The following is a 57,671-nucleotide window of genomic DNA, read 5'->3' on the forward strand; positions in this document are numbered from 1 at the left end:
GCGTTCAGCGCTGAACGCAGGCATGAAGGCCGTTTTTCAAATCCCGAAAAACGGCTGCATCATCCGCGCCATCAGCCCGTGAAAGCGCAGCCTTGAGTCGGTCGCCAGCACGCAGATGCATTCCCGATCGGGGTAGGCGATGGGCTGGTGCTGGATATGGCTGTCCAGATCGGCCACATCGTTGAGCCCGAACGCTCCCTGTATATCGTGATACGCACCCTTGAGCACCATGGTCATCTCGCCGCTTTCATGGCTATGCACCGGCATGCTGACGCCGGGGGCGATTTTCAGCAGCATGAGGTTGCCATGCTGGATACCTTCGGCGCGGACGCGTTGTACACCGGGGATCAGGGTCTTCCACTTCAGAGTGCTCAGCTGTCGACCAAAATGCGCCTGCATGCAGACAGGCAGCAGGTCCGGGTCCTGATTGGCCGCTGGCATCGCATAGATTGCCGGTTCAGTGCTCGCTGCCGCTTCATCAAGACGCGCCAGCATCGCCGACCTGCCCTTGAGCGGCACCACGCTGCTGGTGTGCTGCTGCATCAATACTCCGCCAATCTCTTCAGCCTGCCTGAGTCGTGCCCGGCACTCGGCGCAGCGTTCCAGGTGCGCGGCGGTGACCACTGAGATGACCTGCGACAGCGCTCCTGCTGCGTAACTGACCAGAGTCGCGTCATCCGGATGATGTCGTGGGCTCATCATGATTCCTCTATCCGCGAGCGCAATTTTTGAAAGGCCAGGCGCAGGCAGGACTTCACCGTGCCCAGTGGCATACCAAGACGTTCGGAAATTTCCCGGTGGCTGAGCGCTTCGAAATAAGACATTCGCAGCACTCGGGCCTGATCGGTGGGGAGGTTCTGGATGGCGATGTTCAATTGCTGCTCCTGGCGCTGGCTGTAATCGAGCGTCCGATCCACCGGTGCTTCCAGGCGTTCGAGTTGTTCCAGCGAATTCTGCACCTGCACCCAGCCGCGGTCCTTGCGCACGCTGTCGATGTAAAGATTGCGCGCAATGCGAAACAGCCATGTTCCCAGGCTTGCCTTGGCCGGGTCGAACGAGTCGGCCTTGTGCCACAGTTTGAGCAACACTTCCTGCACCAGCTCTTCAGCCTGCCCCTCGGGCACATTCAGACCGGTCAGATAACGCAACAACCGCGGTGCGAAGTGATCGTAGATGCGCATGAAGCTTTCGCGGTCCCTCTGGCGGGCCACGGCAGTGACTTCATCGATCCAAAGTCGGGTTATCGTCGATTCGCTGTGAGGAGGGGACAAGTGACAGAAGATCCTGAGACTGGCAGTAGTGCGCATGATCCACCTTCTGATCACCATTGTCTGGTTTTGGTTCGCGATGCACAGGTGTTACGTAGCGGGATGGGGAGCGGATCACAGGATGTGACGAGCGGTGCGTCAGCCGGGTGTCACAGTTTTTTGCACTTGCGGGGTGTATTCAGTGGATGAGCTCGTCATCCAAAAGAAGCACTGATGCACTGAACCTCAAGCAGATTTCTGGTGGCAATGATCAGCCCGATAGAGCGCGACTGGCGCTCTCGCCATCGAACCAACTGTTCCATGATTCACCTGCAGGCGAGATGATGCGGGTGTTGCCCGCCACTACAATATCGATGCGTTCCACGTCGCCTTATAGCGCTACTGCCCTCGGCAGCAGGATGACCTGACTACGATTATTTTCGGATACTGTTCATTGCTGCATGGGGTGTTCCTCAAGGCCGGTAAGCCGGACAAGGTGAGTATGACGTTTCAAGGACATGTAACCGTTCCATCGTTCCTGGATTTTGCAAAACAGCTACCCAAGTGGCTATCAGATTAGGTTGGTTTCAATGCCCGATAAGACAGACTGACCTCCAACCCCATCGACTCACCCTGCCGCAACAACCTCAATCCTGGCCGCCCTGGCAAATGATGCGCGTTGACCGGGTGGCTGACCGGCTCGAAGCAAAAGAAATCCAGCCCCGGTGGGCAGAACACCAGAAAGTATTCGCTTTCGGTGGCCTGGCAGTGCAGCTCATAGCCCAGGTCAGGCTGGCTGATGATACTGTGGCCATCCCAGCCGGTGAAACCGTTGTCCAGGCGTGTGTCGGGCAGCGTGTTGCCGTGCCGGAAGTCCCACTCGGCGGGCAGGTCCTGCAAGGCGCGGGGCAAACCGGCTTCGTCGCACAGCCAGACCTGCGCAGCCTTGGCCTGCAAACGAGTGTGGGCCGTGCGCGGCAAGTACGGGTGCAGGCCCAGCCCGTGCCAGACGGCGCGGCTGTCCTGATGGGTGGTGCTCAGTTCGATGCTCAGCGTGCCGCCGCGCAGGGTGTAGCGCAGTTGGGCGCGGTAGGCGAACGGTATCAGGCTGTCGAGTTGCAGGCAGACCTGCTGCGGGGTTTGTTCGATGACCGTCCAGGCTTGTTGCCAGGCACTGCCGTGGATCGGCAGCGGGTCATTGGCGCTGTTTGGCTTCAAGGCCAGCCAGCCGTCCGGCGTGTCGAAACCGCCGTCGCCGATCCGGTTCGACCACGGTGCCAGCGGGTAGCAGGCCAGCCGACGGGGCGTCCCGGCCGCCAAAGCCTGTTCGTCGCTGGGGCGCAGCAGGGGTTGCCCGCTGGCCAGGATGGTCCAGTTGACGATACTGCCGCCGATGTCGGGGGCCAGTGTCAGGCGGGTCAGGCCATCTTCAAGGGTCAGTACGTTCGCGGGCATGCTTCAGGGCCTTGCTGGGTGAGGGACTGGAAGGTTGAGGTGCTTGCGATGGGCTGCGCCGCCAGGTCAGCAAGACAATACCGCTGACGACGATCAGCCCGCCGATGACCTGACCGCTGCTGAGCAATTGATCGAGAATCAGCCAGCCGAACAGCAGGCTCGCCACCGGCTCGATATTCATCACCGGCGCGTTGCGGGCGATGTCCAGACGCGCCATGCAGATGAACAGCAGCGAGAAGCCCAGGCCGTACAGCACCACCAGGCTGGCCAGCGCGGTCCAGCCGACAGAGCTTGTCGGCAGACCCACGCCGCCGGGCAGCACGCCGCTGCTGCCTGCTATGGCGGCGACTACAAACACCACTGCCATGGTCAACATGCTGCGTACGCTGCCGCGCATGCCCGCCAGCTTGTTATCGGTAATCCACAGCGCAAAGGCAAACACCACCGCAGCGGTGGACGCGTAGGCGATGCCCTCGAGCCATTGCGGCTCGCTGCTGCCCGGATTCGACAAGCGTTGTGGCACGTCCAGCGCCATCGCCAGGCCAAACAGGATCAACCCCATCAGGCCTGCTGCGCGCCGCGTCGGCCTGGCACCCCCCAGTGCCCAGGTCAACAGTGCCAGCAGAATCGGCGATACATTGACCACCAGCAGTGCCAGCGCCACCGGAATACGTGCCACCGCCGAGTAGATACAAAAACTCTGCGTGGCGATCAACAGCCCCAGAAGCAGTTGCCAGCGCCAGGTGCTGGCGGGAAGACCGAGCCCTTCCCGCTGCCAGAGCACCAGGCTGACCAGTACCAGCAGGGTCACGCCGGAGCGACAGAGGATGGCCAGCAGCAGGCCGGTATCATGATCGAAGGCAATACGGGCGGCGATATGGTTGCCGGCGAACGAACAGGCCAGCAGCGCCAGGATCAGTACAGCAATATGGCGCGGGAAGAGGGCAGGGGCAGACATGCGGACCAGCCTCCTTGGCTGGAGAGGGAAATGGCATGCCGACGCTCGCGAGGAGCCCCGGCAGCCGTGTGACCAGAGGCTTTAGAGCACGACGCTCGGCAACCACAACGAGATGGCAGGGATGTAGGTGACCAGCATCAGCACCAGGAACAGCGCAACATAGAACGGCAGCAAGGCTTTTACGGTGGCTTCGATGGTGACTTTGCCCACTGCGGCACCGACGAACAGCACAGCACCGACAGGCGGCGTGATCAGTCCGATCCCCAGGTTGACCAGCATGATCATGCCGAAATGCACCGGGTCCACGCCGACGCCGACGATGACCGGTAGCAATATCGGGGTCAGGATCAGAATCAGCGGCGCCATGTCCATCACCGTGCCCAGCAGCAGCAACATCACGTTGATGCACATCAGGATCACGTAGCGGTTATCCGACAGGGTCAGAAACGCGGTGGTGATCTTCATCGGGATTTCCATCAGCGTCAGGATGTAGCCGAAGCTGGCAGCAAAGCCGATCAGGATCATCACGATGGAAATGGTGCGTGCTGCCCGGTGCATCAGTTTGGGCAGATCGCGCCATTTGTAATCGCGGTAGATAAACATGGTGACGAAGAACGACCAGAGCACGGCAATGGCGGCCGACTCGGTGGCAGTGAAGATCCCCGACAGAATACCGCCGAGAATAATGACCATGGCCATCATGCCCCAGAGTGCTTCACCGGCGATTTTCAGTGCCTGACGCAGCGGAATCACTTCACCTTTGGGGTAGTTGCGCTTGCGCGCAAAAATCATGCACAGGCCCATCATCACCGCACTGAGCAAGAGCCCCGGCATGATCCCGGCCATGAACAGCGACGCAATGGAGACCGTGCCGCCCGCAGCCAGCGAATAGAGAACCGAGTTATGGCTGGGGGGCGTCAACAGGGCCTGGACCGAACCGCTGACGGTCACTGCCGTCGAGAAGTCCCGCGGGTAGCCGTTGCGTTCCATCTCCGGGATCAGCACCGAACCCACCGAGGCCGTGTCCGCTACCGAGGAGCCCGAGATCGCGCCGAAGAAGGTCGAGGCCACGATATTGACCAGCGACAGGCCACCGCGCACGAAGCCCACCAGCACTGCGGCAAAGGCGACCAGGCGTCGCGACATACCGCCTTCGGCCATGATTGCTCCGGCCAGCACGAAGAACGGAATTGCCAGCAGCGAGAATTTGTTTACGCCCCCCGCAATCTGAATCATCAACGCATCGGCCGGGATATCGATCCACCAGGCCCCGACCAGCGCCGACAGCCCCAGCGCGTAGGCAACAGGCATGCCGAGGAGAATCAACGCAATGAAGCTGCCCAACAGTATAAAAGCGTCCATTTATGCGGCACCTTCGCTTTCTTCAATGACGTCGAAACGCATGACTGCGCGATGACTCTGGTCACCCAGCAACAGCCTTTCCAGCACAAAAATCAGGGTCACGATGCCGCCAATGGGAATCGGCAGATACGAGATGCCAACGCGCAGAAACGGCAGTTCGCCGACAAACTGATTCCAGGTGGTGGCGCACAGCTTGAAGCCCTTGAAAATCATGAACAGGGCGACGATCGCCATCAGAATCTGCACCACCACGCTGGCGACTCTGCGCACCTGCTGCGGCATGCGGTCAACGGCCATCGACACCGCCATGTGCGCACCGGCCCGGTAGCTGGCGGCGGCACCGAAGAAGGTAAACACCACCATCAGCAGAATGGCAGTGGGTTCAGGCCAGCTGGAACCGCTGCCGAGTATGTAGCGGGCAAAGATGCCCCAGGGGATGATCAGGGTCATGATCAGCACCGACAGGCCGGCAATGCCGATGCAGACCCGATAAATCGTGTCATTGATGCGCAATAGCGTATTTTTCATGGGCTCACCACTGCGGCGGGAGCGAGCGTTCACTCGTTCCCGCAGCTTGATCGGACAGGCTTATTGGGCCGCTTGGGTATTGTTCGCCGCGAGTGCCGGATTGGTCTGGACCGCTTCGATGCGGCTGATCAGATCCTTGTAAGGCGCACCGAACTTGTCACGCACCGGCTGGGTGGCGTCGTAGAAGGCTTTCTTCTGCTCCGGCGTCAGGGTGATGAACTCCACGCCTGCTGCCTTGAGTTTGGTCTCGGCATCGGCTGACGACTTGTCCCACAGCGTGCGCTCTTCCATCTGCGCTTCACGGGCCAGCTTTTTCACCAGCGTCTGTTGCTCGGGCTTGAGCTTTTCCCAGGTGGCCTTCGACATCACGATGGGCTCGGGCAGGATCAGGTGCTCGGTCATGGTGAAGAATTTGGCGTTCTGATAGTGGTTGTGCTGGTAGTAGGTCGGCGGGTTGTTTTCGGCGCCATCGATCACGCCGGTCTGCAGGGCGCTGAAGATTTCCCCGGTGGCCATGGCGATCCCATTGCCGCCCATGTCGTTGATGGTTTCGATGAACACCGGGTTGCCCTGAACGCGGATTTTCATGCCTTTGAGGTCGGAAATCTGGCGTACCGGCTTCTTGGTGTACAGGTTGCGGGTCCCGCCATCCATCCAGGCCAGGGCGACCATGTTGAATGGCGAGTTGGTGATCTTGTCGAGAATTTCCTGGCCGATTTCGCCGTCGATGATCGTGCGCATATGCGCCTGGTCGCGGAACACGAACGGCAGGTTGAAGACATTGACGTCCGGCACGACCGGGCCGACGATGCCGAGGCTGACGCGGGTCATCTGTACGGCACCGCTCTGGACCTGCTCGACGACTTCCTTTTCGGAACCGAGCACGCCGCCGGCGTACATCTTGAAGGTGATCTCGCCCTTGGATTGCTCCTCGAGCTTTTTGCCCATGTTCTGTTCTGCCACGACTGGCGCGTAGCCTGCGGGGTGAACCTCGGCGAACTTGATGTTGAGGTCTTCTTTGGGCGTGCAGGCCACACAAAAGACCAGCGGAAGTGCGGCGATGAGGAGCTTGCGTTTGAAATCCATGGATATCTCCGATTTTGTTATTTTTGGTCGAGCTACGGGATTTTCGGTGATCGCTGTCAGCCCTGAAAAACGGGTTCCTCCAGGCCTTTGACGCCAGGTCGCAACGCGAACACACCACCGGCGAGTGGCTGGTCGCTGAGATCGCCACCAGGGCGAATGGAGGTGACGAACAGGGTGTCCAGATCGGGGCCGCCAAAGGCACACATGGCTGGTTTTTTCACCGGCATGAACAGCGAGCGGTCGAGTTTGCCATTGGGCGTAAAACGGTGGATCAGGCCGGCATCGTTGCCGCAGATCCAGTAGCAGCCATCGGTATCGATCGCGGCACCGTCGGGGCGACCCAGGTGATGGTTCATGTCGACGAACAGGCGACGGTTGTGTGGCGTGCCACTGTCGGTGTCGTAATCGAACGCCCAGATCTTCTGCACGTTGGGGTGGGAGTCGGACAGGTACATCGTCTTGCCATCCGGGCTGAACGCCAGGCCGTTGGGCACGATGAAATCCTTCAACCGTGCGTCAAGCGTCTTCTGTCCGGCGCTGTAGCGATACATCGCGCCAACCACTGCGCCCGCTGCCATGTCCATCAACATGGTGCCCGCCCAGAAACGGCCCTGTCGGTCGCAACGGCCATCATTGAAGCGCATGCCGGTCTGTGCATGCTCGACGCTTGCCAGAAGCGTACTGATCAGGCTGCCGTCTTCGCAGGGCTGTAGATGAAAAATGCCGCTTTCCATCCCTGCAATCCAGCCACCTCGGCTGTCGGCGGCGATACAGGCCAGCATCTGCGGGGCTTTCCAACTGCGGGTGCTGTCCTCGCCAAAACGCCAGCTATGCAGCTCGCCTTTGGGAATATCCACCCAGTACAGCGCCTGGTCACGTACGCTCCAGACGGGGCTTTCGCCGGTGGCATTCTGTGCATCGGCAATCAGTTCGGCATCCATGACGGCTCGTATCTCCAGAGTTCTGCAACAGGAAGGCGCTGCTTATTTATCGCCGAAGGGTCCGGAGGCTACAAAGGCACCGCCCTGATAGACCATTGCCGGGTCATCGGCTGCCAGCGGCGGCTGAGCGTCGACCTTGGCGCGGAAAACTTCCGAGCTGTCCTTGGGGGCGTAGTCCAGTTTGCTGGCCAGGCGGTTGTCCCACCACACCGTCTTGTTGTCCGAAACGCCGTAGACCACCGTGTGGCCGACGTCTGGCGTGTACAGGGAGCGCTCGATCAACTGGGTCAGGTCGCCAAAGCTCAGCCAGGTGCTCATCATCCGGCGGTTCTGTGGTTCAGGGAACGACGAGCCGATGCGAATGCTGACGGTTTCGATGCCGTAACGATCGAAGTAGAAACTGGCCATGTCTTCGCCATAGGACTTGGACAGACCGTAATAACTGTCCGGACGGCGAGGGGAGTTCGCGTCGATGGTTTCGCTCTGCTTGTAGAAACCGATCACGTGGTTGGAGCTGGCGAAGATCACGCGTTTCACGCCATGGCGGCGGGCAGCTTCGTAGATGTGGAAAACACCGCAGATATTAGCGCCGAGAACCTCCTCGAACGGTCTCTCGACCGATACGCCGCCGAAATGCACAATCGCGTCAACGCCTTCGACCAGACGGTGTACGGCGTCCTTGTCTGCCAGATCGCAGACCTGAACCTCTTCACCATCGACTGCGGGTGCCATGTCAGCAATGTCGGACAGTCGCAGAATGTTTGCGTAAGGGCGCAGTGTTTCACGCAATACCTTGCCCAGGCCACCTGCCGCACCGGTCAGCAGCAGGCGATTAAAGGGAGTTTGAGTGGTATGAGCCGATGCCATGAGAAAAGTCCCGATTGTTATTGTTGTCATCTGTTGTCGTATGACTTGCCGGATTATCGGCACCGCATACGTTGATTGTCAACGCGGCCAAAGTATAAAAACGACCCGCTGGCTCACTTGGCCCGATACATTTGTAACAAGGCAAAACCTGTCTGTGCAGCCGAGCTTTCAGGCAGGCTTTGCCATGCATTTCAGAGCAGTGAAATCGGGTAGCTGATAAACACGCGATTCTCGTCGAACTCATTGGTACTGAAATCACGACGCAGGCTGGAGTTGCGCCATTTGACGTTCAGATTCTTGAGCGCACCGCTTTGTACGGTATAGGCCAGTTCGGACTCTCGCCCCCATTCCTTGCCATCGGTAATGTTGCCGGTGTGTACATTGTCGCCGCTGATATAGCGGTTCATCAGGGTCAGGCCGGGTACGCCGAGCACCGCGAAGTTATAGTCATGGCGCAACTGCCAGGACTTCTCTTTGGCGTTGTCGTAGCTGGAGTTGTAGCTGTCGTTGGCCAGCGTGCCGCCGCTGGTGCCATTGACCCGCATCCATGCTGTATCGCCAGTGAGCTTTTGCAGGCCGACATAGAATGTACTGCCGCCGTAGCGTGCCGAGAGCAACGCGTAGGCGGTCTTGTTGTCGAGGTCGCCAGCCAGTTTGTTGCCGTCCTCCTTGCCGATGAAGTAACCCAGGTTGGCACCCAGGGTCCAGTCACCGACTGGCTGACTGTGCAGCAGGTTGAAGAACTGCTGTTGATAGATGTCCTGTAGCTCCGAGTACCAGACCCCCACCTGGGTGCGCTTGTCATTGAAGACGTATTCGCCACCGCCGAAATTGAAGCGATCGGACGTGAACGCGCCTCGTCCGTTCATCGACATGTCTTCCATACTGGCGTCATTGCGCGGGCTGTTGCCGCGGAACTGCCCGCCATACAGTGTCAGGCCGTCAATTTCTTTGGACGTTACCTGGCCACCGCGGAACGTCTGCGGCAACGAACGACCATCGTCGGAACGCAGGATCGGCAGCACCGGCATCCATTCGCCGACCTTCAGTTCGGTTTTGGAAACCCGCGCCTTGCCTGCCACACCCAGACGTCCGAAGTCATCGGCCGGGCGACCGTCACTGTGGATCGGCAACAACTGGGTGCCGCCGGTGCCCTTGCCGCCATCGAGCTTGATCGAATACAGGCCCAGCACATCGACCCCGAAACCGACCACGCCCTGAGTGAAGCCCGACTTGGCGTCGAGAATGAAGTTTTGCGTCCATTCCTCGGCTTTGTTCTGCGGTGCGGCACTGTTGGGGAACGCGGGGTTGGTGAAGTTGCGGTTGAAGTACGCGTTACGCAGGGTCAGTGTGGCTTTGGTGTCGTCGACGAAACCCTCGGCCATGCCGAGCATCGGGAAAATCAGCGTCATGCCGCCAACGCTCAGCAGAATGCGTGAGCGGGAAGTGTGAGATGTCATTATTGTTTTGCTCCCTTGTTTATTGAAACCGTCCCCTTTTCTGGCCGCACGAACAGCAGCCGACTCCTGTGAGGATTGCGTGATGCCCGTTGCCAGGCATGGCCTCGGCCAACAGACGGCCGAGTACCGTTCGCCGGGTATCAGCGAATGGTGTGAATCCGGAAAGGTGTCAGGTGCTGCTCAGTAGCCAGCGTGAACGAGGCTTCAGTAATGTCGACAATGGAGGCTTTGATAATAGAAAGCGCAGATGTACAGGCGTGAATCTTCATGGTGAACAGGCCCCTGTTTTGTTTTTATTTTTGGCGTTATAGGTTGTCGTACAACCATGCGGATTATTTGCAGGCTGCCGCGCACTTGTCAACGAGCCAGGGCCGAGGTTTAACGATTCACCAGTGTTTCATGCGGCTTGAAAACGCAAATTGAATGCGAGTGAACGCTCGGGGGGAGTGAGCAGTCCACCCGGTAACCCCATTCATTTTTCGGAGAATGCTCAATGAACCGTTTTACCCAGAAAGTCATCGTTGTTACAGGTGCCGGTTCCGGGATCGGCGAAGCCACGGCAAAACGTTTTGCCAAGGAAGGTGCAAGCGTTGTGCTGGTCGGACGTAACCGCGACAAGCTGGCCAAAGTGGCTGAGCAACTGGCGGGCGAAGGGCACTTGATCAGAGCCACCGATGTGGCTGACCCAAGCGATGTGGAGGCACTCTTCAAAGACGTAGCCACACGTTTCGGGCGCCTGGACGTACTGGTCAACAATGCCGGTATCGTCAAGTCCGGCAAAGTCACCGAGTTGGGTGTAGAAGACTGGAAAGAGCTGATGTCAGTGGACCTGGACGGCGTGTTCTATTGCACCCGTAGCGCCATGCCAGCGCTGGTTGCCAGCAAAGGCAACATCATCAACGTCTCGTCTGTTTCCGGCCTGGGCGGCGACTGGGGCATGAGTTTTTACAACGCAGCCAAAGGCGCAATCACCAACTTCACCCGCGCGCTGGCCATGGACCACGGTGCCGACGGTGTGCGCGTCAATGCTGTCTGCCCGTCCCTGACCCGCAGTGAACTGACTGAAGACATGCTGGACGACAAGACGCTGATGGCCAAATTCATGGAGCGCATTCCGCTTGGACGCCCAGGCGAAGCAGAAGACGTTGGCGACGTTATCGCCTTTCTGGCCAGCGACGACGCGCGTTTCGTAACCGGTGTCAATCTGCCGGTGGATGGTGGTCTGTCAGCGTCCAACGGGCAGCCGCCTCAGGCTTGATGGCGTTGGCGAGGTACGAGAGTTGTTACAGACCCGTGCCTTTATAGTCATCAGTGGCGGAGCTCGCCGAATTGAAGTCGTTACTTTTGCCGATACCAGAAACGAACAAGCCCGGTAAAAACCGGGCTTGTTCGTCGTTGCGAGGTATCAGATCCGGAAGTGGCTGACCATCGTTTGCAACTGCCCGCCAAGGCGTGCCAGTTCGACACTGGAGGCGGCGGTTTCTTCGCTGGCTGAAGCAGTCTGTTCGGACACGTCGCGCACATTGACGATGCTGCGACTGATCTCTTCGGCAACCGCACTCTGCTCTTCCGCAGCGGCTGCGATCTGCTGGTTCATGGCCTGGATGTTTGAAACTGTCTGCGTGATGCTGCCCAGCGATGTGCCCGCCTGACGGCTGAGCTGTACGCTGCTGACAGTCAGCTCGCGGCTGTTGAGCATAATGCTGGAAACCTGACGCGTGCCGCTCTGCAAGGCAGCAACCAGCGTTTCGATTTCGACGGTGGATTGCTGCGTGCGTTGTGCGAGGCCGCGGACTTCGTCGGCGACCACGGCAAAACCACGTCCGGCTTCCCCGGCACGGGCGGCTTCGATCGCAGCGTTGAGGGCCAGCAGGTTGGTTTGCTCGGCCACCGCCTTGATAACGTCCATGACCTTGCCAATCTTGTCGCTTTCCTGCTCCAACTGATTCATGGCATCGGCCGAACGACCTACCTCATTGGCCAGGCGCTCGATCTGGACAATCGCCTCACCCACTACCTTGTCACCGTCACGCGCTTCGCGGTCGGCGTTGGAGGCCGCTTGCGAGGCCTGTTCGGCGTTACGGGCCACTTCGGCAACCGTTGCCGACATCTCGTGCATGGCGGTGGCCACCTGGTCGGTTTCGACTTTCTGGCTGTTTACGCCGGCGCTGGTCTGTTCGGTGACCGCCGACAGCTCTTCGGCGGCGCTGGCGATCTGCACAACGCTGTCGCGAATGCCCCCGATCAGCTCGCGCAAGGTGCTGCCCATGCGTTGGATGCCTTGTTGCAGAACACCCAGTTCGTCACGGCGGGTGACTGCCAGGGTCTGGGTCAGGTCGCCGGACGCAATGCGGTCGACCACTGCCAGGGTTTCCTGCAGGGGACGAGTAATCTGCCGGGTGATGACGACGGCAGCAATGATGCCCAGGATGATCGCCAACAGGGTGCAGGTGATTTGCGTGGTGCGAGCCTGTGCGCTTTCCTGATCGCGGCGATCCAGTTGCAACTGATACATGGCTTCGCTGATCTTGACGATGTCCTGCCCTTGGGTGGTCATCTCCTTGCGCGCTTGAACAATATTGCCCGTGGCAACCTTGAAGTTTTGCAGCGTCGTTCGGTAGGCCGTCAGCGAGCTTTCCAACTGCCTGAGCTGATCGGCCTGGGTACCGCTGAAGCTCGCTTTCAGCGCATCGAGATCCTTGATGGCCGCATCCAGTTTCGAGACGGCTGCCTGCTCGGTTTCGGGGGTGGCATTGGTGGTGTAACCGCGCACCTCGTAGCGTGCGAGTCTCAAGTCATCCTTTGCATCGGTGACGATCCGGTATTGCTCGAATCGGTTGGCGTCAGCCGGGTCCATGTCTTTGACTTCAGCCTGAAGCTGCTCGAACACCTCAAGGCTTTTGACGGCATGCGTGGTCAGTTCATCACGCGCCGTCGTGCTGGCCTTGTAGCCACTGCGCATGTTGTTCAGGGATTTCTGGTAGTCAGCGATCACCCCTGCCAGTTGCTCGAGCATTTTCACGTTTTCGGGGCTTTTGAACGAGGTCAGCAGTTTCTCCTGGTACGCCTTGAAGCTGTCCAGTGAGGACTGGACGGTTTCGGCGACCTTCTCGTCGCCGTCGGCCACCATGTACTGCAGGCGTGTTACCCGAAGTTTGGTCAATTGTGCATTGAGTGAAGTAATGTCACTCATCCAGTTGCTGCGATTGATCAGCCCGCTCATGCTGGTCCAGCCAGTCAGTGCAAGAATCGCAGTAAAAACAAGTACAAGACCGAACCCGAGGGCCAGTTTCATATTGACGCTGATATTTGCAAACCAGCTACTCATTGAATTCTCCAACAACAGCCATTTAAAGCAGTAGGGCCCCTGAGAGGCATGGCGTACAGGTCAGGGGCAGGGCAAGGTATACAGACACTATCGGCAGGGGGTGGCCAAGCTGAAATAAAAAAAAGAGAAAGTTTCACGTCGCTTGAAAGACGTGTTCAGGGCCTATCAATTGTTGTCGTGCGCCGTTATAAGGAACCGTTGAAATCATTGAAATAGAGCGCCGCTTTCCAGAGCAACGGCAAAATATTGTCTATGCTTGCGACAGTAGAAACCTTATCCGTTGTGGGTTCATTGCGTGTGCAGGGCATGACATATTCATGTCACAAGTTGCGCGGGCATCCGAGCCTTCTTTCCGTCCCGTTGAGATGCCTTTTCATGAACTTGAAGTTTCGTCATAAAATTCTCCTGGCTGCGGCCGGGGTTGTGGTGTTGGCCTTTGCCTTGTTCACCCTGTACAACGACTACCTGCAACGTACCACCATCAATCAGAACCTCGAATCCTCAGTGGGGCAGGCGGGTCAACTGACGGCCAGCAGTGTGCAGAACTGGCTGAGCGGACGCATTCTGGTGTTGGAAAATCTCACCCAGAACGTGGCCTTCCAACGGATCAATTCCGATCTGACCGGGCTGGTGTCGCAGTCCTCGCTGGTGTCGACCTTTCAATTCACCTACGTCGGTGACAGCAAGGGCGCGTTCACCCAGCGACCCGATGTCGATATGCCCGCTGGCTATGATCCGCGGCAGCGGCCCTGGTACAAATCCACAGTCGACGCCGGCAAAACCATTCTCAGCGCGCCTTACCTGGCTTCCGTGGGCGGTCTGGTGGTGACGATTGCCAGTCCGGTGAAGACTGCTGGCCAGATCACGGGCGTGGTCGGCGGTGATCTGAGCCTCGACACGCTGGTCAAAATCATCAACTCGGTCGAGTTCGGCGGGCTCGGTTATGCCTTCCTGGTCAGCGGAGACGGGCAGGTCATCGTCAGCCCCGACAAGGACCAGGTGATGAAAAACCTCAAGGACATTTACCCTGGGCAGACCATCAGCCTGGATGCACGCTTGCGTGAGGTCACGCTCAACGGCCAGCACAGGCTGCTGTCGTTTACCCCGATCACCGGGCTGCCTTCGGCCGACTGGTATATCGGTCTGTCGATCGACAAAGACAAGGCCTATGCACCGTTGAGCCAGTTCCGCAGCTCGGCGATGGTTGCCGTGCTGATTGCAGTGGCCGTGATCGCCTTGCTGTTGAGTCTGCTGATTCGTGCGCTGATGCGGCCGCTGACCGATATGGGCCGTGCGATGCAGGACATTGCCCAGGGCGAGGGTGATCTGACCCGGCGTCTGAGTATTCAGGGCAAGGATGAATTCGCCGAGCTGGGCGGCTCGTTCAACCAGTTCGTGGAGCGCGTCCATGCGTCCATTGCCGAAGTCTCCTCGGCAACGCTGCAGGTGCATGACCTGTCGCAGCGGGTGGTCAATTCCTCCAACTCTTCAATCGTCGGTTTCGACGAACAGAGTGCCCGAACCAACAGCGTGGCTGCCGCGATCAACGAGCTGGGTGCCGCCACCCAGGAGATAGCCCGCAACGCATCGGACGCTTCGATTCAGGCCAGTGAGGCCCGAACCCAGGCTGAAGACGGTCAGGTGGTGGTTGAAAAAACGATCAACGCCATGAGCACGCTGTCGGCCAAGATCAGTGATTCGTGCACGCAGATCGAGCAACTCAATGCCAGTACCGACAACATTGGTCATATTCTGGATGTCATCAAAGGTATTTCGCAGCAAACCAACCTGCTGGCGCTTAACGCTGCTATCGAAGCGGCCCGTGCAGGTGAAGCCGGGCGTGGATTTGCCGTGGTTGCCGATGAGGTGCGAAACCTCGCTCACCGTACGCAGACATCGGCCGATGAGATTCACAAGATGATCGGTGGCTTGCAAACCGGGTCTCAGCATGCGGTGCTCAATATGAACGAGAGCCAGGTGTCGAGTCAGGAAAGTGTCGAAGTTGCCAATCAGGCGGGCAGTCGTTTACGCGATGTGACGCGCCGCATTGGCGATATCGATGGCATGAATCAATCTGTTGCTGCTGCAACGGAAGAGCAGACCGCTGTTGTGGAAACACTCAACATCGATATCAACCAGATCAATACGCTCAACCAGCAAGGTGTGGCCAACCTTAATGAAACCCTGAAGGATTGTGCTGCGCTTTCGCAACAAGCGGGGCGATTGAAGCAACTGGTCGATAGTTTCAAGATCTGACCGTACATCCAGTGACAGAGGCCGGACCGCTTATACGAGGTCCGGCCTTCGAAGGGGGAAAGTGTTGCAAAGGGGAGAAGCCGGGCAGTTAGTGAGCTGGCTGACTGCCCGGCCTCAGCCTGATATAAAAAGTCTGCCCGGAGGCGGCGTGTTGTCAGAGATCTTTTTTGACCTCTTTATCGACATGTTTGTCAGCCTTGTGACGTTCCTTATCGTCATGCTTCGCCCCTTTGTCGACTTCGTCGGCGTCATGTTTCACGCCCTTGTCCACTTCCTTCGCGTCATGATCAACACCTTTATCCAGCTCACGGTTATCGTGTCGGACGCCCTTTTCCAGCTCACTCTCTGCAAAGGCAGCGGGCGCGGCGGCACCCGCCAGCAAGAGGGCGGCAGTCATTGAGAGTACGAGTTTGCGCATGCTTGGCTCCTTGTGAAAAATGCTGGCCCTTCATAAGCCATCATTTTCGAGCATAGACCAGGCAGGCAGTGCGGGGGCGCAGCTCGTCGACCTGTGAACCGCCACGAATGAGCATTCGGGCGGTCACGCTGGCGATTCACTGCTATAAAACAGTGGGCCGTGCATCGCCGATATGCCGATGCCGATACGAGAGGGCATCGGTGAGACTTCACGGCAATTGAGCTCGAGCACGATGTTCTGATCACGCTGCGAATGCACGGCCAATGCACCCTTGCGAATACTGTTTTTTTCTACAGGCGTAATCGTTAACTTCGTAAAGTTCAATTTATTCTTGAAAGGGCTCATCTGCCGATGGCGCAGCTTTCAGTGTGGCCCCATACTGCAAGGCCTTGCACATGCTCCTGCATTTCTCCCCTGAGGCTAAAATGACGCTACCTCGCCCGATTGTCTCGACTGGCAATGCCGGATTTGACTCAATCCTTAAAGGTGGTCTGCCTCGCAACAGGCTGTATTTGCTCGAGGGTACGCCCGGGGCAGGCAAGACCACGCTGGGACTTCAGTTCCTGCTTGAAGGTGTCAGGGCTGGCGAGCCCGTGTTGTACATCACACTTTCGGAAACCAGCGAAGAGCTGGAAAGTGTCGCGCACTCACACGGCTGGTCATTGGACGGCATTGACCTGTTCGAGTTTTCCTCGACCGAGGAAGTGCTGGGTGATGAGTACGAGCAGTCCATCCTGCATCCATGGGAAGCGGAGCTGGGCGACACCATCAAGCTTATCCAGCAACGAGTCGACAAACTTCAGCCCAGACGACTGGTATTCGACAGCCTTTCCGAGATGCGGCTTCTGGCTCAGGATCCTCTGCGCTATCGTCGCCAGGTGTTGGCGCTCAAGCAGTATTTTGCAGGTCGCAATATCACTGTTTTACTCGTGGACGACCTCACAGGGTCCTCGGGTGAGCGAGACAACCACCTTCATAGCCTGTGCCACGGTGTAATCACGCTTGAAAGACTGACACTGGATTTCGGTGCAGCCCGCAGGCGACTTCAGCTGCAGAAGTTGCGAGGCGTTGACTTCGTCGCCGGCTTTCACGATTTCACCATCCGCAGAGGCGGGCTGGAGGTGTATCCGAGGTTGATCGCCGCCACTCACCACGTCCCGTTCAAGGCCGAGCCTGTTCCCAGCGGCGTGAAGGCGCTGGACGATTTGCTGGTCGGCGGTCCGCTCAGAGGGACCAGCACTTTGGTCACAGGGCCTGCGGGCTCTGGAAAGACCACCGTTTGTCTGGCCTATCTGGCCGCAGCCTGCTCTCGGGGCGAGAAATGCACCATCTATGAGTTCGATGAGCGCATCGCAACCCTGGTCTCCCGGGCGGACAGCATGGGCATGGACTTGAGTCGCCATATAGCGAGCGGTCAGTTGGTCATTCAACAAATTGACCCTGCCGAGATTTCTCCCGGGGAGTTTGCGTGGCGAGTTCGCTCGGAGGTCGAAGAGCGGGGCAGTACCATGATCGTGGTCGATAGCCTTAACGGGTACATGGCGGCGATGCCTCAGGAACAGCAGCTGATCCTGCAGATGCATGAACTGCTTTCATATCTGAGCCAGTTGGGTGTCGTGACGTTCCTGATCAATCCTCAGCATGGTCTGGTCGGGTCGATGTCAACCAACCTGAATATTTCCTATGTCGCAGACTCTGTCATCCTCATTCGTTTCTTTGAGGCGCAGGGGCGTCTGCGCAAGGCCGTCTCTGTTCTTAAACACCGCACCGGAGCCCATGAGGACGCGATTCGTGAACTTCGGATTGACTCCAAGGGTGTTCGAGTCGGTGAGCCACTGGTTGATTTCCGCGGCGTGTTGACGGGTACTCCGGAGTATTTCGGGGCCGATCTTCCGCTGATGGAAGGGCGAAAGCGTGACGACTGAGCAATTATCCGAAAGCAAAACCCTGCTGATCGTAGCGCCGTTCAAGGGCGATGCAATCAGCCTCGGCAAGCTGTTCGGTGATCTCTATCCCCTTCAGACTCACCACGACCTGACCTCGCTTTCGACCGCCCTGGGTGAAAGTACCGGTCTGGTGATACTCACGGAGGAAAGCCTTTCCGGGGATGTGCTGAGGCTCGGAAAAGCTTTGGACCTGCAACCGGCATGGTCGGAGATCCCGATTATCCTGCTCGCGTCGAACAAGGGTCGTTCCGGTCGGGACACCGAGATGGCCAGGCGCAGGCTGCCAAAATCGGCAGGGCACGTGATCGTCCTGGAGCGTCCGCTCAGCTCGGCCTCGTTATTGAGCGCCATCGCCGCAGCCTGGCGAGCGCGTGAGCGTCAATTCGAGATGCGGCAGAGTCTCACTCAGTTGGCCGAAGAACGAACCCGTTTGCAGATCCTGCTTGAAAATATCCCGGTTGGCGTGTGTTTCATGGACACTCAGGGGACCTCGCTGGTGAGCAATCCTTTGTATCGCCAATATGTGCCGGATGATGTGATTCCTTCCAGGCATCCAGATGGCGCTGCACGGTGGGTGGGGCTCGACACACTGGGTAAGCGCTTGGAGCCCGCCATGTTTCCCGGTGCCAGAGCGCTGAGGGGCGACGCGGCAACCGGCGTGGACTTCTATCATCGCCAGGATGGCGGTCGCGAATCGTGGATGCGTGTCAGTGCTGTGCCCCTGTATGACGAAAAGCAGCACATCATTGGTGCCGCCTCCGTCATCGTCGATATCAACGACGAAAAACAGGCTGAGCTGAATTTGCGCAGGTTCAATGAGGAGCTGGAGGTTCAGGTCGAGGCCAGAACGCAAGAGCTGAACGCTGCGGTCGAGCAGCTCAAGGCCGAAAGTGAAGAGCGAGCCCGCGCCGAAGAACAATTGCGACAATCCTTGAAAATGGAAGCGGTAGGCCAGTTGACCGGCGGGATCGCGCATGACTTCAATAACATGCTGACCGGGGTGATCGGCTCGCTCGACCTGATCAAGCTTCGGATGGCAAAAGGCCGGCTGGAGGGCGTTGAGCGATTCATGGACGCCGCGCTCATTTCTGCCCAGAGGGCGGCTTCACTGACTCACAGACTGCTTGCGTTCTCCCGACGCCAGTCTCTGGATGAAAAAGCGGTCTCGGTCAATCAGCTCATCAACGCTCTTGCCGATCTGCTCCAGAAGACCGTCACCGAAAAAGTCATCATCAAATTCGATTTGAGCGCCGAAGACCCCTGGATTTTTGCAGACGCCAACCAGTTGGAGAACGCCGTACTCAATCTGGTAATCAACGCGCGGGATGCCATGCCGCATGGCGGTGGGTTGATCATTGCTACACGCGTGGAGCAGGGAACCCAGGACCACCCTTCGCGGCATGTATGCGTGCAGGTGCGCGATACAGGGTGCGGCATCCCCAAGGACATGCTGGACAAGGTGACGGAGCCCTTTTTCACGACCAAGCCTATTGGCCAGGGCACAGGCTTGGGTCTATCAATGGTTTACGGGTTTGCGAATCAAAGCAATGGACGGCTTTCAATCGATAGCACGGTCGGGAGCGGAACGACCGTGTCCATCTGCTTGCCCGAGCATAAGGAAGTCAAATCGGATCAGCCGCTCACTTCCTCGAAGTTCAGCACAGGCCAGGGCCAGAGTATTCTTCTGGTCGAAGATGACGACTCGGTGCGCCTGATCAACCAGGAGGTCCTGGAGGAGCTTGGATACCGGGTTCACGTCGCACGTGACGGCGAAGAGGCCTTGAGGGTTTTCGACGACCTGGAAAAGATCGACCTGCTGCTCACGGATGTCGGTTTGCCAGGCATGAACGGTCGTCAACTGGCCGAAATTCTCCAGCAATTCCGGCCGCGCCTGCCCGTTCTGTTTCTGACAGGATATGCCGAGGGCGCGTTGGCCAGGGCCGACTTTCTCGGTCCCTACATGCAGCTTCTGACAAAACCCTTCACCCTGGAGTCGCTTGCCGTCACGGTAGCCAGCATGCTGGAAGTCGATGAGCGTGTGGCTCTGGAATAGACCTTTCGGCAGCACACCTGTGTGGTCGAAATGGTGCCCACTTTCCGGATAGGTCTTTATTGAACCCGTCATCAAGGCATGCGCGATGGCGAGGCAAGGGGGGCGGGTGGAATCCTGGAAACAAGAAAGCCCGCACAAGGCGGGCTTCTTGGGGGGATTCATAGACTGCTGTAGACATCTATGGATCGGTACTTGGTGGCTACACAGGGACTTGAACCCCGGACCCCAGCATTATGAATGCTATGCTCTAACCAACTGAGCTATGTAGCCAAGTGGCGCGCATTATTCTCGGAGAACGCATATGTGTCAAGCGTTGTTGTGAAAAATAATTGCGCGCGATCAACCGGTTAGGTGGCAGGCCCTTTGAAAGGCGCGTATTCCGGGCTCTTAACGCAGCAAGGTATCCAGCAGCTCCAGATCATCAAATTCGTCCAGCCGTTCCAGCATATCGGCCATCTCCCGCTGGTCCCTGAGCCATAGCTTAAGACTTCTCGGCTCGGTCAATGCCTGCAGTTCATCCTGCGCCTCCTCAAGGACTTCACGTAGGACCTCGAGCTGCTTCGCACATTGTGCGTTGACCGTTCTGGGTTTCAGGTCTTCATAGGGATCCATCAGAAACTGTTCCCGGATAAGCATCTTGCGGTCGTGGATCTCGTCTTCCAGCTCTCTGAGTTGTTCGCTCAGGATCCGGTTGAAGTGCTTGAGTCGCTTGTCGGAGAGGCTGTCGATGTGGGCCTGGTCGATCTGCTCGATCTCCATTTGCATCTGCAACAGCGCCAGCAGGTCATCATGTTCATACGCTTCGTTGACCCGTTGCATGAGCGCCGTCTTGCGCTCGCGCTCATCGGTGTCCTGCTCACGGTCCGGGTGCAGTGCGCTGACCAGCTTGCGGTAGATTTCGCGTAATGACTGGCTGCCTTCTGCCTCTTCCTGTTCGCGACGTATTTCGCTGGCAGTCGGCTTCTTCGGCTTTTGGCTGCTTTCGGCTTGTTCGGCCTGTTCGCGCAGTTTTTCTTCAACGTGCCGGGTCACGTCCTCGACGGAGTCAAGGTCAACGTCGTCTTCCAGTTTTACGCCAAGCTTCTCTTCCAGTGAGGATTTGAACAGCTGGTTTTGCAGGCGCTCATTTTCGTCGTAATCATTGCCGGTGTATTTGAAGTAGAAGCGCTTCAGCTCTTCATCGTGTTCGCCGCCCATGAGCGACATCGTCATGACACAGATGATCTCCAGTAACGTGGCTCTGTCTTTCTTGCTCAGACGGAACTGATCGAACGCCTCGTCAAGCAGGCGCAGCTTGCTGATCTCGTTTGCTGATTGCTCGTTGATCAACGGGACCAGCTCTTCGATCCAGAGTTTTTCGCAGGTTGTTGAAATCACGAGCCATTGCTGCAGCAGTTTGCGCCGGGTATCGAGCTTTTCCATCAGCGCGTTGAATTTCTTCTGGTCGGCGTTCAGTTGAGGCTTGGACGGTTGCGTAGCGATGCGGGGAGAGGCGGGCGGAGTGATCATGAAAAAGCCTCCTTGATGAGGGTGCGGCTAAGGCAGAGTCAGTCGGTGTGTCCAAAGTTTACTTTTTCAGTGATTTATCCGGGATGAATAATTTGCTGCTGTAAAAGCATCTTTCCGGTCTCGCATGCGGTCCGGTTTTTGCTTGAGTGTCGGTGATACGTCAATTGCCGGGCCATTGGGTGTGAAAACCAGTCGTCGGCTGCGCTTTTCGTACCAATGTGAGGCGACATGTATCGCCATTGAAACAAGAACATGGCATTTTGCTGTTAGCGTTTTTTAAAAAAAGCATCGCCTCTGTTTGTTCAGATCTGGCCGGTGTTCACGGGGAGTCGCAGGACATGAACAGTCTTTTGTCACCAGGCATGCGCCTGATGGGACATTTTGGTTTTGCTCGCAAGTTTCAGGTCTTGTTCCTGCTGTTCATGTTGCCTCTGGCGGGCAGTGCATGGGTCATCACCAAGGAATACAGCAACAAGCTCGATGTCATTTCCGGCGAGCAATCAGGCGTGCGTCAGCTCCTGGCGCTTGATGATCTGAATATCGAGTTGTCCGCGCAGCGCGACCATGCCGCACGCTGGAAAGCTGCCGACATCCTGCGCGAGCCGACGCCGGCTGCGAAGGCTGCGATGGTCAATGTCGATGCCGGCATTCCGCGTATCACCAAAGCGCTGGAAGGCGTCGATGCCGCGCTGAAGCGCGAAAACGCCCCGGCCGATACGATGAACCGCTTCAAGGCCCTTCAGGCGGCGGTGACGGGCCTGGACACTGTGTCATTGCGCACGGTTGGCTGGTGGCCTGATGGTTATGACCGGTTCACCACAGTGCTGAACCTGGTTCAGGCGCTGCGCGAACAGATCGCAATGGACAGCGGGTTGATTCTTGACCCCTGGCTTGAAACCTACATGCTCATGCAACTTTCTACCCAGCAGGTGCCTGACCTGATCGAGCGTATCGGTCGCCTGTCGAGCGTCGGGCAGACGTCGGTGGCGGCGGGCCAGTTCAGCTTGCAGAGCCGACTGCAGATGCGCGATCTTCGCGGCCGTATCGATGATTCCAAGGACCAGATGCAAAAGGCTGCCAGCCTGCTGCTCTCCAAACTCCCCGAGCAGTTGCAACCTTGGGCCGACAAGTACGCAGCGGTCAAACAAGTGCTGGAGACCGAGCTGAAGGTTCTTGATGACGGCGTTTTCGGCGGCAGCATCAAACTCAAACCGGAAGAGTTCGAAAAGAGCATTGATACCCTGACCGGCAGTACATCGGATCTGCGCAGGCAATCGCTCGAAGCGCTCAATGGACGCCTCGATTATTACCATGAGACCTCCAATATGGAGTTCATTCCGCTGGCGTTCATCTTTTGTGTGCTGGTGGTCATGGCGATCTATCTGTTTGCCTGTCTGCAATCCTCGATTCGCAACAGCGCCCGCGGCATTACCACGCTGGCTGAATCCCTGCGTGACGGCAATCTATGTGTCGAAGTGGCCGTGCAGGGGCGTGACGAGCTTGCCGCCATCAGCAAGGCGCTCAATGTCGCGGTCGTGCAGTTACGTACAAGCCTGCTGGGCGTCAATCAGGAGACCGTACGCGTCGGCGACGCCGTGCTGACCCTGAATGCTCAGTCCAGCGGGACGCTGACCGAAGTCGAGGACCAGCAACAGCAGATCAGCCAGATTGCCGCGGCGGCCACCGAGCTGGCGGCCACTTCCCAAGGCGTTGCCAGAAGCTGTGAACAGGCCTCCGAAAGCGCCAGGCAGACCCGCCGCATTGCCGAGCAAAGCAGTCAGGACAGCCAGCGCACCACCGACAGTATCCAGCAGCTCAACCAGCGTCTGACCGAAACCGCCGCTGCGCTGGGCAGGGTCAGTGATCAGGGCCAGCAGATTCAATCGGTGGTGGACGCCATTCGCGGCATCGCCGAACAGACCAACCTGCTGGCGCTCAACGCGGCCATCGAAGCGGCGCGGGCGGGTGAGCAAGGGCGCGGGTTCGCGGTGGTTGCCGACGAAGTCCGCAGCCTGTCGCAACGTACTCAGGCTTCGACCGCTCAGATTGCCGGCACGGTCGACAGCTTGCGCTCAACCGTGACTCAGGCGGTTAACCTGATGGAGGCCGCCTGCGGACAAGCGGTCAACGACGCACAATCGGTAACCGGTCTGGGCATCCGACTGGGCGAGATCGCCACGGCAGTGCAGGGCGTTACCGATACGCTGGCGCAGATATCGACGGCGGTGGAAGAGCAGGCGTCGACTGCTGACGAAGTCAGCAGCAACATCCAGCAGGTCGATCAGGCAGCCGGGCGCTTGCTGGAAGGCGCACGAGCGGTCAATCAGGCGGCGGATACGTTGAGTCAGGGCAGTCAGGCGTTGAACGACAATACAGCGCGGTTTCGCTTGGCGTGATCGGGCGGCTTGCCACGTCACACTGAAAAACCGGCATGGTCATGCCCAGCCGGTTTTTCCATTTTTTTAGCCATGACGTATGAAAGTTGGATCGACGGGCGTGCATTCAATCATTTGATGACTGACGAGCGTCGATACAAGGCGTAAAATGCGCGGTTTTTGCAGGCGAAAGGTTTCTTGAGAACGCAGCTCACCGAAAAACACAGGGCGGATGGTGTCAGCCCTCTACGACGTCGAGGTTCATCCGAGGTGTCAGTCCGCCCACGCGTCGCTATTTTGTTATGCACTTACAATGGGGCTGCGTACCTCCGTGAGCAACTTGAATCGTTTTTCGCTCAGACCTTTCGCAATTGGGTTCTTTATGTTTCCGATGATGCGTCAACTGATGACACCGTCGGCATTCTTTCTCACTACCAGAGCCGCTGGGGACGCGAGCGGTTGGTTATTTTCAGCGGGCCTTGCAAGGGCTTTGCGGAGAACTTTGTCTCGCTGGTTCAACGCCCTGAAGTAGACGCCGATTATTTCGCGTTCAGTGATCAGGATGACGTCTGGTTCAGCGACAAGCTGGAGAGAAGCGTGGCTCGCCTTGAGCTATTGAAGCCCGACACACCGGCGCTCTACTGCTCCAGAACCCGACTGGTCGATGCAGATTTGAAGGTGATCGGGGTTTCTCCGCTGTTTAAAAAAACGCCGTCATTTAGAAATGCGTTGGTTCAGAGCCTGGCAGGTGCCAATACGATGCTGATCAACCGAGCGACCCGCGGTTTGTTGGCTAAATTGCCCGAACGCGCTCCTCTTATCGCCCATGACTGGCTCACCTATCTTTTGGTGACAGGATGCGGCGGGCAGGTGTTCTATGACGCCGACCCCTGCCTTTACTATCGTCAGCACCGAGGAAACTTGATCGGGGCTAACGCGAGCACTCGAGAGAGGCTGATACGATTTCGCAAAATGCTTTCAGGCCGATTTGTTGAATGGAACGATGCCAATGTGGCGATTCTCAAGGACATGGAGTATGTGCTCACTGAGGAAAGTCGGCGCGTTCTGGAGTATTTTGAAAACGGTCGCAGGCAGCGTCTGTTCAAGCGGGTGTACACGCTTCGAAAAGCCGGTATCTACCGGCAGACCGTGCAGGGCAACCTGAGCCTGATCCTGGCGGTGTGCCTGGACAGAGTGTGAGGGGGACGTGCCAGCGTTCCTGGGCACATTCCGGGGCTCACTGCAATCAGTGTGTCTTTGCTTTATCCGGTGCCTTGTATATCTGATAGGCCGCATTAGGAGAGTTCGTGACCGCTTCAAAATGAGTGCGAATGTATTCTTCAATCCATTGATGCGAATTTGAGAATCTTAGTTCCTCTCGTCCGTCCATCGGCATGTTGAAGACCAATGCAAAACCGGGGTCAGCCTTCTTTATGCGTTCGATTTCAGACCGTTGAAAAGCTTCGCTGCGAGGCGATAGCGCGTAAATTTCCCAGAGCGGCGCGTCCCGCTGCAGTAAAGGATAAGCTCCTGGCCAGAAAGGTAACACCAGCACGCTTCTGCCCGCTGGAGCATAGCGATCGGTCAGGTCCCTTAAAAGGCCTACAGCTTCGGCAGTGCTGGGGTTCATGGATAGGCTTGATCCGGACACTTCTACCGAGGTCCACCCATCTTGGGTGCGAGCAAGGACTCCAGGCTGCCAGGCGGAAAGAATGAATAGACTGACGGCACTCGTAAGCATCGCCAGTGCCCATTTTAAAATGTCTGAGTGAAGTGCCCCTGTAGTCATAAAGATACCCAAGAGTAGAGGGTATATTCCCTGCGCGAGATGACCCACGTCTGCCCGAGCGAAGGCATAGTGGGCATAAGGCAGGGCCGCGCAAGCGACGGCCACAAGTTCTGGACGCACAGCGCGGCCCTTGAATCGCTCTTTGAACACCCACGCCAGTGCCCCACCTCCGAATACTGTCAACCCCATGAAACATAGCCCGATCAGGAACCATCTCGTTTCCGTTACGACCCCGGCAGTACCAAAACCCACCGTCCAGGGCCAAGGTATAGGGAGGGGTAAGTTCGTATTACCCTGCTCAAGCATGAAGACAATCGTGTCGATGAACGCTGTAAAGTAGCCTGGTATAAAAAGGCACATGGCCAATACAGGAAAATAGCCAACCACAACACCTGCGGCCCAGGCCGCAATGCCCGTCAAACGGTTATCGGGCGTCGGTGATTTAACTGTCAGCCAACCCATGGCTATCAGACTTGCCACCGCAGCATAGACGCCGTGGTTACGCCCGAACACGGCAGCGACGCCCACGATAACCCCGAGAAAAAAGTAACGTTTCATGCGAGGATTCAGCAGGAGATAAGTCAGGCTGGCGACGACGATCATCGAAAGGGACATGTCAATGATCTTGTGTCGCGGGTACATCCAGGCCATGAGAGTGATAGCCGCGATGCACAGATAAGCAAGTCTTCTTGTCGTGTTCAATTTTAATGCAATGGAAATTGTCCAGAGCCCTGCGTAGACCCCTAATAATTGAAACGCTGCAACGGCTGCACGCAAGGCTATTACGCCGGTGTCACCCATAAGCGCAAAGAATCCCGCGGACCAGTAGTAGCGACCTGGATCATAGGCCATGAAATCTCGAACGGGTACTTCGCCTTTCATGATCTGTTGGGCGCCATACCACAGATAGCCTTCATCCCAAAGATTAAATCCATCATGGGCTTGCCATAGAAAATTCCCCACGACAAAAATAGCCGATATCAATAGCAGCACAAAGCTGTTTAGGGTCCTCTCTTTTATTGCATGATCCATCGTTGTCGGCCTTTGGGGTATGTCTGTCGTAAGGGGCTAGGTAACGTCTGATTATTTGATGATGAGCAGGACTTTAGATTGGCATAAGCTGGACGAGTTTTCGCCAGGTACTTCTAAAACCACGCTGTAGCCGCCTGATTCAAATGAAGACAGGTCTGCTTTAAATGAAAATCCGGATTTCAGAAGCTTATCATTTTTGAATGCTTTTACTATATCGGGGCGATCAATAATGACCGGGTCTTTAAACGTATCCGGAGCGCCTTTGTAGCCCGTTAGACGGAGTCTAGTTTCTTTGGGGGCCTCTTGCTTCAACGGGTCGAAGGCCCATCCATTGAACTCAACCACTTCTCGATTAACGTAGATGCTAGCCCCTGTTGTTCCCGCGATCGAATCAATATTGCATTTGTCGAATGAATAGTGAGTGACTTTGGTGTTTGCCGTGCTGGATGCGCTATCTGACTTCCCGTCACACCCAGAAATGAGGGCTGCTAAAAAGGTAAGAAAACTGATGGCCGCAAGGGTTTTGTGCATGATTTTTCCTTAGGATTGTAGGGGGAGTACTGGTTTGTCAGCTATTTAACTTTCTGCGCATCTCAAATTCCTGGTGGCCAGTGCAGCACGGTGAGGGCTGCTCCTTCAGGCATCGGCACCGGACGCGTCAACATTTTTAGGGGGGCACGCCTTCAATAGGGTGAAATACAGAGCGTATGGGTAAACTACGCTTAGTGAGGCTTATGCTGTCGTGATGCGGGGGTGGCCGAGAAGGCAAGTTTTGAAAGAATAAACGTAACGGGCAGCGTCAATGCAATTGCCGCCAGCGGTGCCAGTCTTGCATCCAGTTTAAGTTTTTCAACCCAGCACCAAAGTATCGCCAGGCTCAAGCAGTACTGGAAAGCATATATGAACGGCAATAGAATGACTGAACGCAGTCCCTGATGGCTCTTGAATACAAAAAAACGATTCATGATGTAGGCGAGTATTATTCCGGATACGTAAGAGATCGTATAACTGATGTTATAGGACAGAAACATCAGCAGTACAAGATAGAGCCCGTAGGTCAAGGCGGTGTTAAAACCGCCTGACATCAGGAATCGGGCAAAATCCTGCTTTAAGAATTTTAAAACCGCCTGGTTCATCATGGTGCCATTATTCAGCGTTTGCGATAAGGGTTTTAAACTCTTCGTAATTACGAATATAGTCCCCTGCATCGTAGTAATGAGACGCAAACACTAACAGCACGGCGTCCTGAGAATAGCGATACTGAATACCCCAGGTCATCGGCGGTAGGTGGATGCCTTGATTTGGCTTGTCGAGAATAAACTCTTCACGATTGACACCATCATCCGCAACTACATGAACCGAGCCCTTTACTGCCACCAGGAACTGATGACATATACGGTGCGCGTGCTCGCCCCGGGTCTCGGCAGTCGGCACATCGTATACAAGGAAATAGCGCTCGGACTTGAAGGGCACTGAACGTTCGAATTCGCCCGCCGACAGACTGCCTCGAATATCCGCCACTTCATTCATCGTGTGCAGGGTAACGTTCTTCACAGACGTGGAGGTGACGCCTGGCGTCGCTGTTTCCGGACGTGTCTCGCTACTGATGTTGACAGGCTTGGCGTCCACGTAACCAATGATCTTGGCCGGGTTGCCTACGACGATCGCGTTAGGCGGTACAGAACGGGTAACGACAGCGCCCGCGCCGACCATGGCGTTGATGCCGATGGTGATACCTGGAAGAATTGTGCAGTTAGCGCCCAGTGAGGCGCCTTTTCTTATGATGGTGCGGGCGAAACTTTGCGGATAGACCTTGCTGCGTGGAAACAGGTCATTGGTGAATGTGGCGTTAGGGCCAATGAAGACATCGTCCTCAATGGTAATGCCATCCCATACCTGTACACCGCATTTCAGCGTCACCCGATCACCGATGATAACGTCGTTTTCTATGAAGACGTTGTCACACACGTTGCATTCACTGCCGAGGCGTGCGCCTGGAAGGATATGTGCGAACGCCCATACCCGTGAATCTTTACCGATATTATCGGACTCGCACAGCGCATGGCTGTGAACAAAAAAATCCTTACCGCTGCTCATCAGTCTCTCCAAATCCCTCGATCCGCATGGGGATGGCCAAGGGTCTATTCTTTGTGTTTTCGTAAGTGCGCCACGCATAGGAGCCAACGATGCCTAATCCCAGCAGGTTCAAACAGCCAAGAAAGGTGATGGCCAGCATGATCATCGCGTAGCCGGGCACTTCGATTCTGCCTTCGAGCTTGGCAATCAGTGTAAACACACCAAACAACGCAGCAAACGCTGAGCCGAACGCGCCCACTCGGGTCAATATCCGTATGGGCATGTCCGTAAAGGAGAACACGCTGTCCATAAGGTAATTGACTTTTTTACGCAGGGTCCATGCAGAGGTACCGTGAACTCGTTCCTGCCGGGTGTAAGTAACTACTTCACGGCGATAGCCCATCCAGAATATCTGCGCGATGAGAGAGCTGTGACGCTCTTCAAGGGTCAGCAATGTGTCCCGAAAGGCCTTGTTGCAGGCGAACATGTCTACGCCGCCTGGTGGGATTTCAGGAATGACGTAGCGACGATAAAAGCCCCAAAAAATCTTTGAAGCAGTCCGCGTCGCCCATGGATCCTGTCGACCTTCACGTACTCCGACCACAACATCGGTATGGCCGCGCATCAGGACCGTGTTCATTTCCAGAACCAGCTCTGGAGGTTCCTGAAGATCAGCTGCCATTACCGCAAAACGCTCGCCCTTTCCGTGCTGCAGGCCCGTGCGGATAGCCATGAAGGAGCCGAAGTTTCTGGATAACAAGATCAGCTTGGACTTGAACGATTGCGACGGCAGTTGTTCCTTGAGTATCTCGTAACAGCGATCGGGACTGCCGTCCACAACGAACACGACTTCAAGCTCGTGTCCGAGTTGCTTATCCAGCGCCGTTACGGCAACGAGCAAATCCGGAAGATTGCTCTCATTGCGATAAACGGGAATAACCAGCGTCAGCAAAATCATATCTCCTTGGAAAAGTGCGCGGTCACTGCCTTGATGACGCGATCAACTTCTTCGTCAGTCAGGCCAGGGAAGCAGGGCAGGGAGATGACGGTATCGCATGTACGTTCGGTAACGTCCAGAGCGACAGACGGCGCGGCTGCATACGCTGGCTGCTTGTGGTCGGCAATCGGGTAGTGGATATCAGTACTGACTGACTTCTCTTTAAGCGCGGCAGCCAGAGCTGCCCGATCTTTCGCGCGAATCACATACAGATGTGCAACGTAGTCTTCCGAAACCGACGATGGCAGCTCGATGTCCAGCCCGGAAAACGCTTCATTGTAGCGCTTGGCTATCGAGCGACGCTGCTCGTTCCAGGTGTCCAGATGAGGCAGCTTGATACGCAGGATTGCGGCTTGCATCTCGTCGAGCCGGCTGTTGCGGCCGCCAGGAATGGCAACGCGGTATTTCTGGTCCCAACCGTACTGGCGAAGCTGGCGAATACGTGCTGCCAGAGCGTCATCAGCAGTAACCACTGCGCCACCGTCACCGAGAGCGCCCAGATTTTTGGTCGGGTAGAAACTGAAGCATGCAATGGTGCCAAAGCTGCCTGCTTGTTTACCGTTGCGTCGAGCGCCATGGGATTGCGCGCAGTCTTCAAGAACAGGGATACCGGCGGCAGAGGCGATCTTGACGATCTCTTGAATGTTTGCCAATTGACCGTACAAGTGCGTAACGATGATGGCCGCTGGCTTTTCCTTGGCAACCACTGCTTCCAGAGAGTTTTTGCACAGGGTCAATGTTGCCGGGTCGACATCCGCATACACAGGAGTCGCGCCAATTGCGTGAATGGCAGTGCTGCCGTAAAAACCTGCGTTTGCCACGGCGACCACGCGGTCACCGACGGAAACGCCCAGTCCTTTAAGTGCCAGTTCCAGCGCGTCGGAGCCGTTCGCTACGCTGATGCAATGTTGTACGCCTACGTAGGCAGCGAATTCTTCCTCGAACAGCTTTACTTCGTTACCTAAAACGTACCAGTGGCTGTCCAGCACTGCCTTCAACGGCGTAGCGAAATCAAGTCCAGCGTTAGCTTTGATGGCCGAGAAAAGCGGAATATTTTCCATTAGGGTTTCCATGATCAGTGAGACAAACGGCTGATGGATGCGCAAACATCAGGCATTGTAAAAATGTTGAAGGTCGAAGTGACAGTATAAAGTTTAAGATCGCATTTGTCGGGAGACGAAGCTGCGTGGATAACGCCTTCATAGCCGCTGCGAAGGGCAGTCTTGTCAGCCAGAGCGCCAGCAACGTCTGGTCGTTTGATCTCGATTCTGATCGCACCCAGGACTTTCCCCGACTCTACAGCGATGACGTACTCAGGTGAGCCCTCGGTTGCCGGTGGTACACTCCAGCCCCTAAGTAACAAGCCTTCGGAGGTTTTTCTAACTTCGTCGATCGTACCCGCCGCGCCAGATTGTCCGGAGGGAACCTTGATGAAAAATTCGCCGTTGATCGTCGATAAACGTTCTGCCAGCTGCGCAGCACTTAGGGTATCGGTACCTGAATTTCTGCCGGTTCCGCTGGCCAGAACTGCTTCCGTCACCATCTTGCCGATGGCAGACATCTGAATGTTCCTTGGGCTTAGAGTGTTTTCGTTCCAGGCAACCATGTTTGTCCATGCCATCCATGCTGCCACCACAACCAGCCATTTCAGATGAAAACGGTTTGACCTGATATCTCTTGCAGATGACGCTGAGTTCCTGGCTCGAGCATGGCTCATGCTGGCGAATGCGACGAGCAACGCCAGAAACGGAATCGTGACGAACAGGTATCGACCCTGTGGTTGGGGCAGGGAGTTCTGTGACGCGAGCAGGCTCAGCAGGATGATCGAAGGAAAAAGGCCCAGAATCATGACCAACGGCAACAGGTAGTTCAGTAAAAAAAGCCGTCTGTTATCGCGTGAATAGACACGTGCTGTCTGGATGGCTGCTGCTGTCACAAGCAAAATGAATAAAACTGCCGCGCCCATGTAGTAGGTCGAAGGCAGAAATATGTTCATCCATCCGGTGGTCGAGAAGTAGCTCGTTAGTGTGAGGCTGATCCACGGAAAGACGTTTTCCATATTGACCAAGTGACCCGAGCACCCGATGTAACAGGTGCCATAACCCGCAGCAGGGTTGTTTTTGTGCAAGGCCACGAAGTCAATTTGCCCGGATATCCCTGACATCTCACCATATTTCAAAAAGGTAACAAGCAGCATGGGCACGGAAAAGATAGCTGCAACGACTGCCATCGTCGGTACATATCGCTTCAGGCTTTTGCTATCAAAAAACTGATGTGCGGCAAGCATGACCGCTGTGAAAACCAAGGCGGGCAGCAGGTACAGCTTTGCCAGAAACATCAGGCCGATCGCACCTCCCAGACACAGCGCGCCCAGCTTGTTGGGGGCCTTCAAAAAACCCAGAAGTGCACTGATCAGCAACGCCACACTCATCAACCCGAATGCGTCACTGTTGAAATACGAGAAGACAAAAGAGACTTGCGGGATCAGTGCGATCAGGAGCGCAGCAAGGGCGGCAGCTTTCTTCGGCATCCCTGCGCGATTTGCGATGCGGAACAAGGCGCAGATAAACACTGCGCCCAGTACCCAGTTAAAGCATCTCGCAGCCAGATAGCCCAAATCGCTCGGTAACATCCAGCTCAGACCATATGAACTGATCAGCGCACCAATGACATGTGGGAATGGCAGCCCGTGATACCAAAACTCGCCGGGTTGCCAGGTGTATCCCGACAGGGTCCCTGTAAACGCTTGAGTCGGCGCACTGGCTGCTGGCAGCGAATGAAACGCTTTCAGGTATTCCAGTAAAAAGAAGTGCGTTGACTCATCCGGCGCACCGTTAAAGGCAATTCCCGCAGACCAGACCGCTAGAACAATAAAATAGGTAACGGCCAGCGCTCGTTGGTAACGAGCGCTCGACCAGCCTGTTGGGTGATCTGAATGGTTAGTGTCAAGCACGAGCGACCCTTAAGGTTGCAGAAAATGTGACAGCGAGGTATTGAGTGTTTTCGGTGACTGCGATCAATTTTTGATCCTTGGAGGCCAAGCCAGACCGAAATCTTCGTGATCAAGGGTCAAGTTCGGGCTATAGGCATAATCCACCAGAATGTTCGGCCAGCGATTTTTGATGTAGCGAATCTCATGCCCAAATCGCTCCTGTTTTTGAGGCGTGTCTTCCAGACCGCGCGTAGCCGATTCATGATGGTACAACTCAGCGAACGGCGTCCAGACGTTGAGATACCCGGCTTCCTGAACTCGCAAGCAGAAGTCCACATCATTGAATGCTATCTTCAAGTGTTGTTCATCCAGCCCGCCCACCTCATCAAAAATTGACTTTTTAATGATCAGGCATGCAGCCGTGACCGCCGAGAACTCCTGAATCAGCTCCGCCCTGCAGAAATAGCCATGTGCACCTTTTGGGAGATACTTGTGTGCATGGCCTGCAACACCACCTATGCCCACCACGACACCGCCATGTTGAAGTCTGTTATCTGGATACCAAAGCCTTGCGCCTACTGCACCGACCTTCGGCTGCAACGCGATTGATACCATTTCGCTGAGCCACTCAGGAGTCATCACTTCAATATCGTTGTTGATGAGGCCAATCAGTTCGCCTTTGGCGATGCGTACAGCGCCGTTATTGAGCGCAGAGTAGTTAAACGGCCCATCGTCTCGAAGGACGCGAATGTTTTCTTCTTGATCGATGTGAGCAAAGTACGCCAGTGATTCGGGGTCGTCAGAGCCGTTATCGATCAGAATGATTTCGTAATTTTTGTACGTGGTCAGGCTTTTGATGCTGTCGATGCACTGTTTGACCAGTGCATAAGCATTCCGTGTCGGTATGACAAGTGTCACGAGAGGCAGCGTCGCTGGCAGGTTGTAGTGAACGCGATACTGACCTGTCGGTAGCAACTCTGTCGAACCAATACGACCTTGACGTTCCAAATGCTCGTCAAGCGCCTTAACGCCCGCCAATGCAGCATAAGGCTTTTCGTCGCCGGCCATGGCTGTACTGCCAGCGTGTATACGCCAGTGATAAAGCACGCGCGGAATATGGATAATCTGATCGCGCTTAAGTTTTTCTATACAACGCAACGCGAGGTCGTAATCCTGAGCACCTTCGAAGCCTACTCGGAACTGCCCGACCTCATTGACGAGATCACGACGATAGGCTCCAAGGTGACAGACCATATTTTGCGAACGAAATAGGAACTCGTTCCAATCTGACTTAAAGTAGGGGGCGCTACGATTGCCTTCGGTGTCAATCTTGTCCTCATCTGAGTAGATCAAGCCTGCATCCGGGTTTTCACGAATGGTGCGAGCAACCCAGTAAAGGGCATGGGCAGGGAGAAGGTCATCATTGTCCATTAGCGCAACAAACAGACCTTTGGCGACGCCCAGTGCCGAGTTACTTGCCTGCGAGATATGACCATTGCTTCCACGGAAAACAACTTTGATGCGCCTGTCTTGCGCCTTCAAAGATTTCAGGTACTCGATCACTGCAGGATTTGTCGAAGCATCGTCAGCGAGGCACAGCTCCCAATTGGTATAGAGCTGTGAGCGCACGCTGTCCACGGCTTCGCGCAGTAAGTCAAGTGGTGGATTATACACCGGCATGATGATGGAAATGAGCGGGTACTCAATCCAGCGGTTCATGTGCTCGTTGATACGATTGATTTCGGCTTCGCCCAATGTGTCATAGTATTGGACCCATCGAGAATAGTCGTGTCGATCAGGCACTTCACGCATCTCGCTTCCAACGAACGCATGTTGAGCCTCACCTCGAACCCAGCGAGCCTGTGCGATGACACCTGCGAGCCCTCTGAGGCGCCACACCTGGTAGGCCTTCTTCGCGGTGCTGGAAATTCCGCCTCCTCGCTGTACAATCAGGGGAATCGAAGCAGCAACACGTTTCGCACGGAAAAAAGATCGGGTTATCTTCCTGAGCGGGGCGGTGGCCTTCCAGCTGTAAGAAGATTGCATCGCGATAATATGCAGGTTCAAGTTGTGAACATGCGTATCCTTGTCTACGAGTGCCAGGCGGTGATTTTCCTGAGCTGCCAAAATCGCAATCTCAAGCTGTGCTAACTTGGCATTATGCTTATCTTGCGCCTCTCGGGTAGCCGCATCGATATCCGCTAGGGCCTGACGGTGTTCTGCCTGAATCTGAAGGTTTGCCGCCTCAAGATTTTCCATTGCAATGCGATGATTTTCTTGAATCGCCAGGTTTGCCGCCTCCCGCTCCTCAAGCGCGAGTCGATGGCTTTCCTGAGAGGCGAGCTGTGCAGCTTCGAACTCCTCAAGCGCCAATCGGTGATGCTCCTTGGCTATCTGGTGCGCAGTTTCAAGCTCCTCAAGGGCTAGTCGATGCCTATCTTGTACTGCCAGATTCTCAGCCTCTATCTTCTCCAGAGCCTGACGATGATCTTCCTCTACCGCAAGGTTCGCTACCTCGACGGCCTCTAAAGCTGAGCGGTCTTTAAGGTTCAAATCCGATATAGACTCAAGCGCTAGCTTGAGCTCCTCTTCCTGTTGAAGGAGTCGCTCAGCGACCTGACCTTCCGTGAATAAAGTGAACGTGATCTGTATTTTGAACGACTTCCCGGCTAATAGCGAATTGAGATCAACAGGAAGCACAAGGTTCGGGTCATCGTCCAATGCCATGAACATTGTACTGTCATTCACTTCGTTAACAAATGTGGTAGTGCCCGCAGAGTCGAGAGGCGCACTGGCACTGTCACGCCAGGACCAAGCTTCCGAATTCGCGTCATAAATAGTAATTGCGTCTACCGAAAAGGATTGGCGAATGTTGGTTGGATCAAAGCGTAGTGCCGCGCACTGGTAGGTCGCTGGAACCGCGAACACTAAGGTCTGGCGCCCATCGTGTACAAACTGACTTATCGTCCGCTCTTCTTTAAAAGCACCCGCTGCATCACCTATATAGAGCGTCGCCAGTTTAGGCGCCTTGTCATCCAAGGATCCCATTTTCTGAATGGTTGCTTCTGGTGACCAATTAAGAAAGCTCACCGCTTCACGGCCGGTGACTTTTTCTTGGAACATGGCCTCTAGCAGCGCATAGCGATTCAGCGTCTGCTCGGTGATCTCAAGGCCGGTACTGCCAATCAACTGAACAATAAAATCACGCCTGTTGATCATGGTCGTGCTTGGGTAAAAGGGGACTTTATTCGCTATCAGAAGTAGCAGGCCGCGCATCAGCAGATGACCGAGTTCGACGCCTTCCGTCATTTCCCATTCGATGTCTATGAGGTGCGGGTTGCCGTCACTGTCAATAATGATGTTCTGCGCAACGGCGTCTATATAATGGCCAGGTAAACGAACCTCTACATTGTCCAGTGCGGTAGCACTTCCTTCCGCAGCCAAGAGTTTGCTCAGGCAACTCAGATAGGTCGTCAGAAAAGGAGTGAATGTTTCGACTGACCAGTCTTTCGTTGTTGAGGCTTCAAGAAATTGCAGGCTTAGCAAATTGCCTTTTGCGTAGCCATGCGCTGCAGGCAGAATGAAATTGAATAGGTCGTCCTGGTGAGCGGCCGCTTCAATAGTACTCAGACGCTGGTATTGGACTTCGATGCCTTCGCGGGTGTCGACGAACACCGTGGCCTTGCAGTACTCGGCATTGCGCCCTGTACTGTAGTGATACGCCAGAACATTGCTGGGGACTGCGTCATACGGCTGGCATGAAGCAACGACCATAAACGAATTCGCGAGGTCCATGCCCAGATGATTCTCGATCACCACCGGCCAGGCTTTTTCAAGGTTAAACGTGGTGGTCGACGGTAACTGCGGATCTTTTCGAGTGTTCTGACAGGCCAATGCGGCCGCGTCGAAGTTATCGGCATTGAAACCGTTCTCTGTGATCAGGGAGTTGGGAATCTTGTAGTCCGGATACGGTGATAAAAAGCTTGATGATGCAAAGCCAGCGAGGGCTATCAATTGGTCCAGGCCCTTGCGACCAAATGTCTTGGGCTGGCGGTCAGCATATCGACCCTCAATACCGTACATGGCAACACCGACATGATCCTCTGGCGCACCGGCAAAATATTTGAGCCCGAGTTGGTTCTCAATGGCAATAAACAAATGCCCGTCAGGTTTGAGCAGCTTTCGAACCCGTTTCAGCATCCCCAGCGCAGGATTGTCGTCATTGCTGAACATGCTGGCGTATTCGAGTACACCGATGAGCGTCACTGAGTCGAATTGCTGATCAATATTCAGGTCATCGAATCGTTCAGCAAGCACCGTGACGTTATCCAGATCGCGTGTTCTGCTCGCTGCGATCGCAGCTCGGCGGGGACTACCTTCAAGCGCAAGCACGCTAGCCCCGGCCTCGCCGAGATAACGGCTGATCGCGCCGCAACCCGCACCGATTTCGAGAACTGATTTACCTTTTAGAAGATGCTCGAACGGGCGAAAGATATTTCCGCGAGTGGAACTCAGGTGATAAAGCTTTGGCCAGTCCGTACAGTAGTGCGGCAGCTCGCTCGACAGCACCGATACATCGCTTGCCTCACGAACGATCTTGGCCAGCTCGTTTTCCGAGCTGTCACCATCACTGTAGGCTATGCCCTGATAATCAGTCCGCACCCACACTGCCGTATCTGTATCACGAACGTAGCCATATCTATCAAGCTCAAACATCAACAAGTACCGGTTCAATTTCCATGGAGGCACCCAGGTCTATCAAGCCCAGAAGCTTTGGAGTAGGTTCTACGACCAAATGTATCGAATCATAGCGTCGGTCGTGAGGCACGATATCCTCGCTTTGCCGAGAGGCGATACCGATGGAAATGAAGTAATCACCGGTCGCCAGCGCGTTTCTGAATTTCACACGCGCTTTTGCCTGTTGGCCAGCGCTGCCTATTCGGCCTGTGCCCTCGCAATCCTGCATGTAAGAGTTAGTACCATAAACGGTCACACCCTCTTTGGTCTTGATCGTAAAGCCGATAATCGGGTTGACCACTGTGCGATTGAATTGCAGGGCCAGATCAAGAACGATTTCCTCGCCCGACTCAACACTGTTGGGAAACTCCCTTCCCAATGCATTCATATGGAAGTCGAGCAGTGTCGCCGCTCCATCTCCCCAGCGGTACTCATGGGGGTTATAACCAGGCCTGCTGGCGTACACATCTTCATCGAAACGCAACGCTATCTTGTCGGCCTCGACTACCGCCGCTTCCACCCGCTCTGCTTCGGCGAGGTCCAGGCTCTTGTCGGTGATAGCACTCTTCTCACGTCCGAACAGTAGGTCGGTGTAGCGATTGATGACCGGGCGAGATTCGCCAATCATCTCGATTCTGCTCTTTTCCAACAAAATGGCGCGATTACAGTGGGTGACCACTTGCTCGCTGGAGTGAGTGACCAGCAGGATGCTGGTGCCATTTTCTTTCAGTTGCCTGAGACGTTCAAAGCACTTGGCCTGAAAACGTGCATCGCCAACGGAAAGTGCCTCATCCACGACAAGGATTTCCGGATCGACCTGAGCCTGAACCGCAAACGCCAGGCGTACGGCCATGCCGCTTGAGTAGGACTTGACCGGCTGGTCAAGGAACTCGCCTATATCGGCAAAGCCTGCGATCGCGTCAAAGCGCTCGTCTACTTCGTCACGCGTCAGCCCAAGCACGGCAGCGTTCAGATAAACGTTTTCACGACCGGTAAACTCGGGGTTGAAGCCCGAACCGAGTTCCAGCAAGGCTGCTACCCGGCCTCGTGTGTGAATCTCACCGACAGTCGGGTTCAATGTGCCGCAGATGATCTGCAACAAGGTTGACTTGCCGGAACCATTACGACCGACAATGCCTACTGTTTCGCCTTGGTCGATGTCGAAGCTGACCTCGCGCAAGGCCCAGAATTCCTTGCCATAGGTAGTGGACGGTTGTCCTGACCAACGCTGAATTCTAGGCACCAGGGCTTGCTTCAGGCGGTCATGTGGCTTGTCGTACGTGTAAAAACACTTCGAGACGTTTTGTACGCTGATAACCGGATGATCAGATGACATCAGCGAATCCTTTGCGTGTTTTTTGAAAAAACCAGAACCCCATTACGGCAATTACTGCGCCAATCACAATGGCGATACCTAAGCTGCCCCAATGGGGGAGGTTGCCGAACAGCAGCACGCTGCGGCTTTCTTCGATAATGTAGGTAAGCGGGTTCATCTGCAGCCAGGGGCGATAGACTTCAGGAAGCGCCGCCACCGGGTAAAGAACCGGCGACAGAAACAGAAGGACTGTTGTCAGAACCGTGATGACCTGCGCGACGTCGCGCAAGTAAACGCCGAGGGATGCGAGAAACCAGCTGATACCCAGTGTGCCTAAAAGGAGTGGCACCAGAATCAGCGGGAACAACAGTGCCGTCCAGAAAAGCGTGTGCGAGATCAGTAGCTGTGCGATCACCAGCACTATCAGGCTGATGCAACTGTGGAAGAGCGCTGAACCCAGGGTGATAACCGGCAGGATCTCCAGCGGAAACACCACCTTCTTGACGTAGTTGCTGTTACTCATCACCAAAGAAGGCGCTCTGTTGGCGCACTCTGCAAACAAGCCATGCACGATCATACCGACGAACAGCAGAATCGCGAAGCCGCCTTTGCCGGTATCGACTCCGACCCAGCGCGCGCTGAAGATTTCGGAGAATACGAAGGTATACACCGCCAGCATCAAAACCGGATTGAAGAATGACCACGCCAGGCCCATCACCGAGCCGCGGTAGCGCCCAATGACTTCTCGTTTGGTCATTTGCGAGATCAAGGAGCGGTTGGTCCACAGACTGCTGACGAGCCGCAAGGGGCCAGCTGAAGGGGTTTGATGAGGGTTCATTAAGCGAACACCTCGGCGTTTTCGAATGAAACGGCTTTCTGATCTTTGGCGGACAGGGAGGGCGCTTGGCCGAACGGCCAGTCGATGCCCACGGTGGCGTCATTCCAGGCAAGGCTACGCTCATGTTCCGGTGCCCAGTAATCAGTAGTTTTATAAAGGAACTCAGCGCTTTCGGACAATACGACGAAGCCGTGAGCAAAGCCTTCCGGGATCCACAGTTGTTTTTTGTTTTCGGCGGTGAGATGCAGTCCCACCCACTTGCCGAAGGTCGGGGAACTCTTGCGCAGGTCGACCGCGACGTCGAAGACCTCTCCGACGGTTACTCGGACGAGCTTGCCCTGCGGCCGCTGAATTTGGTAATGCAAACCTCGAAGAACACCCTCGACCGAACGCGAGTGGTTGTCCTGGACGAATTTTACAGGGCGCCCAACGACCTCTTCGAACACCTTCTGGTTGAAGCTTTCAAAGAAAAAGCCGCGATCGTCGCCGAAGGTCTTGGGCTCGAATACGATGACGTCTGGAATGGCGAGGCGTGTTGCATTCATAGGTAACGTATCTCCGGGATGCTCATCAGGGTCTGCTCATAAGGCCCTGGCTGGGGCAGGCATACGTTGAAAAACGCCTGCGCCATGAAATTTGATTGCGCCATTAAAACGCGTTTTTACGATAGCGAGGCTCATGGGCGTCGGGTGCGCAATAGACTGTCCATCCGGGCGGAAAATGTCTGCGCTGGATAAAGAGGAAGGTCTGTTAGGACTAAGGGACGCGGGGCATGCATCGTCTATTTGTAGTTTTCCGACGTAGGTTCCAACGATGAGCAACACGAGGTCTTCATTGCAGGACGATTTTCCAAATTGAAGCGCGTCCGGTATCTGAACTCACGGTCGGGTGGGTGACTCGGGTCCGCCATCCTTGGTTGGGTGGTACAAGTGACCCCACCTTCCGAGGCTGGTTCCGTCCACTCCGGTTACACCGTCTTCCTTGTGCTTTTGATACCGAAAACAAAGGTCTGCACATTAACATAAGCCGCTGCATGAGAACATTCGGCGGCCGCGAAATTAAGCGGTTTTGATGCGCTGACCGATGCCCGGCCGTACGGCGGCGAGCGCCCTCTCTAGCGTTGGGCACAGATGTTGCCAGTCAGTATGTTCAGAGCGTTTCGATACTTGGTCTTTGGTTATCGCTCTGGTTGGACCTGGCAGGGAACGGGTGGCTATTTGGCAGTCAAGGCTTGCTTAGCATTGCTGTAAGGCACGCAATAATGAATAAAATCTTGTCTCGTGGTCTTCTGCGGCATTGCCGAGCCTTTAGCGAGAGCCTGAGGAGCGACAACCGACTACTCGAGCGCTTTCCCGCAGGATGCAGCTGGTTGTCTCCGATCAACTGGCTGATCAGGAATACTTGCCCGCCCCACCAACCATCAGCAATCTTTTTCAGCCGACTGATGAGTGAAGCAAGCCCGGTATTGGCTCCAACCTGATTGTTGGCATGTTGACGGTAGTCCATGCTGGAAACCGGATCGATAAGCCATCGGAAGCCGTGACTGCGAGCAAATGCGTAACAGTACCAGTCGTGCAGGCTAACGGCCTGAGCTGCATCCCAGTGGAAGAGGAGCGATGACTTGAAGGCATCTGCAAGTCGGCGGTTCATCACATAGGTGCAGCCGGGGCCGGCAGCTTCGAATAGATAGTCCCACTGGACCTGAGGCTGAGCCTTGTCCAGTAGTACGCGCTGCCCATTCGGCCAGAACGCGGTGACATTGCTGGAATAGGCGTCGTGGTAACCCGGCGCCAAAGTCGATGCGGCGCGCTGAAGCTTGTCCGGATGCCAGATATCGTCCTGATCGGAGAACGCTACGTAATCGAATGCCGAGAAGTCGACATCCCGAATCAAGCGGAAGAAGTTGCGTGATGCCCCGCCAAATCGTCCGGCAGGCGGCAGCAGGGCGACATTCGCGTGATGCTGAGCGTAGTCAGCACACCATGCATGAGTGCCGTCCGTAGAGATATCGACACTGATGAACACGCTAACGCAGACATTTGTCTGCTTCAGAATGGAGTCAAGTTGCGCCTCTATCCACGCCATACCGTTATAGGCTGCCAATAGCACGGCTACCTTTGGAAAAGCAGATGACATACTGTTCGCAGCCTTGCGGTATGGGACAGAGGGTTGCAGTCTTAGAACGAGCCCAGCTCCAGCAGCTTCTGCAGATATTGGCCGTACCCGGTCTTCTTCAGCTTTTGAGCTTGTTCACCCAACTGAGCGGTCGTGATCCAGCCGTTGGTGTAGGCGATCTCTTCCAGGCAGGCAACTTTCCAGCCTTGACGCTGCTCGATGGTGTGCACGAAATGGCTCGCCTCCAGCAGCGACTCGTGGGTACCGGTGTCGAGCCACGCAAAGCCACGACCGAGAATCTCTACAGTCAGATTCTTCTTCTCGAGGTAAGCACGGTTTACATCCGTGATTTCCAGCTCACCGCGCTCGGAAGGCTTGATGTTCTTCGCGATTTCTACAACCTGATTGTCGTAGAAGTACAGCCCGGTTACTGCGTAGCTCGACTTCGGTGCCGCAGGCTTCTCTTCGATGCTCAAGGCGCGACCGGTTTCGTCGAACTCTACAACCCCAAAGCGCTCAGGGTCGGAAACGTGGTAACCGAATACGGTAGCACCGCTGTTTTGCTGGCTGGCCGAGCGCAGGTTGTCGGAGAAGTGCTGACCGTAAAAGATGTTGTCGCCCAGAATCAGGCAGCAAGGATCTTCACCGATGAATTCTTCGCCGATGATGAATGCCTGTGCCAAGCCATCCGGAGTCGGTTGCTCGGCATAGGTAAGCTGAATACCGTATTGGCTGCCATCACCCAGCAGCTTGCGGAAGCTTGGCAAGTCTTCTGGCGTGGAGATGATCAGGACTTCACGCATGCCTGCCAGCATCAATACTGACAGAGGGTAGAAAATCATCGGCTTGTCGTAGATAGGCAGCATCTGCTTGGAGACGCCAAGAGTGAGCGGATGAAGACGAGTGCCCGAGCCGCCAGCCAGGATAATGCCTTTACGATTAATGGTGGTCATTTGTTCAAAGTTTCCATAAGCATTCGGGCTACACCGCTTTGCCAGTCAGGCAGGTGCAGAGAGAAATTGTGGCGCAGCTTTTCTGTGTTCAGACGCGAATTCAGAGGACGTTGCGCTGGTGTCGGGTATTCGATCGTGTCGATTGGATTGATCGTTTCCACTGCCAACGGTTCCCCGTTGGCGCGGGCGAAATCAATCACGTACTTCGCGTAGGCATGCCATGACACTTCGCCAGCAGGTGCCAGGTTGTAGACGCCACATAGCTCTGGCTTTGCCAGCGTTTGAAGCAGAGCTGCCGTCGCTATGTCGGCCAGTAACTCCGCACCTGTAGGTGCTCCAGTCTGATCGGCGATGACATTGAGCGTCCGGCGATCTTTCGCAAGACGCAGCATGGTTTTGGCAAAGTTGTTGCCGCGTGCCGCGTAAACCCAACTGGTACGGAAGATCAGGTGCTTGCAGCCTGAAGCCGTAATCAGTTGCTCCCCTTCAAGCTTGGTCGCGCCGTAATAGTTGACTGGAGAAACCGCGTCGCTTTCTTTCCATGCCGTGTTGCCCGAACCGTCGAACACATAGTCGGTCGAGTAATGAACCAATAGTGCGTCCAGCATGCGGGCTTCTTCTGCCAAAACCTTGCTGGCCAAGGCATTGACCGTGTGCGCAAGCTCGCGCTCGGTTTCGGCCTTATCGACGGCGGTATGGGCTGCGGCGTTGACGATAACCTGAGGTTTGACGCGGCGAATGGTATTGCGCAAGCCTTCCAGGTTGTTCATATCGCCAGAAAGGTCACCATAGACGGTCGATACGGTATGGCGGTCAAGCGCTACTACTTCACCCACCACGGCGAGGGAGCGCTGCAGCTCCCAACCTACCTGGCCGTTTTTTCCCAGCAGTAGAACTTTCATCATTTATCGGCGCGCGCTGCGTAGTTCTTGTCGATCCATTGCTGGTAGCTTCCGCTCTTCACGTGAGCAACCCATTCAGGGTTGTCGAGATACCATTGCACCGTCTTACGGATGCCTGATTCGAAGCTTTCTTCTGGAACCCAGCCCAGCTCGCGCTGAATCTTGCTGGCATCGATAGCGTAGCGCAGGTCATGGCCTGGGCGGTCCTGCACATAAGTGATAAGGCTGGCATGCGGGCGATAGGCTGAATCCGGACGCAGTTGATCGAGCAGGGCGCAGACCGTCTTGACCACTTCGAGGTTCTGTTTCTCGTTGTGACCACCGATGTTATAGGTCTCGCCGATCTCGCCTTCGGTGACGACTTTATACAATGCGCGGGCGTGATCTTCTACGTAGAGCCAGTCACGAACCTGGTCACCTTTTCCGTAAATAGGCAGCGGTTTGCCTTCCAGCGCATTGAGAATGATCAGCGGGATCAGCTTCTCGGGGAAATGGCAAGGGCCGTAATTGTTGGAGCAGTTGGTTACCAGGGTGGGCAAGCCGTAAGTGCGGCTCCAGGCGCGCACCAGGTGGTCAGAGCTGGCCTTGCTGGCCGAGTAAGGCGAGCTTGGCTGGTAAGAGGTTGTCTCGGTGAAGAGATCTTCCGGGCCTTCCAGGTCGCCATACACTTCATCGGTGGAAATGTGATGAAAGCGGAAGTTGGCTTTTCGTACTTCGTCCAGCTGGCTCCAGTAGCCACGCGCAGCTTCAAGCAGCGTATAGGTGCCGATGATGTTGGTCTGGATAAACTCCGACGGGCCAGTGATCGAGCGATCGACATGGGATTCGGCCGCCAGGTGCATCACTGCATCGGGCTGATGTTCTTTGAAAACCCGATCCACGTCATCACGGTTGCAGATATCGACATGCTCAAACGCGTAGCGCTCGCTTTGATCGGCTGACTGCAGTGACTCAAGGTTGCCTGCATACGTCAATTTGTCGACGTTAACCACGGAATCGGTCGTGTTGGCAATGATGTGCCTGATGACCGCCGAACCGATGAAGCCTGCACCGCCTGTTACTAAGATCTTCAAAAGAGTATCTACCTTGGGTTATGACAAGGCTCTGCCCGGTCCGTGGAAACAATCGCTGATCGGCCTCCGCCTTTCAGACATCTGCTGCGTTAAACATGAATGTTTAAATGACGTGGATGAGCGACGGTTAAAAACGACATTTTACATAGAAAAACAGACATCCCCATCAAAAATTTGAAGGTGTACTCGATCGTTTGAAACGTTTGAGCATGGCTATGCATAAAAACGCGAAAGCCCCGGATAATGGGGCTTTCGCGGCAGCGTGAAAGGGCTTTTGCCGAGCACCCTATGGGCTTTCGTGATGCTTACACATTAAACCTGAAATGCATCACATCACCGTCCTTGACGATGTATTCCTTGCCTTCCAGACGCCATTTACCCGCTTCCTTGGCGCCGCCTTCACCCTTGAACTGAATAAAGTCGTCATACGCCACCACTTCGGCGCGAATGAAGCCTTTTTCGAAGTCGGTGTGGATAACGCCAGCGGCCTGTGGTGCGGTGGCACCGACGCGGACGGTCCAGGCGCGAACTTCTTCGACGCCAGCGGTGAAGTAGGTCTGCAGGTGAAGCATTTCGTAGCCGGCGCGAATTACACGGTTCAGGCCCGGCTCTTCAAGGCCCAGGGCTTCAAGGAACATGTCTTTCTCTTCGCCGTCATCCAGCTCTGCGATTTCAGCTTCGATCTTGTTGCAGACCGGCACCAGCATTGCGCCTTCTTCTTCGGCGATGGCGCGGACTACGTCCAGAAGCGGGTTGTTCTCGAAGCCGTCTTCGGCGACGTTGGCGATGTACATGACCGGCTTGGTGGTCAGCAGGTGGAAGCCGCGAATGATGGCTTTCTCATCATTGCTCATGCTCTTCATGAGGCTGCGTGCCGGCTTGCCTTCGCTGAAGTGCGCGATCAGCTGTTCCAGCAGGGCTTTCTGGACCACTGCGTCCTTGTCGCCGCCCTTGGCATTGCGCGTGACCTTTTGCAGTTGTTTTTCGCAGCTGTCGAGGTCGGCGAAGATCAGTTCCAGGTCGATGATTTCGATGTCGCGCTTGGGGTCGACGCTGTTGGAGACGTGAATCACGTTTTCGTCTTCAAAGCAGCGCACCACGTGGGCAATGGCGTCGGTCTCGCGGATGTTGGCGAGAAACTTGTTGCCCAGGCCTTCACCTTTCGAGGCACCTGCCACGAGGCCGGCGATGTCGACGAACTCCATGGTAGTCGGCAGGATGCGTTTCGGGTTGACGATGGCAGCCAGAGCCGCCAGGCGCGGATCGGGCATCGGCACGATACCGCTGTTCGGTTCGATGGTGCAGAAGGGGAAGTTCTCGGCCGCGATACCAGATTTGGTCAGGGCGTTGAACAGGGTGGACTTGCCGACGTTAGGCAGGCCGACGATGCCGCAATTGAATCCCATGGTGTTTCCCCTCGAGTGATGTCAGGCCTTCTGGCTGTGCAGGTTTTTCATCGCCCGGTTCCATTCACCGGCGAAGATATCCGGCAGCACGCCGAGGGCAAAGTCGATACTGGCGTCCAGTTTTTCCTGTTCGGCGCGTGGCGCTCGACCCAGGACAAAGCCGGATACCTTGCTGGCATCGCCCGGGTGGCCTATGCCAAGCCGCAAGCGATGAAAAGTGTTCTGATTGCCGAGCTGCGCGATGATGTCGCGCAGGCCGTTATGACCGCCATGACCGCCGCCCACTTTGAGTTTGGCAACGCCCGGAGGCAGGTCCAGTTCGTCATGCGCCACCAGAATCGATTCGACCGGAATACGATAGAAACCGGCGAGTGCCGCTACGGCCTGGCCGCTGCGGTTCATGTAGGTGGTGGGGATCAGCAGACGAACATCCTGACCCTGATGCGTAAAGCGTCCGGTCAGGCCAAAGAATTTGCGCTCGGGAACGAGGTTGACTCGTTGCGCCGCAGCAATACGCTCGACAAAAAAAGCCCCTGCGTTATGCCGGGTCTGTTCGTATTCGGCGCCTGGATTTCCCAGGCCCACGATCAGTTGTATGGCGGTCACGACAGGGGCTCTTCCTTTGGAGTTGAGGGTTGAACCGCTGACGACAGCGGCAATGTGGGCGAAAACTGCTCATTTACCATGATGTAAACTCAGCGATCTCGCCCGCTTTGCCTGCTATCGCTCGCGATGTTTCCTGAGCAACTCCGACGTTACCAAGTAAATGAATTACTCGGCAGCGCCTTCTTCACCTTCTTCTGCTTCGTCTTTGACGATGCGCGGTGCGTGGACGTTGGCGATTGCCAGGTCAGTACCGTGTGCCAAGGCAACGAACTCAACGCCTTTAGGTGCTTTCAGCTCGGACAGGTGAACGTTGTCGCCCACTTCCAGCGCGCCCAGATCAACTTCGATGAACTCAGGCAGGTCTTTAGGCAGGCAGGTCACTTCCAGTTCAGTGGTAGTGTGCGAGATCTCGCCGCCTTTCTTGACCGGAGCTTCTTCGTTCAGGAAGTGGATCGGCACGATTGCGGTCAGTTTCTGGCCGGCAATAACGCGCACGAAGTCAGCGTGCATCACGTGGCCTTTGGCCGGGTGACGTTGCAGCGCCTTGATGATGACATTTTGCTTCTTGCCGCCAACGTTCAGCTCGATGATGTGGCTGTAGGCCGCATCGTTTTCGAGCAGCTTGGCAACTTCCTTGGCCAGCATGCTGATGGACTCGGGGGCTTTGTCGCCACCGTAGACTACAGCTGGAACCAGGCTAGCGAGACGACGCAGGCGGCGGCTCGCACCTTTCCCCAGGTCGGAACGCTGTTCTGCATTCAGGGTAAATTCGTTCATGTTGTATCTCCAAATTAACCACATCCGCCGTTGCGTTTGCGACCAGCGCTCGGGCGGTATGGGCAAAAAAGCCCCGCCCTGACCGGATGTCAGGGCGGGGCGCTTTTCGTCTGCGTGATGTCAGTTAACGGAACATCGCGCTGATCGATTCTTCATTGCTGATGCGGCGGACCGCTTCGGCGACTACCGGCGCAATATCCAGTTGGCGGATACGGCTGCAGGCTTGTGCTGCTGCGGACAACGGGATGGTGTTGGTCACCACCAGTTCGTCCAGCACGGAATTTTCAATGTTTTCGATCGCCCGACCCGACAGCACAGGGTGTGTGCAGTAGGCAAAGACCTTGGCTGCGCCATGCTCTTTCAGGGCCTTGGCCGCGTGGCACAGAGTGCCGGCGGTGTCGACCATGTCGTCGACCAGAATGCAGGTACGCCCTTCGACATCACCGATGATGTGCATCACTTCGGAGTGATTGGCTTTCTCACGGCGTTTGTCGATGATCCCGAGATCGACACCCAGGGATTTGGCAACAGCACGTGCACGCACGACGCCGCCGATATCCGGGGAAACGATCATCAGGTTTTCAAAGCGCTGGTCTTCGATGTCATCCACCAGAACGGGGGAGCCGTAGATGTTATCTACCGGAATATCGAAGAAGCCCTGAATCTGGTCAGCATGAAGATCAACCGTGAGCACACGATCGATCCCCACCACGGTAAGCATGTCAGCAACGACTTTCGCGCTGATTGCAACACGTGCGGAACGCGGACGGCGATCCTGGCGGGCATAACCAAAGTAGGGAATCACAGCAGTGATTCGGGACGCTGAGGAGCGACGGAAGGCATCAGCCATCACGACGAGTTCCATCAGGTTGTCATTTGTCGGTGCGCAGGTCGGCTGAATGATAAAGACGTCTTTACCGCGGACGTTTTCATTAATCTCAGTGCTGATTTCACCGTCGGAGAATTTTCCGACAGAAACATCACCCAGTGGGATATGCAGCTGACGTACTACACGCCGAGCGAGATCGGGGTTGGCATTCCCCGTAAAGACCATCATCTTGGACACGCGCAGTACCTAGAGGCTGAGGGTAACCTGGATGAGTATGGAAAATGGCAGGGGCGGCTGGATTCGAACCAACGCATGGCAGGATCAAAACCTGCTGCCTTACCGCTTGGCGACGCCCCTGTATTGAATCAATCGAGTGCCTGGCACTCAATTCCTGCTACAGAATTTGCAGCTTGCGATGCAACATCGAAATGTTACTTCCTTTCGCTACGAACCCCGTAAGGGTCTCTGTAAGAAGGGCCGAGACTTTATCAGCTTCAGCTTTGTTTGGGAAGGCCCCAAACACACAACTTCCAGTTCCGGTTAATTTTGCTTCGGTAAAATTACCTAGCAAATTCAAAGCGTTACGTACTTCTGGGTAACGCCTCTCTACAACCGCCTTACAGTCATTTCGACTGTTTCCCTTGGGAACGGGGCGCACTTTAATGGGCGGCGTGTCGCGTGTCAACAACGGATCTGAAAAAATTTCTGCTGTACTTACAGCGACTTGCGGAACGAGCACCAAATACCACGGTTCTTCCGGGTCTACCGGGGTAAGAATTTCTCCGACGCCCTCAGCAAATGCGGCGTGTCCGCGTACAAAAACCGGTACATCGGCACCCAGCGTCAGGCCCAGTGCCGCCAGACGATCCTCATCCCAGCCGAGCTGCCACAAGTGGTTCAAAGCCAGCAGCGTGGTAGCGGCATCCGAGCTGCCGCCACCGATGCCGCCGCCCATGGGCAGACGTTTTTCCAGCCAGATGTCCATGCCCAGTGTGCAACCGGACTGTTTTTGCAGCGCGCGGGCGGCTTTGACGATCAGGTTGCTGTCGTGCGGGACGCCAGGGACTTCGGTCTGCAGACGAATCTCGCCGTCCTCGCGGACGCTAAACCCCAGCTCGTCGCCGTAATCGAGAAACTGAAACAGGGTTTGCAGTTCGTGATAGCCGTCAGGGCGGCGTCCCAGAATGTGCAGCATCAGGTTGAGTTTCGCCGGGGCGGGCAAAACCAGTTGTGGCGTACCCATGATCATTGCCCCAGCTTGCGAGGCTGCCAGTCCTTGATGACCAGCGTGACATCGAGGTCCTGGCCATGCAGCTTGACGCGTTCCGGCAGCCAGTAGCCGTTTTGTTCGACGTAGCTGAGGTACTCCACTTGCCAGCCATCCTGTTCAAGGCTGGCCAGGCGGCTGTCGCCATCAAGTGTCACGCTGCTTTTGCTGTCCGGTGCCGGCAAGCCACGCACCCACCATACCAGGTGAGAAACCGGCAGTTTCCAGCCCAGTTGATCCTGCAGAAGCGATTCCGGAGTGGTGGCTTCGTAGCGACCCTGATTGGCGACTTCCAGCACAACTGCGCCGGGGCGTCCGGTCAGTCGGGCGGCACCGCGGCCGAGCGGGCCGGACAGGCGGATGTCGTAGTAATCCTGGCGCTGCAGCCAGAACAGGGTGCCGCTGCCGGAGTCTTTCGGTGCGCGAATGCCTACCTTGCCGTTGATCTGCCAGCCATCGAGGCTGCTCAGTTGCTGTTTGTGTTCGCGCCATTGCGCGGGATCACCCTTGCCTTGTACGGCTTCGCGGGAGGTGAGGCCGGCGCAGCCGGCGAGCAGGGCGATGAAGCTGAATACGATTAGGTGGCGCAAAAACATAACGTCAAAGGGTCTCTGATCCGGTCAAGCGTCGCAGTGTGCTGCGCAGGACGGTACTGTCGGGTTGTTGTTCGAGGGCTTTGGCCCACACTTTTCTGGCTTCGCGCTGTTCGCCCTTGGCCCAGAGTACTTCGCCCAGGTGCGCTGCCACTTCGTGATCAGGGAAGCGTTCAAGGGCCTGGCGCAGGTAGCGCTCGGCCTCATCCAGGTTACCCAGGCGATAGTTGACCCAGCCAAGGCTGTCGAGAACCGCCGGATCGTCGGGGCTGATCTGGTGAGCTTTCTCGATCAACTGGCGGGCTTCGGCGTAACGCGTGGTGCGATCTGAAAGGGTATAGCCCAGTGCGTTCAGCGCCATGGCGTTTTCAGGCTCGCGCTTGATGATGCTGCGCAGGTCTTTTTCCATCTGCGCCAGATCATTGCGTTTTTCCGCCAGCATGGCGCGGGTATAGAGCAGGTTGGCGTCATCCGGGTATTGCTTGAGCGCCTGATTCAACACCTGCCAGCCGCGATCCAGTTGGTCGTTGCTGGTCAGGACCTCGGCTTCGATCAGGTAAAGCTGGATGGCGTAGTCGGGTTCTTCGGCGCGCGCCTCAGACAGGCGTTTGGCAGCTTCCGCACCGTTGCCATTGCTGACCAGAATATCGGCCTGGCGCAATTGAGCGGCAAGGAAGTCCGGGCCCGGACCGACCTGAGCGTATTCGTTGAGCGCGCTTTGCGGGTCCTCGCGCTCTTCGTGGATGCGGCCCAGATTCAAATGCGCAGAGTCGACGTGTGCGCCACGGGCGATCAGTTCTTCCAGGTAGCCAGCCGCTTCGTCCCAGGCCTTGGCTTCAAGGCACACCAGGGCCAGCGAGAAACGCAGCTCGTCGTCATCCGGATACTGCTGCAAAAGAGCGGAAAACTGCACCTTGGCGTCTTCCATGCGGTTTTGCTCAACAAGCATGCGCGCATACGTCAGGCGCAGGCGTTTGTCGTCCGGGTACTTCTTGATGCTTTTTTCCAGCAGGGGCACCGCTTCCTTGCCTCGGTTCATGCTTTGCAGCAGGCGGGCGTGCAGCAGGATAGGGGCGATTTCGCCGTCTTTCGGCGGGTTGTCTTCCAGCAGCTTCAACGACTGTTCGGCGTCACCATTCTGCTGAAGCAACAGCGCCTTGCCGAAAATCAGCTGGCTGTTGTTCGGGTATTTGCCCAGCAATCGGTCAAAGCTCTTGAGCAGGCCGTTACGGGTGTCAGGATCGGTTTCGGCAGCGGACAGGGCCAGAAAGTCGAAGTGCGTGTCCCCCTGACCTTGCAGGACTCTCTCCATATACACCAGAGAGTCGTCGTAGCGTCCGGCGCGCGCCAACTGAATGGCTGCGGCTCGTTGGGCTTCAAGATTGCCCGGCGCGTTCCTCGCCCAGATCAGGGCAGTGTCCAGCGCAGACTGATCGGCGCCCATGTACTCGGCGATCTGGTAGGCGCGTTCTGAGACTCCCGGGTCCTGGGTCTTGATCGCCTGGGTCACGTAGTTGTCCAGGGCGATATCGAAGCGGTTGCGCTGGCCGGCCAGCTCCGCGCTCAACAGGCTGACCAGGGTGTCCTGAGTGAACGAGCCGTAGACCTGCGGCTTGGCTTCAGGCGCGGGAGGGGCGTCTTTCTGAGCGGGCACGGGCTGTGACGAGACGGGGGCCACGGACTGGCAGCCGCCCAGAAAGGCAAGAGCAAGGAACAACGCGGAGGATCTATTCATATATAAGAAGGGCGGCTTACCTGCGGTGGGAGCATCATGACACAAGGCTGTCGGCAAAACCCACAGCCGTCGGAAAAACTGATGCAATGCGTGTGTTTGCAGTGTCGCGGGCCTGAAAACGCAGTCTGCGACGAGCGATTGTAGTGGGACAATAATATGTGGTGGTTGTTCTGAGCTTATTGAAGTAGGACAATTACCGGCTTCACGTCACCACCTGCGACCCTGAATGGCCTTCCTTGCACTCGGTATCAACCATAAGACCGCCTCGGTCGACGTTCGCGAGCGTGTGGCATTTACCCCGGAACAACTGGTCGAGGCGTTGCAGCAGCTCTGCCACCTGACCGAAAGTCGTGAAGCTGCGATTCTTTCGACCTGCAACCGTAGCGAGCTGTATATCGAGCACGAGCATCTCGGTGCGGACAGCATTCTCGCCTGGCTCGCCGATTATCATCACCTCAGCCTGGAAGAACTGCGCGCCAGTGCTTACGTGCACGAGGATGATGCCGCCGTACGGCACATGATGCGCGTCGCCTCCGGGCTCGATTCGCTGGTGCTCGGCGAGCCGCAGATTCTCGGCCAGATGAAGTCCGCCTACGCCGTTGCCCGCGAAGCCGGTACGGTCGGGCCGTTGCTGGGTCGCCTGTTTCAGGCCACGTTCAGCGCCGCCAAGCAGGTGCGCACCGATACTGCAATCGGCGAAAACCCGGTGTCTGTGGCGTTTGCCGCAGTCAGTCTGGCCAAACAGATTTTCAGCGATCTGCAACGCAGTCAGGCTTTGTTGATCGGTGCAGGCGAGACCATTACTCTGGTCGCCCGGCATCTGCATGACCTGGGCGTCAAACGTATCGTGGTTGCCAACCGCACGCTCGAGCGCGCCAGCATGCTCGCCGCCGAGTTCGGTGCGCACGCGGTGCTGCTGTCGGATATTCCGGCCGAACTGGTCAATAGCGATATCGTGATCAGCTCCACCGCCAGCCAGTTGCCGATTCTGGGCAAGGGGGCTGTGGAAAGCGCGCTGAAACTTCGCAAGCACAAGCCGATCTTCATGGTCGATATCGCCGTACCGCGAGATATCGAGCCTGAAGTCGGCGAACTGGACGACGTTTACCTCTATAGCGTTGATGACCTGCATGAAGTAGTGGCAGAGAATCTGAAGAGTCGTCAGGGTGCTGCGCTGGCTGCCGAGCAACTGGTCAGCGTGGGGGCCGAAGACTTCATGTCGCGGCTGCGCGAACTGGCGGCGGTGGATGTATTGCGCGCCTATCGTCAGCAAAGCGAACGGCTGCGTGACGAAGAGCTGAGCAAGGCGCAACGTATGCTGGCCAACGGCAGCAATGCCGAGGATGTACTGATCCAGCTGGCGCGTGGTCTGACCAACAAATTGCTGCACGCACCCAGCGTACAGCTCAAGAAGCTGTCTGCCGAAGGTCGCGTCGATGCGCTGGCCATGGCCCAGGAACTTTTTGCCCTCGGTGAGGGCTCGACGGATAAAACCCCGCAATGAAAGCTTCACTGCTCAATAAGCTGGATGTCCTCAGCGACCGATTCGAGGAACTGACCGCGCTGCTTGGCGACGCCGAGGTCATCAGCGATCAGACACGCTTTCGCGCCTATTCCCGTGAATATGCCGAAGTGGAGCCGGTCGTTGCGCTTTATCAACAGTTGATCAGGGTGCAGGGCGATCTGGAGGGCGCGCAGGCGCTGCTCAAGGACAGCGACCCGGACATGCGCGAAATGGCCGTCGAGGAAGTTCGCGAGACCCGGCAGCAACTGGTTGAGCTTGAAGCGCAATTGCAGCGCATGCTGCTGCCCAAGGACCCGAACGACGGCCGTAACGTGTTCCTGGAAATCCGCGCCGGCACGGGCGGCGATGAGGCTGCGATTTTCTCCGGCGACCTGTTTCGCATGTATTCGCGTTACGCCGAGCGGCGTGGCTGGCGGGTCGAAATCCTGTCCGAAAATGAAGGCGAGCATGGCGGCTACAAGGAAGTCATTGCGCGTGTCGAAGGTGACAGCGTCTACGGCAAGCTGAAATTCGAGTCCGGCGCGCACCGTGTGCAGCGCGTGCCCGAGACCGAGTCGCAGGGCCGCATCCACACGTCTGCCTGTACGGTTGCGGTGTTGCCGGAGCCCGATGAGCAACAGGCGATCGAGATCAACCCGGCCGACCTGCGTGTCGACACCTACCGCTCTTCGGGCGCCGGTGGTCAGCACGTCAACAAAACCGACTCGGCAATCCGCATCACGCATTTGCCATCGGGTATCGTCGTCGAATGTCAGGAAGAGCGCTCACAGCACAAGAACAGGGCCCGGGCAATGTCCTGGCTGTCTGCCAAACTGAATGATCAACAGACCAGCGCGGCGGCCAATGCCATCGCCAGCGAGCGCAAGCTGCTCGTGGGGTCGGGTGATCGTTCCGAGCGTATCCGTACGTATAATTTCCCTCAAGGGCGAGTGACGGATCACCGCGTGAACCTGACTTTGTATTCGCTGGATGAAGTTCTGGCGGGCGGAGTCGATGCAGTGATAGAGCCGCTACTCGCTGAATATCAGGCTGATCAACTTGCGGCACTGGGTGAGTAAATGACCATCATCGCAAGTTTGTTAAGAAGCGCCGAGCTTCCCGATTCCCCGACCGCACGGCTCGACATCGAGCTGCTGCTTGCGGCAGCGCTGGGCAAGCCGCGCAGCTTTCTGCACACCTGGCCCGAGCGCATTGTCAGCACCGAGGCCGCCCTGGCATTTGCAGATTACCTGCAGCGCCGACGCACTGGCGAGCCAGTGGCCTATATTCTCGGCCAGCAAGGTTTCTGGAAGCTTGATCTGGAGGTTGCGCCGCACACTCTGATCCCGCGTCCCGAGACCGAGATGCTGGTGGAAGCGGCACTGGAGCTGGTGCCTGCCTTCGCACCTGCCAGGGTTCTGGATCTGGGCACCGGCACCGGGGCGATTGCCCTGGCGCTGGCCCACGAACGTCAGCAATGGCAAGTCACGGCGGTTGACCGTGTGCCAGAGGCCGTTGCGCTGGCCGAACGCAATCGGCAGCGCCTGCAACTGGACAACGCCGAAGTGCTCGACAGCCACTGGTTCAGCGCCCTGGCAGGGCGTCAGTTCGATCTGATCATCAGCAATCCGCCGTACATTGCCGATGCCGATCCGCATCTGTCGGCCGGTGACGTGCGCTTCGAGCCGAGCAGCGCACTGGTGGCCGGTTCCGACGGTCTGGATGACTTGCGCCAGATTATCGAACAAGCGCCTGCCCACCTTAATCCGGACGGCTGGTTGCTGCTGGAACATGGTTACGATCAAGGCGCGGCGGTGCGTGAGCTGCTGACTCGTCAGGGCTTCGAACGTATCCAGACCCGCCGCGACCTGGGCGAGCACGAGCGGATCACGTTCGGGTGCAAGCCGTGCTGAGTGATCAGGAACTGCTGCGCTATAGCCGGCAGATTCTGTTGCAACAGGTCGATATCGAGGGGCAGTTGAGGCTGAAACAAGGCCGTGTGCTTATCGTCGGCGTCGGCGGTCTCGGCTCTCCTGTGGCCCTGTACCTGGCCGCCGCCGGTGTCGGGGAGCTGCATCTGGCGGATTTCGATCACGTCGATCTGACCAACCTGCAGCGCCAGATTATCCATGACACGCAGAGCGTCGGGCTGGCCAAGGTGGACTCGGCGGTGACCCGGCTCAAGGCGATCAACCCCGCCATTACCCTGGTTGCCCATCGTGCTGCACTGGATACCGACTCATTGGGTGCGGCCGTGCAGGCTGTCGATCTGGTGCTGGACTGTTCGGATAATTTCGCCACCCGTGAAGCGGTCAATGCTGCCTGTGTCGCTGCGCGCAAGCCGTTGGTCAGCGGTGCTGCAATCCGGCTGGAGGGGCAGTTATCGGTGTTCGATCCACGCCGTGCAGACAGCCCTTGTTACCATTGTCTGTACGGTCACGGCAGCGAAGCGGAACTGACCTGCAGCGAGGCCGGTGTCATCGGGCCGCTGGTCGGCCTGGTCGGCAGCCTGCAGGCGCTGGAAGCCTTGAAGCTGCTGGCCGGTTTTGGCGAGCCGATGGTTGGCCGGCTGTTATTGGTCGATGCCTTGAGCACTCGGTTCCGCGAGCTGAAAGTCAAACGCGACCCGGCCTGCAGCGTCTGCGGTAAGGCCAGCGGGCAGGGCGAGCATGCCTGACATTCATATGAGCTACGGCAGCGATGCGCCGGTCGGAATCTTCGATTCCGGGGTTGGAGGGCTGTCGGTACTCAATGAGATCCGTCAGCTGTTGCCCAGCGAGTCTCTGCTGTATCTGGCGGACTGCGGGCATATTCCCTACGGCGAAAAGACCCCTGAGTTCATCGTCGACCGTTGCCTGACGATTGCCGGCTTCTTTCGCGAGCAGGGTGCCAAGGCCCTGGTCGTCGCTTGCAACACTGCCACGGCTGCGGGCGTGGCGCATATACGGCAACGCTACCCGGACTGGCCGATTGTGGGCATGGAACCCGCCGTCAAACCGGCTGCCGAAGCCACGCGCAGCGGCGTCGTCGGTGTGCTGGCGACCACCGGGACGCTGCAGAGCGCCAGGTTTGCTGCCTTGCTTGACCGCTTTGCCAGTGATGTCAGGGTCGTGACGCAGCCGTGCCCCGGTCTGGTCGAGCTGATCGAAACCGGCGATCTGTTCAGCCCGCAGATCCGTCAATTGCTACAGCGTTACCTCGAACCGTTGCTGGTTGCACGCTGTGACACGATCATTCTGGGCTGCACTCACTATCCCTTTCTCAAGCCATTGCTGCGGGAAATGCTCCCCGAATCAGTCACGCTGATCGACACGGGTGCCGCCGTAGCGCGTCAGTTGCAGCGTCTTTTGTCGCGTTCCAGCCTTCTTGCCAATGGCGTTGCGCGAGACACTGTGTATTGGTCTAGTGACATTCCGGACAATTTCAGAAAAATCCTACCTTTTTTGTCGCAAAACCCTGGCAATGTGAGAAGCTTCCGTTTGTAAAAAAAACGTGAAAAAAGGTGCTTTTCGGGTGAACTAACCTCACCTCGCAGGCTTCTATAAAAGCGGCTGATGAACTCCAACACTTTTCGTACACTTTAATATATTTAGGACGTTTCTCATGAAGAGACTCTTTTGCCTGGCCGTGATTGCGGCCGCTCTGGCAGGGCAAGCTTCAATCGCGCAGGCCGACGGTGTTGAGTTTTCGGTGGGGCAGACCGGCGAGTCGACCATGACTTATCGCCTGGGCGTGCAGTTCGATTGGGATAAAACCTGGCTGCAAAGCGACATCGGCCGTCTGACTGGCTACTGGGATGGCGCTTACACCTACTGGGATGGCAAGGACTACAAGGATAACCACAGCCTGTCGTTCTCCCCGGTTCTGGTCTACGAATTCGGCAACGGCAACGTCAAGCCCTACGTAGAAGCCGGTATCGGCGTCTCGGTGTTCTCGAACACACAGGTCGAAGACCGCAAGTTCGGGTCTGCTTTCAACTTCGAAGACCGTATCGGCTTTGGTCTGCGTTTCGCGGGCGGGCATGAAGTCGGTATTCGCGCGACTCACTACTCCAACGCCGGCATCAAAGAGCCGAACGACGGTATAGAGAGCTACGCATTGCATTACAAGATGCCGTTTTGATACATCAAGTTGGCTATTGTGCCAATGCCCTGCATTGGCACGCTGTTCCTGATGCGCCTCGTTGAAAACCTGTGCTGCCACGCATGCCCAGGACGCGGAGCGTTCGGAACTGCATTCCCACGCGGAGCGTGGGGAAGATAGTCATGAGTCAGGCAACACTGATCAGAGATAAGCCGTCGCAATCCCTTTGCGTTCGTTCAGGCAGTCTTCCGCACCGGCTTCGAATTCACGACAGATCAACGGTCGTTTTTCGTAGATCGTGCACATCATGGTGTTGCGATCCA

Annotated in this window: 49 protein-coding genes, 2 tRNA genes and 2 pseudogenes (1 of these 53 running past the window's edge); 13 read left to right on the top strand and 40 right to left on the bottom strand. The window is 56.5% G+C overall.

Going from position 1 to position 57,671, the window contains the following annotated elements:
• Positions 1 to 36: 36 nt before the first annotated feature.
• The 11 genes from ALO80_RS16450 to ALO80_RS32205 form a co-directional block, all read right to left on the bottom strand.
• Complete coding sequence (locus ALO80_RS16450) at positions 37 to 699, bottom strand: ChrR family anti-sigma-E factor (RefSeq protein WP_055006504.1); 663 nt, start codon at positions 697 to 699, stop codon at positions 37 to 39.
• Entirely contained in the window at positions 699 to 1,211 is a 513-nt protein-coding gene (locus ALO80_RS16455) for a sigma-70 family RNA polymerase sigma factor (RefSeq protein WP_054984526.1), read from the bottom strand. The genes ALO80_RS16450 and ALO80_RS16455 overlap by 1 nt, the downstream gene beginning before the upstream one ends.
• A 612-nt stretch (positions 1,212 to 1,823) precedes the next feature.
• Complete coding sequence (locus ALO80_RS16460; protein ID WP_055009754.1) at positions 1,824 to 2,702, bottom strand: aldose 1-epimerase; 879 nt, start codon at positions 2,700 to 2,702, stop codon at positions 1,824 to 1,826.
• Positions 2,677 to 3,660, bottom strand: coding sequence for an EamA family transporter (locus ALO80_RS16465; RefSeq protein ID WP_055009755.1), 984 nt, complete (start codon positions 3,658 to 3,660; stop codon positions 2,677 to 2,679). Before ALO80_RS16465 ends, ALO80_RS16460 begins: the two co-directional genes overlap by 26 nt.
• Positions 3,661 to 3,741: 81 nt before the next feature.
• Positions 3,742 to 5,022, bottom strand: a complete 1,281-nt coding sequence (locus ALO80_RS16470; protein WP_055009756.1) for a TRAP transporter large permease — start codon at positions 5,020 to 5,022, stop codon at positions 3,742 to 3,744.
• Positions 5,023 to 5,550 (bottom strand): TRAP transporter small permease, encoded by a 528-nt coding sequence (locus tag ALO80_RS16475; protein WP_055009757.1) that lies wholly within the window; start codon positions 5,548 to 5,550, stop codon positions 5,023 to 5,025.
• 60 nt (positions 5,551 to 5,610) lie between these two features.
• Positions 5,611 to 6,636 carry a TRAP transporter substrate-binding protein gene (locus tag ALO80_RS16480; protein WP_055009758.1) on the bottom strand — a complete coding sequence of 342 codons (1,026 nt, stop codon included), beginning with the start codon at positions 6,634 to 6,636 and terminating at the stop codon, positions 5,611 to 5,613.
• Between the two features lie 56 nt (positions 6,637 to 6,692).
• The gene (locus tag ALO80_RS16485) at positions 6,693 to 7,577 is read right to left on the bottom strand and encodes a glucurono-1,5-lactonase (protein WP_055009759.1); all 885 of its coding nucleotides are present in this window, start codon (positions 7,575 to 7,577) and stop codon (positions 6,693 to 6,695) included.
• A gap of 42 nt (positions 7,578 to 7,619) precedes the next feature.
• Entirely contained in the window at positions 7,620 to 8,444 is an 825-nt protein-coding gene (locus tag ALO80_RS16490) for an NAD-dependent epimerase/dehydratase family protein (RefSeq protein ID WP_055009760.1), read from the bottom strand.
• A 191-nt stretch (positions 8,445 to 8,635) separates the two neighbouring features.
• A complete protein-coding gene (locus tag ALO80_RS16495; protein ID WP_055009761.1) occupies positions 8,636 to 9,904 on the bottom strand; it encodes an OprD family porin in 1,269 nt (422 codons plus the stop codon).
• 140 nt (positions 9,905 to 10,044) lie between these two features.
• Positions 10,045 to 10,173 (bottom strand): hypothetical protein, encoded by a 129-nt coding sequence (locus ALO80_RS32205; RefSeq protein ID WP_259641134.1) that lies wholly within the window; start codon positions 10,171 to 10,173, stop codon positions 10,045 to 10,047.
• A 224-nt stretch (positions 10,174 to 10,397) separates the two neighbouring features.
• Here ALO80_RS32205 and ALO80_RS16500 point away from each other — a divergent pair, with 224 nt between their 5' ends.
• Positions 10,398 to 11,162 (top strand): SDR family NAD(P)-dependent oxidoreductase, encoded by a 765-nt coding sequence (locus tag ALO80_RS16500; RefSeq protein ID WP_055009762.1) that lies wholly within the window; start codon positions 10,398 to 10,400, stop codon positions 11,160 to 11,162.
• Between the two features lie 147 nt (positions 11,163 to 11,309).
• Here the strand turns inward: ALO80_RS16500 and ALO80_RS32575 are convergent, their stop codons facing one another.
• Complete coding sequence (locus tag ALO80_RS32575; RefSeq protein WP_375233308.1) at positions 11,310 to 12,173, bottom strand: methyl-accepting chemotaxis protein; 864 nt, start codon at positions 12,171 to 12,173, stop codon at positions 11,310 to 11,312.
• Between the two features lie 39 nt (positions 12,174 to 12,212).
• Positions 12,213 to 13,232: pseudogene (locus tag ALO80_RS32580) on the bottom strand (methyl-accepting chemotaxis protein); the annotation flags it as partial.
• Positions 13,233 to 13,607: 375 nt separating this feature from the next.
• Between ALO80_RS32580 and ALO80_RS32585 the strand changes: the two are divergent.
• Both ALO80_RS32585 and ALO80_RS32590 read left to right on the top strand, forming a co-directional pair.
• Positions 13,608 to 14,582 (top strand): annotated as a pseudogene (locus ALO80_RS32585) (cache domain-containing protein); the annotation flags it as partial.
• A gap of 180 nt (positions 14,583 to 14,762) precedes the next feature.
• Positions 14,763 to 15,488 (top strand): methyl-accepting chemotaxis protein, encoded by a 726-nt coding sequence (locus ALO80_RS32590; protein ID WP_375233084.1) that lies wholly within the window; start codon positions 14,763 to 14,765, stop codon positions 15,486 to 15,488.
• A 154-nt stretch (positions 15,489 to 15,642) separates the two neighbouring features.
• Here ALO80_RS32590 and ALO80_RS16515 read toward each other — a convergent pair whose 3' ends face one another.
• Positions 15,643 to 15,906, bottom strand: coding sequence for a hypothetical protein (locus ALO80_RS16515; protein ID WP_055009765.1), 264 nt, complete (start codon positions 15,904 to 15,906; stop codon positions 15,643 to 15,645).
• A gap of 425 nt (positions 15,907 to 16,331) precedes the next feature.
• Between ALO80_RS16515 and ALO80_RS16525 the strand changes: the two genes are divergently transcribed.
• On the top strand, positions 16,332 to 17,831 hold the full coding sequence (locus ALO80_RS16525; RefSeq protein WP_055009767.1) for an ATPase domain-containing protein: 1,500 nt from the start codon (positions 16,332 to 16,334) through the stop codon (positions 17,829 to 17,831).
• Positions 17,821 to 19,905, top strand: a complete 2,085-nt coding sequence (locus ALO80_RS16530) for a hybrid sensor histidine kinase/response regulator (protein ID WP_055009768.1) — start codon at positions 17,821 to 17,823, stop codon at positions 19,903 to 19,905. Before ALO80_RS16525 ends, ALO80_RS16530 begins: the two co-directional genes overlap by 11 nt.
• Positions 19,906 to 20,098: 193 nt before the next feature.
• Here the strand turns inward: ALO80_RS16530 and ALO80_RS16535 are convergent.
• Both ALO80_RS16535 and ALO80_RS16540 read right to left on the bottom strand, forming a co-directional pair.
• A tRNA-Met gene (locus tag ALO80_RS16535) sits at positions 20,099 to 20,175 on the bottom strand.
• Between the two features lie 117 nt (positions 20,176 to 20,292).
• Positions 20,293 to 21,414 carry a J domain-containing protein gene (locus ALO80_RS16540; RefSeq protein WP_055009769.1) on the bottom strand — a complete coding sequence of 374 codons (1,122 nt, stop codon included), beginning with the start codon at positions 21,412 to 21,414 and terminating at the stop codon, positions 20,293 to 20,295.
• A 1,370-nt stretch (positions 21,415 to 22,784) separates the two neighbouring features.
• Between ALO80_RS16540 and ALO80_RS32595 the strand changes: the two genes are divergently transcribed.
• Together ALO80_RS32595 and ALO80_RS16550 are read left to right on the top strand one after the other, a co-directional pair.
• Positions 22,785 to 23,810 (top strand): methyl-accepting chemotaxis protein, encoded by a 1,026-nt coding sequence (locus ALO80_RS32595; protein WP_375233309.1) that lies wholly within the window; start codon positions 22,785 to 22,787, stop codon positions 23,808 to 23,810.
• A 177-nt stretch (positions 23,811 to 23,987) separates the two neighbouring features.
• Entirely contained in the window at positions 23,988 to 24,989 is a 1,002-nt protein-coding gene (locus ALO80_RS16550) for a glycosyltransferase family 2 protein (protein WP_083493302.1), read from the top strand.
• 46 nt (positions 24,990 to 25,035) lie between these two features.
• Here the strand turns inward: ALO80_RS16550 and ALO80_RS16555 are convergent, their stop codons facing one another.
• The 23 genes from ALO80_RS16555 to ALO80_RS16665 all read right to left on the bottom strand — a co-directional run bounded on the left by ALO80_RS16555 (position 25,036) and on the right by ALO80_RS16665 (position 51,761).
• Positions 25,036 to 26,610: a hypothetical protein gene (locus tag ALO80_RS16555; RefSeq protein WP_055009771.1), complete on the bottom strand. Its 1,575-nt coding sequence runs from the start codon at positions 26,608 to 26,610 to the stop codon at positions 25,036 to 25,038.
• Positions 26,611 to 26,661: 51 nt separating this feature from the next.
• A complete protein-coding gene (locus ALO80_RS16560; RefSeq protein ID WP_055009772.1) occupies positions 26,662 to 27,141 on the bottom strand; it encodes a hypothetical protein in 480 nt (159 codons plus the stop codon).
• A 191-nt stretch (positions 27,142 to 27,332) separates the two neighbouring features.
• The gene (locus ALO80_RS16565) at positions 27,333 to 27,749 is read right to left on the bottom strand and encodes a GtrA family protein (RefSeq protein ID WP_055009773.1); all 417 of its coding nucleotides are present in this window, start codon (positions 27,747 to 27,749) and stop codon (positions 27,333 to 27,335) included.
• A 7-nt stretch (positions 27,750 to 27,756) separates the two neighbouring features.
• Positions 27,757 to 28,707 (bottom strand): WxcM-like domain-containing protein, encoded by a 951-nt coding sequence (locus ALO80_RS32340; RefSeq protein ID WP_055009774.1) that lies wholly within the window; start codon positions 28,705 to 28,707, stop codon positions 27,757 to 27,759.
• Complete coding sequence (locus ALO80_RS16575) at positions 28,694 to 29,644, bottom strand: glycosyltransferase family 2 protein (RefSeq protein ID WP_055009775.1); 951 nt, start codon at positions 29,642 to 29,644, stop codon at positions 28,694 to 28,696. The genes ALO80_RS32340 and ALO80_RS16575 overlap by 14 nt, the downstream gene beginning before the upstream one ends.
• Positions 29,641 to 30,744: a DegT/DnrJ/EryC1/StrS family aminotransferase gene (locus ALO80_RS16580; protein WP_162491683.1), complete on the bottom strand. Its 1,104-nt coding sequence runs from the start codon at positions 30,742 to 30,744 to the stop codon at positions 29,641 to 29,643. The genes ALO80_RS16575 and ALO80_RS16580 overlap by 4 nt, the downstream gene beginning before the upstream one ends.
• Positions 30,745 to 30,758: 14 nt before the next feature.
• Entirely contained in the window at positions 30,759 to 32,636 is a 1,878-nt protein-coding gene (locus ALO80_RS16585; RefSeq protein WP_055009777.1) for a glycosyltransferase family 39 protein, read from the bottom strand.
• Positions 32,637 to 32,699: 63 nt separating this feature from the next.
• The gene (locus ALO80_RS16590; RefSeq protein WP_055009778.1) at positions 32,700 to 37,331 is read right to left on the bottom strand and encodes a glycosyltransferase; all 4,632 of its coding nucleotides are present in this window, start codon (positions 37,329 to 37,331) and stop codon (positions 32,700 to 32,702) included.
• Complete coding sequence (locus tag ALO80_RS16595) at positions 37,324 to 38,688, bottom strand: ABC transporter ATP-binding protein (RefSeq protein ID WP_055009779.1); 1,365 nt, start codon at positions 38,686 to 38,688, stop codon at positions 37,324 to 37,326. Before ALO80_RS16595 ends, ALO80_RS16590 begins: the two co-directional genes overlap by 8 nt.
• A complete protein-coding gene (locus ALO80_RS16600) occupies positions 38,678 to 39,505 on the bottom strand; it encodes an ABC transporter permease (RefSeq protein ID WP_055009780.1) in 828 nt (275 codons plus the stop codon). The genes ALO80_RS16595 and ALO80_RS16600 overlap by 11 nt, the downstream gene beginning before the upstream one ends.
• Positions 39,505 to 40,050, bottom strand: a complete 546-nt coding sequence (gene rfbC / locus ALO80_RS16605) for a dTDP-4-dehydrorhamnose 3,5-epimerase (RefSeq protein ID WP_055009781.1) — start codon at positions 40,048 to 40,050, stop codon at positions 39,505 to 39,507. Before rfbC ends, ALO80_RS16600 begins: the two co-directional genes overlap by 1 nt.
• A gap of 679 nt (positions 40,051 to 40,729) precedes the next feature.
• Positions 40,730 to 41,641 (bottom strand): glycosyltransferase family 2 protein, encoded by a 912-nt coding sequence (locus tag ALO80_RS16610; RefSeq protein WP_055009782.1) that lies wholly within the window; start codon positions 41,639 to 41,641, stop codon positions 40,730 to 40,732.
• Between the two features lie 41 nt (positions 41,642 to 41,682).
• Positions 41,683 to 42,573, bottom strand: coding sequence for a glucose-1-phosphate thymidylyltransferase RfbA (rfbA, locus tag ALO80_RS16615; protein WP_055009783.1), 891 nt, complete (start codon positions 42,571 to 42,573; stop codon positions 41,683 to 41,685).
• Complete coding sequence (rfbD, locus tag ALO80_RS16620; protein WP_055009784.1) at positions 42,570 to 43,475, bottom strand: dTDP-4-dehydrorhamnose reductase; 906 nt, start codon at positions 43,473 to 43,475, stop codon at positions 42,570 to 42,572. Before rfbD ends, rfbA begins: the two co-directional genes overlap by 4 nt.
• Positions 43,475 to 44,548 carry a dTDP-glucose 4,6-dehydratase gene (gene rfbB / locus ALO80_RS16625; RefSeq protein WP_055009785.1) on the bottom strand — a complete coding sequence of 358 codons (1,074 nt, stop codon included), beginning with the start codon at positions 44,546 to 44,548 and terminating at the stop codon, positions 43,475 to 43,477. The genes rfbD and rfbB overlap by 1 nt, the downstream gene beginning before the upstream one ends.
• A 305-nt stretch (positions 44,549 to 44,853) precedes the next feature.
• Positions 44,854 to 45,954 carry a redox-regulated ATPase YchF gene (gene ychF / locus ALO80_RS16630; protein ID WP_055009786.1) on the bottom strand — a complete coding sequence of 367 codons (1,101 nt, stop codon included), beginning with the start codon at positions 45,952 to 45,954 and terminating at the stop codon, positions 44,854 to 44,856.
• Between the two features lie 21 nt (positions 45,955 to 45,975).
• On the bottom strand, positions 45,976 to 46,560 hold the full coding sequence (gene pth, locus ALO80_RS16635) for an aminoacyl-tRNA hydrolase (protein WP_003317127.1): 585 nt from the start codon (positions 46,558 to 46,560) through the stop codon (positions 45,976 to 45,978).
• Between the two features lie 165 nt (positions 46,561 to 46,725).
• Complete coding sequence (locus ALO80_RS16640; RefSeq protein ID WP_054985763.1) at positions 46,726 to 47,337, bottom strand: 50S ribosomal protein L25/general stress protein Ctc; 612 nt, start codon at positions 47,335 to 47,337, stop codon at positions 46,726 to 46,728.
• 124 nt (positions 47,338 to 47,461) lie between these two features.
• Positions 47,462 to 48,403, bottom strand: coding sequence for a ribose-phosphate pyrophosphokinase (locus ALO80_RS16645; protein ID WP_002552145.1), 942 nt, complete (start codon positions 48,401 to 48,403; stop codon positions 47,462 to 47,464).
• A 45-nt stretch (positions 48,404 to 48,448) separates the two neighbouring features.
• Positions 48,449 to 48,523, bottom strand: a tRNA-Gln gene (locus tag ALO80_RS16650).
• A 37-nt stretch (positions 48,524 to 48,560) separates the two neighbouring features.
• Entirely contained in the window at positions 48,561 to 49,409 is an 849-nt protein-coding gene (gene ispE, locus ALO80_RS16655) for a 4-(cytidine 5'-diphospho)-2-C-methyl-D-erythritol kinase (protein WP_055009818.1), read from the bottom strand.
• A gap of 2 nt (positions 49,410 to 49,411) precedes the next feature.
• Positions 49,412 to 50,029 (bottom strand): lipoprotein insertase outer membrane protein LolB, encoded by a 618-nt coding sequence (lolB, locus tag ALO80_RS16660; protein ID WP_055009787.1) that lies wholly within the window; start codon positions 50,027 to 50,029, stop codon positions 49,412 to 49,414.
• Between the two features lie 4 nt (positions 50,030 to 50,033).
• A complete protein-coding gene (locus tag ALO80_RS16665) occupies positions 50,034 to 51,761 on the bottom strand; it encodes a tetratricopeptide repeat protein (protein WP_055009788.1) in 1,728 nt (575 codons plus the stop codon).
• Between the two features lie 226 nt (positions 51,762 to 51,987).
• On the opposite strand from ALO80_RS16665, the gene hemA reads away from it, so the two are divergent.
• The 6 genes from hemA (at position 51,988) to ALO80_RS16695 (ending at position 57,387) form a co-directional block, all read left to right on the top strand.
• The gene (hemA, locus tag ALO80_RS16670) at positions 51,988 to 53,265 is read left to right on the top strand and encodes a glutamyl-tRNA reductase (RefSeq protein ID WP_054985760.1); all 1,278 of its coding nucleotides are present in this window, start codon (positions 51,988 to 51,990) and stop codon (positions 53,263 to 53,265) included.
• On the top strand, positions 53,262 to 54,344 hold the full coding sequence (prfA, locus tag ALO80_RS16675; protein ID WP_055009789.1) for a peptide chain release factor 1: 1,083 nt from the start codon (positions 53,262 to 53,264) through the stop codon (positions 54,342 to 54,344). The genes hemA and prfA overlap by 4 nt, the downstream gene beginning before the upstream one ends.
• Positions 54,345 to 55,178 (top strand): peptide chain release factor N(5)-glutamine methyltransferase, encoded by an 834-nt coding sequence (gene prmC, locus ALO80_RS16680; protein WP_055009790.1) that lies wholly within the window; start codon positions 54,345 to 54,347, stop codon positions 55,176 to 55,178. It begins immediately after the preceding gene.
• Positions 55,172 to 55,942 carry a molybdopterin-synthase adenylyltransferase MoeB gene (locus ALO80_RS16685; RefSeq protein ID WP_162491684.1) on the top strand — a complete coding sequence of 257 codons (771 nt, stop codon included), beginning with the start codon at positions 55,172 to 55,174 and terminating at the stop codon, positions 55,940 to 55,942. The genes prmC and ALO80_RS16685 overlap by 7 nt, the downstream gene beginning before the upstream one ends.
• Entirely contained in the window at positions 55,935 to 56,750 is an 816-nt protein-coding gene (murI, locus tag ALO80_RS16690) for a glutamate racemase (RefSeq protein WP_055009792.1), read from the top strand. The genes ALO80_RS16685 and murI overlap by 8 nt, the downstream gene beginning before the upstream one ends.
• 118 nt (positions 56,751 to 56,868) lie before the next feature.
• Positions 56,869 to 57,387, top strand: coding sequence for an acyloxyacyl hydrolase (locus ALO80_RS16695; protein WP_002552154.1), 519 nt, complete (start codon positions 56,869 to 56,871; stop codon positions 57,385 to 57,387).
• A gap of 162 nt (positions 57,388 to 57,549) precedes the next feature.
• On the opposite strand, the gene ALO80_RS29710 is transcribed toward ALO80_RS16695, so the two are convergent.
• Positions 57,550 to 57,671, bottom strand: the end of a protein-coding gene (locus ALO80_RS29710) for a YkgJ family cysteine cluster protein (protein WP_061447424.1). Its footprint extends 235 nt past the window's final position; the window shows 122 of its 357 coding nt (coding positions 236-357); the start codon falls outside the window, past its right edge; the stop codon is at positions 57,550 to 57,552.

The sequence above is a fragment of the Pseudomonas caricapapayae genome (assembly GCF_001400735.1).
Classification (GTDB): Bacteria; Pseudomonadota; Gammaproteobacteria; order Pseudomonadales; family Pseudomonadaceae; genus Aquipseudomonas; species Aquipseudomonas caricapapayae.

Coding starts and splice junctions, on each gene's coding strand:
- ALO80_RS32205 (WP_259641134.1), bottom strand. CDS start 10,173: ATGAAGATTCACGCCTGTACATCTGCGCTTTCTATTATCAAAGCCTCC.
- ALO80_RS16665 (WP_055009788.1), bottom strand. CDS start 51,761: ATGAATAGATCCTCCGCGTTGTTCCTTGCTCTTGCCTTTCTGGGCGGC.
- ALO80_RS16490 (WP_055009760.1), bottom strand. CDS start 8,444: ATGGCATCGGCTCATACCACTCAAACTCCCTTTAATCGCCTGCTGCTG.
- ALO80_RS16470 (WP_055009756.1), bottom strand. CDS start 5,022: ATGGACGCTTTTATACTGTTGGGCAGCTTCATTGCGTTGATTCTCCTC.
- ALO80_RS16575 (WP_055009775.1), bottom strand. CDS start 29,644: ATGATTTTGCTGACGCTGGTTATTCCCGTTTATCGCAATGAGAGCAAT.
- prfA (WP_055009789.1), top strand. CDS start 53,262: ATGAAAGCTTCACTGCTCAATAAGCTGGATGTCCTCAGCGACCGATTC.
- rfbC (WP_055009781.1), bottom strand. CDS start 40,050: ATGAATGCAACACGCCTCGCCATTCCAGACGTCATCGTATTCGAGCCC.
- ALO80_RS16540 (WP_055009769.1), bottom strand. CDS start 21,414: ATGATCACTCCGCCCGCCTCTCCCCGCATCGCTACGCAACCGTCCAAG.
- ispE (WP_055009818.1), bottom strand. CDS start 49,409: ATGGGTACGCCACAACTGGTTTTGCCCGCCCCGGCGAAACTCAACCTG.
- ALO80_RS16460 (WP_055009754.1), bottom strand. CDS start 2,702: ATGCCCGCGAACGTACTGACCCTTGAAGATGGCCTGACCCGCCTGACA.
- ALO80_RS16500 (WP_055009762.1), top strand. CDS start 10,398: ATGAACCGTTTTACCCAGAAAGTCATCGTTGTTACAGGTGCCGGTTCC.
- ALO80_RS32575 (WP_375233308.1), bottom strand. CDS start 12,173: ATGGGCAGCACCTTGCGCGAGCTGATCGGGGGCATTCGCGACAGCGTT.
- ALO80_RS16580 (WP_162491683.1), bottom strand. CDS start 30,744: ATGGAAAATATTCCGCTTTTCTCGGCCATCAAAGCTAACGCTGGACTT.
- ychF (WP_055009786.1), bottom strand. CDS start 45,954: ATGGGATTCAATTGCGGCATCGTCGGCCTGCCTAACGTCGGCAAGTCC.
- ALO80_RS16600 (WP_055009780.1), bottom strand. CDS start 39,505: ATGAACCCTCATCAAACCCCTTCAGCTGGCCCCTTGCGGCTCGTCAGC.
- ALO80_RS16590 (WP_055009778.1), bottom strand. CDS start 37,331: ATGTTTGAGCTTGATAGATATGGCTACGTTCGTGATACAGATACGGCA.
- ALO80_RS16640 (WP_054985763.1), bottom strand. CDS start 47,337: ATGAACGAATTTACCCTGAATGCAGAACAGCGTTCCGACCTGGGGAAA.
- ALO80_RS16495 (WP_055009761.1), bottom strand. CDS start 9,904: ATGACATCTCACACTTCCCGCTCACGCATTCTGCTGAGCGTTGGCGGC.
- prmC (WP_055009790.1), top strand. CDS start 54,345: ATGACCATCATCGCAAGTTTGTTAAGAAGCGCCGAGCTTCCCGATTCC.
- ALO80_RS16475 (WP_055009757.1), bottom strand. CDS start 5,550: ATGAAAAATACGCTATTGCGCATCAATGACACGATTTATCGGGTCTGC.
- ALO80_RS16595 (WP_055009779.1), bottom strand. CDS start 38,688: ATGTCATCTGATCATCCGGTTATCAGCGTACAAAACGTCTCGAAGTGT.
- ALO80_RS16485 (WP_055009759.1), bottom strand. CDS start 7,577: ATGGATGCCGAACTGATTGCCGATGCACAGAATGCCACCGGCGAAAGC.
- rfbD (WP_055009784.1), bottom strand. CDS start 43,475: ATGAAAGTTCTACTGCTGGGAAAAAACGGCCAGGTAGGTTGGGAGCTG.
- ALO80_RS16695 (WP_002552154.1), top strand. CDS start 56,869: ATGAAGAGACTCTTTTGCCTGGCCGTGATTGCGGCCGCTCTGGCAGGG.
- murI (WP_055009792.1), top strand. CDS start 55,935: ATGCCTGACATTCATATGAGCTACGGCAGCGATGCGCCGGTCGGAATC.
- ALO80_RS16515 (WP_055009765.1), bottom strand. CDS start 15,906: ATGCGCAAACTCGTACTCTCAATGACTGCCGCCCTCTTGCTGGCGGGT.
- ALO80_RS16565 (WP_055009773.1), bottom strand. CDS start 27,749: ATGATGAACCAGGCGGTTTTAAAATTCTTAAAGCAGGATTTTGCCCGA.
- rfbA (WP_055009783.1), bottom strand. CDS start 42,573: ATGACCACCATTAATCGTAAAGGCATTATCCTGGCTGGCGGCTCGGGC.
- ALO80_RS16465 (WP_055009755.1), bottom strand. CDS start 3,660: ATGTCTGCCCCTGCCCTCTTCCCGCGCCATATTGCTGTACTGATCCTG.
- ALO80_RS16555 (WP_055009771.1), bottom strand. CDS start 26,610: ATGGATCATGCAATAAAAGAGAGGACCCTAAACAGCTTTGTGCTGCTA.
- ALO80_RS16610 (WP_055009782.1), bottom strand. CDS start 41,641: ATGTCATCTGCTTTTCCAAAGGTAGCCGTGCTATTGGCAGCCTATAAC.
- ALO80_RS16525 (WP_055009767.1), top strand. CDS start 16,332: ATGACGCTACCTCGCCCGATTGTCTCGACTGGCAATGCCGGATTTGAC.
- ALO80_RS16450 (WP_055006504.1), bottom strand. CDS start 699: ATGAGCCCACGACATCATCCGGATGACGCGACTCTGGTCAGTTACGCA.
- hemA (WP_054985760.1), top strand. CDS start 51,988: ATGGCCTTCCTTGCACTCGGTATCAACCATAAGACCGCCTCGGTCGAC.
- ALO80_RS16560 (WP_055009772.1), bottom strand. CDS start 27,141: ATGCACAAAACCCTTGCGGCCATCAGTTTTCTTACCTTTTTAGCAGCC.
- ALO80_RS16480 (WP_055009758.1), bottom strand. CDS start 6,636: ATGGATTTCAAACGCAAGCTCCTCATCGCCGCACTTCCGCTGGTCTTT.
- ALO80_RS32595 (WP_375233309.1), top strand. CDS start 22,785: ATGGCGATCTATCTGTTTGCCTGTCTGCAATCCTCGATTCGCAACAGC.
- lolB (WP_055009787.1), bottom strand. CDS start 50,029: ATGTTTTTGCGCCACCTAATCGTATTCAGCTTCATCGCCCTGCTCGCC.
- ALO80_RS32340 (WP_055009774.1), bottom strand. CDS start 28,707: ATGAGCAGCGGTAAGGATTTTTTTGTTCACAGCCATGCGCTGTGCGAG.